Origin of the sequence: Frigoribacterium sp. CFBP9029 (assembly GCF_034045305.1) — a bacterium.
In the GTDB taxonomy this organism is placed as follows: Bacteria; Actinomycetota; Actinomycetes; order Actinomycetales; family Microbacteriaceae; genus Frigoribacterium.
The window spans coordinates 438,370-493,859 of sequence record NZ_JAXCWB010000001.1 but is presented as its reverse complement, the minus strand read 5'-3'; the positions used below and the strand labels follow the sequence as shown (position 1 = coordinate 493,859).

Annotated in this window: 54 protein-coding genes and 1 tRNA gene (2 of these 55 only partly in view); 39 read left to right on the top strand and 16 right to left on the bottom strand. The window is 71.7% G+C overall.

Annotated elements, in window-relative coordinates:
* On the top strand, positions 1-1,107 hold the 3' portion of the coding sequence (locus SOM11_RS02320; protein WP_320477075.1) for a bifunctional 2-methylcitrate synthase/citrate synthase. 75 nt of this gene lie to the left of the window's left edge; 1,107 of the gene's 1,182 nt are visible here — the last part of the coding sequence; the start codon falls outside the window, past its left edge; the stop codon is at positions 1,105-1,107.
* A gap of 35 nt (positions 1,108-1,142) precedes the next feature.
* Positions 1,143-3,176, top strand: coding sequence for a thioredoxin domain-containing protein (locus SOM11_RS02315; RefSeq protein WP_320477074.1), 2,034 nt, complete (start codon positions 1,143-1,145; stop codon positions 3,174-3,176).
* Between the two features lie 122 nt (positions 3,177-3,298).
* On the opposite strand, the gene SOM11_RS02310 is transcribed toward SOM11_RS02315, so the two are convergent.
* The 5 genes from SOM11_RS02310 to SOM11_RS02290 all read right to left on the bottom strand — a co-directional run bounded on the left by SOM11_RS02310 (position 3,299) and on the right by SOM11_RS02290 (position 8,385).
* Complete coding sequence (locus SOM11_RS02310) at positions 3,299-3,676, bottom strand: hypothetical protein (protein ID WP_320477073.1); 378 nt, start codon at positions 3,674-3,676, stop codon at positions 3,299-3,301.
* A 74-nt stretch (positions 3,677-3,750) separates the two neighbouring features.
* Positions 3,751-4,623, bottom strand: coding sequence for a sulfurtransferase (locus SOM11_RS02305; protein WP_320477072.1), 873 nt, complete (start codon positions 4,621-4,623; stop codon positions 3,751-3,753).
* Between the two features lie 82 nt (positions 4,624-4,705).
* The gene (locus tag SOM11_RS02300; protein ID WP_192059506.1) at positions 4,706-5,287 is read right to left on the bottom strand and encodes a CoA-binding protein; all 582 of its coding nucleotides are present in this window, start codon (positions 5,285-5,287) and stop codon (positions 4,706-4,708) included.
* A 6-nt stretch (positions 5,288-5,293) separates the two neighbouring features.
* On the bottom strand, positions 5,294-6,586 hold the full coding sequence (locus SOM11_RS02295) for an O-acetylhomoserine aminocarboxypropyltransferase/cysteine synthase family protein (RefSeq protein WP_192059509.1): 1,293 nt from the start codon (positions 6,584-6,586) through the stop codon (positions 5,294-5,296).
* A 95-nt stretch (positions 6,587-6,681) separates the two neighbouring features.
* Positions 6,682-8,385 (bottom strand): dolichyl-phosphate-mannose--protein mannosyltransferase, encoded by a 1,704-nt coding sequence (locus SOM11_RS02290; RefSeq protein WP_320477071.1) that lies wholly within the window; start codon positions 8,383-8,385, stop codon positions 6,682-6,684.
* A 46-nt stretch (positions 8,386-8,431) separates the two neighbouring features.
* Between SOM11_RS02290 and rsmI the strand changes: the two genes are divergently transcribed.
* The 7 genes from rsmI to SOM11_RS02255 all read left to right on the top strand — a co-directional run bounded on the left by rsmI (position 8,432) and on the right by SOM11_RS02255 (position 15,474).
* A complete protein-coding gene (rsmI, locus tag SOM11_RS02285; protein WP_192059513.1) occupies positions 8,432-9,292 on the top strand; it encodes a 16S rRNA (cytidine(1402)-2'-O)-methyltransferase in 861 nt (286 codons plus the stop codon).
* 88 nt (positions 9,293-9,380) lie between these two features.
* A complete protein-coding gene (locus SOM11_RS02280; protein WP_320477070.1) occupies positions 9,381-10,367 on the top strand; it encodes an NADP-dependent oxidoreductase in 987 nt (328 codons plus the stop codon).
* Between the two features lie 97 nt (positions 10,368-10,464).
* Positions 10,465-12,033: a methionine--tRNA ligase gene (gene metG / locus SOM11_RS02275; protein ID WP_320477069.1), complete on the top strand. Its 1,569-nt coding sequence runs from the start codon at positions 10,465-10,467 to the stop codon at positions 12,031-12,033.
* A 38-nt stretch (positions 12,034-12,071) separates the two neighbouring features.
* On the top strand, positions 12,072-12,995 hold the full coding sequence (locus SOM11_RS02270) for a TatD family hydrolase (RefSeq protein ID WP_320477103.1): 924 nt from the start codon (positions 12,072-12,074) through the stop codon (positions 12,993-12,995).
* Positions 12,995-13,870, top strand: coding sequence for a 16S rRNA (adenine(1518)-N(6)/adenine(1519)-N(6))-dimethyltransferase RsmA (gene rsmA, locus SOM11_RS02265; protein WP_320477068.1), 876 nt, complete (start codon positions 12,995-12,997; stop codon positions 13,868-13,870). The genes SOM11_RS02270 and rsmA overlap by 1 nt, the downstream gene beginning before the upstream one ends.
* Before the next feature lie 4 nt (positions 13,871-13,874).
* The gene (locus SOM11_RS02260; RefSeq protein WP_320477067.1) at positions 13,875-14,522 is read left to right on the top strand and encodes a hypothetical protein; all 648 of its coding nucleotides are present in this window, start codon (positions 13,875-13,877) and stop codon (positions 14,520-14,522) included.
* A 13-nt stretch (positions 14,523-14,535) separates the two neighbouring features.
* Positions 14,536-15,474 carry a 4-(cytidine 5'-diphospho)-2-C-methyl-D-erythritol kinase gene (locus SOM11_RS02255; protein WP_192059526.1) on the top strand — a complete coding sequence of 313 codons (939 nt, stop codon included), beginning with the start codon at positions 14,536-14,538 and terminating at the stop codon, positions 15,472-15,474.
* Positions 15,475-15,534: 60 nt separating this feature from the next.
* On the opposite strand, the gene SOM11_RS02250 is transcribed toward SOM11_RS02255, so the two are convergent.
* Positions 15,535-17,211: a hypothetical protein gene (locus SOM11_RS02250; RefSeq protein ID WP_320477066.1), complete on the bottom strand. Its 1,677-nt coding sequence runs from the start codon at positions 17,209-17,211 to the stop codon at positions 15,535-15,537.
* On the opposite strand from SOM11_RS02250, the gene SOM11_RS02245 reads away from it, so the two are divergent.
* Positions 17,210-18,484, top strand: a complete 1,275-nt coding sequence (locus SOM11_RS02245; protein WP_320477065.1) for a ThiF family adenylyltransferase — start codon at positions 17,210-17,212, stop codon at positions 18,482-18,484. The two genes, SOM11_RS02250 and SOM11_RS02245, sit on opposite strands and share 2 nt — an antisense overlap.
* A 45-nt stretch (positions 18,485-18,529) precedes the next feature.
* On the opposite strand, the gene SOM11_RS02240 is transcribed toward SOM11_RS02245, so the two are convergent.
* The 3 genes from SOM11_RS02240 to SOM11_RS02230 are packed head-to-tail and all read right to left on the bottom strand — an operon-like array spanning position 18,530 to position 21,453.
* The gene (locus tag SOM11_RS02240) at positions 18,530-18,901 is read right to left on the bottom strand and encodes a MoaD/ThiS family protein (protein ID WP_320477064.1); all 372 of its coding nucleotides are present in this window, start codon (positions 18,899-18,901) and stop codon (positions 18,530-18,532) included.
* Position 18,902: 1 nt separating this feature from the next.
* Positions 18,903-19,997 carry a GTP 3',8-cyclase MoaA gene (gene moaA, locus SOM11_RS02235; protein WP_192059532.1) on the bottom strand — a complete coding sequence of 365 codons (1,095 nt, stop codon included), beginning with the start codon at positions 19,995-19,997 and terminating at the stop codon, positions 18,903-18,905.
* Positions 19,951-21,453 (bottom strand): glycosyltransferase 87 family protein, encoded by a 1,503-nt coding sequence (locus SOM11_RS02230; protein ID WP_320477063.1) that lies wholly within the window; start codon positions 21,451-21,453, stop codon positions 19,951-19,953. Before SOM11_RS02230 ends, moaA begins: the two co-directional genes overlap by 47 nt.
* Before the next feature lie 66 nt (positions 21,454-21,519).
* Here SOM11_RS02230 and SOM11_RS02225 point away from each other — a divergent pair, with 66 nt between their 5' ends.
* Both SOM11_RS02225 and SOM11_RS02220 read left to right on the top strand, forming a co-directional pair.
* Entirely contained in the window at positions 21,520-22,851 is a 1,332-nt protein-coding gene (locus SOM11_RS02225) for a molybdopterin-dependent oxidoreductase (protein ID WP_320477062.1), read from the top strand.
* A complete protein-coding gene (locus tag SOM11_RS02220; RefSeq protein WP_320477061.1) occupies positions 22,851-23,357 on the top strand; it encodes a hypothetical protein in 507 nt (168 codons plus the stop codon). The genes SOM11_RS02225 and SOM11_RS02220 overlap by 1 nt, the downstream gene beginning before the upstream one ends.
* Here the strand turns inward: SOM11_RS02220 and SOM11_RS02215 are convergent.
* From SOM11_RS02215 to SOM11_RS02205, 3 genes are read right to left on the bottom strand one after another with little or no spacing between them, the layout of a single operon-like run.
* The gene (locus SOM11_RS02215; RefSeq protein ID WP_320477060.1) at positions 23,303-24,025 is read right to left on the bottom strand and encodes a class I SAM-dependent methyltransferase; all 723 of its coding nucleotides are present in this window, start codon (positions 24,023-24,025) and stop codon (positions 23,303-23,305) included. The two genes, SOM11_RS02220 and SOM11_RS02215, sit on opposite strands and share 55 nt — an antisense overlap.
* Positions 24,022-24,753 carry a TIGR04282 family arsenosugar biosynthesis glycosyltransferase gene (locus tag SOM11_RS02210; protein WP_320477059.1) on the bottom strand — a complete coding sequence of 244 codons (732 nt, stop codon included), beginning with the start codon at positions 24,751-24,753 and terminating at the stop codon, positions 24,022-24,024. The genes SOM11_RS02215 and SOM11_RS02210 overlap by 4 nt, the downstream gene beginning before the upstream one ends.
* Entirely contained in the window at positions 24,750-25,433 is a 684-nt protein-coding gene (locus SOM11_RS02205) for a glycosyltransferase family 2 protein (RefSeq protein WP_192059542.1), read from the bottom strand. Before SOM11_RS02205 ends, SOM11_RS02210 begins: the two co-directional genes overlap by 4 nt.
* Positions 25,434-25,542: 109 nt before the next feature.
* Between SOM11_RS02205 and SOM11_RS02200 the strand changes: the two genes are divergently transcribed.
* Positions 25,543-25,899, top strand: coding sequence for a FitA-like ribbon-helix-helix domain-containing protein (locus SOM11_RS02200; protein WP_320477058.1), 357 nt, complete (start codon positions 25,543-25,545; stop codon positions 25,897-25,899).
* On the top strand, positions 25,896-26,315 hold the full coding sequence (locus SOM11_RS02195; protein WP_320477057.1) for a type II toxin-antitoxin system VapC family toxin: 420 nt from the start codon (positions 25,896-25,898) through the stop codon (positions 26,313-26,315). Before SOM11_RS02200 ends, SOM11_RS02195 begins: the two co-directional genes overlap by 4 nt.
* Before the next feature lie 82 nt (positions 26,316-26,397).
* Here the strand turns inward: SOM11_RS02195 and SOM11_RS02190 are convergent, their stop codons facing one another.
* Complete coding sequence (locus tag SOM11_RS02190; protein ID WP_320477056.1) at positions 26,398-27,498, bottom strand: NAD-dependent epimerase/dehydratase family protein; 1,101 nt, start codon at positions 27,496-27,498, stop codon at positions 26,398-26,400.
* Positions 27,495-28,376: an MTAP family purine nucleoside phosphorylase gene (locus tag SOM11_RS02185; protein WP_243214403.1), complete on the bottom strand. Its 882-nt coding sequence runs from the start codon at positions 28,374-28,376 to the stop codon at positions 27,495-27,497. Before SOM11_RS02185 ends, SOM11_RS02190 begins: the two co-directional genes overlap by 4 nt.
* Positions 28,377-28,413: 37 nt before the next feature.
* Between SOM11_RS02185 and glp the strand changes: the two genes are divergently transcribed.
* Genes glp through SOM11_RS02160 form a run of 5 tightly spaced genes read left to right on the top strand, consistent with a single transcriptional unit; the run spans position 28,414 to position 32,981 of the window.
* Entirely contained in the window at positions 28,414-29,664 is a 1,251-nt protein-coding gene (glp, locus tag SOM11_RS02180) for a gephyrin-like molybdotransferase Glp (protein ID WP_320477055.1), read from the top strand.
* Entirely contained in the window at positions 29,657-30,157 is a 501-nt protein-coding gene (gene moaC / locus SOM11_RS02175) for a cyclic pyranopterin monophosphate synthase MoaC (protein WP_320477054.1), read from the top strand. Before glp ends, moaC begins: the two co-directional genes overlap by 8 nt.
* The gene (locus tag SOM11_RS02170; RefSeq protein WP_320477053.1) at positions 30,154-30,642 is read left to right on the top strand and encodes a molybdenum cofactor synthesis domain-containing protein; all 489 of its coding nucleotides are present in this window, start codon (positions 30,154-30,156) and stop codon (positions 30,640-30,642) included. Before moaC ends, SOM11_RS02170 begins: the two co-directional genes overlap by 4 nt.
* Entirely contained in the window at positions 30,635-31,111 is a 477-nt protein-coding gene (locus tag SOM11_RS02165) for a molybdenum cofactor biosynthesis protein MoaE (RefSeq protein WP_320477052.1), read from the top strand. The genes SOM11_RS02170 and SOM11_RS02165 overlap by 8 nt, the downstream gene beginning before the upstream one ends.
* Positions 31,112-31,166: 55 nt before the next feature.
* Positions 31,167-32,981 (top strand): ABC-F family ATP-binding cassette domain-containing protein, encoded by a 1,815-nt coding sequence (locus tag SOM11_RS02160; protein ID WP_192059561.1) that lies wholly within the window; start codon positions 31,167-31,169, stop codon positions 32,979-32,981.
* Between the two features lie 117 nt (positions 32,982-33,098).
* On the opposite strand, the gene SOM11_RS02155 is transcribed toward SOM11_RS02160, so the two are convergent.
* Positions 33,099-33,593, bottom strand: a complete 495-nt coding sequence (locus SOM11_RS02155) for a MarR family transcriptional regulator (RefSeq protein WP_320477051.1) — start codon at positions 33,591-33,593, stop codon at positions 33,099-33,101.
* 65 nt (positions 33,594-33,658) lie between these two features.
* On the opposite strand from SOM11_RS02155, the gene SOM11_RS02150 reads away from it, so the two are divergent.
* The 9 genes from SOM11_RS02150 to SOM11_RS02110 all read left to right on the top strand — a co-directional run bounded on the left by SOM11_RS02150 (position 33,659) and on the right by SOM11_RS02110 (position 41,123).
* Positions 33,659-33,733 (top strand) — tRNA-Gln (locus tag SOM11_RS02150).
* A gap of 72 nt (positions 33,734-33,805) precedes the next feature.
* Positions 33,806-35,716: an alpha/beta hydrolase gene (locus tag SOM11_RS02145; RefSeq protein WP_320477050.1), complete on the top strand. Its 1,911-nt coding sequence runs from the start codon at positions 33,806-33,808 to the stop codon at positions 35,714-35,716.
* Positions 35,717-35,898: 182 nt separating this feature from the next.
* On the top strand, positions 35,899-36,297 hold the full coding sequence (locus SOM11_RS02140; RefSeq protein WP_192059567.1) for a hypothetical protein: 399 nt from the start codon (positions 35,899-35,901) through the stop codon (positions 36,295-36,297).
* A gap of 32 nt (positions 36,298-36,329) precedes the next feature.
* Entirely contained in the window at positions 36,330-36,848 is a 519-nt protein-coding gene (locus tag SOM11_RS02135; protein WP_320477049.1) for a hypothetical protein, read from the top strand.
* A gap of 37 nt (positions 36,849-36,885) precedes the next feature.
* The gene (locus SOM11_RS02130; protein ID WP_320477048.1) at positions 36,886-37,374 is read left to right on the top strand and encodes a hypothetical protein; all 489 of its coding nucleotides are present in this window, start codon (positions 36,886-36,888) and stop codon (positions 37,372-37,374) included.
* A 94-nt stretch (positions 37,375-37,468) separates the two neighbouring features.
* Positions 37,469-37,957, top strand: coding sequence for a DUF4126 family protein (locus SOM11_RS02125; RefSeq protein WP_192059572.1), 489 nt, complete (start codon positions 37,469-37,471; stop codon positions 37,955-37,957).
* 118 nt (positions 37,958-38,075) lie between these two features.
* A complete protein-coding gene (gene glmU / locus SOM11_RS02120; RefSeq protein WP_192059575.1) occupies positions 38,076-39,509 on the top strand; it encodes a bifunctional UDP-N-acetylglucosamine diphosphorylase/glucosamine-1-phosphate N-acetyltransferase GlmU in 1,434 nt (477 codons plus the stop codon).
* Positions 39,510-39,551: 42 nt separating this feature from the next.
* The gene (locus SOM11_RS02115; RefSeq protein WP_192059577.1) at positions 39,552-40,529 is read left to right on the top strand and encodes a ribose-phosphate diphosphokinase; all 978 of its coding nucleotides are present in this window, start codon (positions 39,552-39,554) and stop codon (positions 40,527-40,529) included.
* Between the two features lie 105 nt (positions 40,530-40,634).
* A complete protein-coding gene (locus tag SOM11_RS02110; protein ID WP_320477047.1) occupies positions 40,635-41,123 on the top strand; it encodes an SRPBCC family protein in 489 nt (162 codons plus the stop codon).
* 457 nt (positions 41,124-41,580) lie between these two features.
* Here the strand turns inward: SOM11_RS02110 and gndA are convergent, their stop codons facing one another.
* Complete coding sequence (gene gndA / locus SOM11_RS02105; protein WP_414655439.1) at positions 41,581-42,984, bottom strand: NADP-dependent phosphogluconate dehydrogenase; 1,404 nt, start codon at positions 42,982-42,984, stop codon at positions 41,581-41,583.
* 460 nt (positions 42,985-43,444) lie between these two features.
* On the opposite strand from gndA, the gene SOM11_RS02100 reads away from it, so the two are divergent.
* The 11 genes from SOM11_RS02100 to SOM11_RS02050 form a co-directional block, all read left to right on the top strand.
* Complete coding sequence (locus SOM11_RS02100; RefSeq protein WP_192059581.1) at positions 43,445-44,080, top strand: 50S ribosomal protein L25/general stress protein Ctc; 636 nt, start codon at positions 43,445-43,447, stop codon at positions 44,078-44,080.
* Between the two features lie 45 nt (positions 44,081-44,125).
* The gene (pth, locus tag SOM11_RS02095; RefSeq protein ID WP_243213874.1) at positions 44,126-44,716 is read left to right on the top strand and encodes an aminoacyl-tRNA hydrolase; all 591 of its coding nucleotides are present in this window, start codon (positions 44,126-44,128) and stop codon (positions 44,714-44,716) included.
* 43 nt (positions 44,717-44,759) lie between these two features.
* Positions 44,760-48,374 (top strand): transcription-repair coupling factor, encoded by a 3,615-nt coding sequence (gene mfd / locus SOM11_RS02090; RefSeq protein WP_320477045.1) that lies wholly within the window; start codon positions 44,760-44,762, stop codon positions 48,372-48,374.
* A gap of 31 nt (positions 48,375-48,405) precedes the next feature.
* Positions 48,406-49,170, top strand: a complete 765-nt coding sequence (locus SOM11_RS02085) for a MazG nucleotide pyrophosphohydrolase domain-containing protein (protein WP_320477044.1) — start codon at positions 48,406-48,408, stop codon at positions 49,168-49,170.
* Between the two features lie 336 nt (positions 49,171-49,506).
* Positions 49,507-50,097: a TetR family transcriptional regulator gene (locus tag SOM11_RS02080; protein ID WP_192059589.1), complete on the top strand. Its 591-nt coding sequence runs from the start codon at positions 49,507-49,509 to the stop codon at positions 50,095-50,097.
* A gap of 243 nt (positions 50,098-50,340) precedes the next feature.
* Positions 50,341-51,585, top strand: a complete 1,245-nt coding sequence (gene hisS / locus SOM11_RS02075; protein ID WP_192059591.1) for a histidine--tRNA ligase — start codon at positions 50,341-50,343, stop codon at positions 51,583-51,585.
* Positions 51,586-51,673: 88 nt separating this feature from the next.
* On the top strand, positions 51,674-52,954 hold the full coding sequence (gene eno, locus SOM11_RS02070) for a phosphopyruvate hydratase (RefSeq protein WP_320477043.1): 1,281 nt from the start codon (positions 51,674-51,676) through the stop codon (positions 52,952-52,954).
* Positions 52,955-53,047: 93 nt separating this feature from the next.
* Positions 53,048-53,587, top strand: coding sequence for an FtsB family cell division protein (locus SOM11_RS02065; protein ID WP_192059595.1), 540 nt, complete (start codon positions 53,048-53,050; stop codon positions 53,585-53,587).
* A complete protein-coding gene (locus SOM11_RS02060; protein ID WP_320477042.1) occupies positions 53,584-54,135 on the top strand; it encodes a DUF501 domain-containing protein in 552 nt (183 codons plus the stop codon). Before SOM11_RS02065 ends, SOM11_RS02060 begins: the two co-directional genes overlap by 4 nt.
* Positions 54,136-54,138: 3 nt before the next feature.
* Positions 54,139-55,401, top strand: a complete 1,263-nt coding sequence (locus SOM11_RS02055) for a S8 family serine peptidase (RefSeq protein WP_414655436.1) — start codon at positions 54,139-54,141, stop codon at positions 55,399-55,401.
* A gap of 40 nt (positions 55,402-55,441) precedes the next feature.
* Positions 55,442-55,490: the beginning of an NAD(P)/FAD-dependent oxidoreductase gene (locus SOM11_RS02050; RefSeq protein ID WP_243213869.1), read on the top strand. Its footprint extends 1,424 nt past the window's final position; the window shows 49 of its 1,473 coding nt (coding positions 1-49); the start codon lies at positions 55,442-55,444; its stop codon lies off the right edge, out of view.

Sequence of the window (55,490 nt, the reverse complement as noted above, 5' to 3'; positions counted from 1 at the left end):
GCGGTCTCGAAGGTCGACGCGGCGAGCAACTCGCTGCTCTACCGGGGGTACCCCGTGCAGCAGCTCGCCGCCGAGCGCGACATCGAGGACGTCGCCTACCTGCTGCTGCACGGCGAACTGCCGACCGCCGCCGAACGGGCCGCCTTCGACGCCGAGCTGCGGGCCGCCCGCCCGCTGGCACCGGGCCTCCTGCACGTGATCGATCTCATCCCGACGTCGGCGCACCCGATGGACGTCGTGCGGACCGCCGTCAGCGCCATCGGCGCGGCCCAGCCCGAGTCGAGCACCGCGCCGGGCGAGTACGACGCCGCCGCGACGCGACGACTCGCCACCCGCCTGTTCGCCGTGCTGCCCGCCGTCATCGCCTACGACCAGCGCCGACGCCACGATCTGCCCCCGATCGCCCCGCGCGACGACCTCGGCTACAGCGCCGACTTCCTCCACCAGGTGTTCGGACGCGAGGCCGACCCGCTCGACGTCGACGCCTTCGACACGTCGATGGTGCTCTACGCCGAGCACTCGTTCAACGCCTCGACGTTCACGGCGCGGGTGATCGCCTCGACGCTCTCCGATCTGCACTCGTCGGTGGTCGGCGCCATCGGCGCCCTGAAGGGGCCGCTGCACGGCGGCGCGAACGAGGCGGCCCTCGAGCTGCTGGCCCGGGTGACCGACGACGGGGGCGCCGCGGGCGCGGGCGCCTGGCTCGACGGGGCGTTCGCCCGGCACGAGAAGATCATGGGCTTCGGTCACCGGGTGTACAAGAACGGCGACAGCCGGGTGCCGACCATGGAGGTGGCGCTGGCCGGCCTCGTCGACCGGGCCCGCGCCTCCGGAGACGACCGCGTCGGCGATCTCGCCGCGACCTACGAGGCGCTCGCCGCCGGAGTGCTCGAACGGAAGGACCTGAAGCCGAACGTCGACTACCCGTCGGGGCTGGCCTATCACCTGATGGGCTTCGACACGTCGGTGTTCACGCCGCTGTTCGTCGCCGCACGGGTGCTCGGCTGGAGCGCCCACGTGATCGAGCAGCGCGAGGCGAACTCGCTGATCAGGCCGCTGAGCCACTACGACGGGGTCGAGCTGCGCGACGTGCCGCCCCGCGGCTGAACCACGGGACGTCGCCGCCGCCTACCGTGGGCGGCATGACCAACCGCCTCGCCGACGCCGTCAGCCCGTACCTCCGCTCGCACGCCGAGAACCCCGTCGACTGGCGTCCGTGGGGGCCCGAGGCCTTCGCCGAGGCCGCCCGTCGCGACGTGCCCGTGCTCGTCTCGATCGGCTACTCGACCTGCCACTGGTGCCATGTGATGGCGCGCGAGAGCTTCTCCGACCCCGTGCTGGCCGCGGCGCTGAACGATCGGTTCGTCGCGGTCAAGGTCGATCGCGAAGAGCACCCCGACGTCGACTCGAGCTACCTCGCCGCCGCGTCGGCCTTCACGCCGAGTCTCGGCTGGCCGCTCACCGCCTTCGCGACCCCCGAGGGGCGCGTCTTCTACGCGGGCACGTACTACCCGCCGACCCCGGTCGGCGAGCATCCGGCGTTCGGCCAGGTGCTCGACGCGGTCACCGAGGCGTGGCGCGAGCGGCGCGACGAGGTGGAGGCGACCGGCCGGGCGGTCCAGGAGGCGCTGGTCGGCCGAGCCGCGCCTCCTGCGGTCGTCGACGGGGTCGTCTCGCCGACCGCGGGGCCGGCGTCGATCGCACTCCCCACGACGGAGGCCCTGCGGTCGGCGGCCGGTCGGCTCGTCCCGTTCGAGGACACCGAGCACGGCGGGCTGGGCGGGGCGCCGAAATTCCCCACCGCGCCGCTGCAACTCGCGCTGCTGACGCTCGGGGCCGGGGGAGACCCGGCGGCCGCGGGGCTCGCGTCGCGCACGCTGCGGGCCATGGCGGCGTCGCCCCTCCGCGACGCCGTCGAGGGCGGGTTCTTCCGGTACTCGACGCGACACGACTGGGCCGACCCGCACTACGAGCGGATGCTCTACGACAACGCGCTGCTGCTGACGGCGTACTCGCGGGCGGCGGTGCTCGAGGGCGGCGCCGGGTCGCGCGAGGCGGGTGCTGCCGGTGCCGCGGCGGGCATCGGTTCGCGCGAGGCGGCCGAGGGCGTCGCGACGTTCCTGCTCGAATGGCTGCGCACCGCGCGCGGCGGCTTCGGGTCGGCGCAGGACAGCGAGAGCACGATCGACGGCCGCCGCGTCGAGGGCGGCTACTACCTGCTCGACGCGGCCGGGCGGGCCCGGCACGAGGCGCCGCCCGTCGACGACAAGGTCCTCACCGGCTGGAACGGCCTCGCCGTCGCCGCACTGGCTGAGGCGGGGTGGCGACTCGACCACCCCGAGTGGATCGCCGCCGCACGCGGAGCGGCCGACCTGCTGCTCGCCGAGCACGTCACGGCGGAGGGGCGACTGCTGCGCGCCTCCACGTCGTCCGGGGTGTCGAGCGCGTCGGCCGCCCTCGAGGACTACGGGATGCTCGCCGAGGGTCTGCTGCAGCTCGCCCTCGCGACCGGGGAGCCGCGCTACGCCGTCGAGGCGCGACGGCTCGTCGACCTGTGCCTCGACGCGGAGCGGGACGGCGGAGGAGGCGCGGGTGCGGCGGGTGCCGATCGTCCGGTGTTCGCGGCTCCCGGCGGGGGCGACCCCGTGCTGCAGGCGCAGGGGACGGCGCTCGTGACCGACCCGTCGGAGGGCGCGTACCCCTCGGGTGTCGCGTCGCTCGCGACGGCGGCGTCGACCCTGCATCGCCTCACCGGGGAGGCGCGCTACCGGACCGCCGCGGAGCTCGCGCTGGCCCCCGCCGCCGCCGCTGCCGTCGACTCGCCGTCGGCGTACGGCACGACGTTCGGCCTGCTGGCCGACCTCGCCGCGGGGGCGACGCAGGTCGTGGTCGTGGTGCCCGACGCGGCTGCCGATACGGGTGCCGGCACGGAGGTACGCGCACTCGCGGCGCGGGTCAGGAGCGAGGTCGCACCCGGGCTCGTGGTGGCCGTCGTCGACGACTCCTCGGCGCGGGCCTTCGCCGAGGCCGGGTTCGAGCTCTTCGCCGGGCGCCGCTCGACATCCGGGCCCACGTCCGAGACGTCGCTCGCGACGGCCTACGTCTGCCGTGACTTCGTCTGCCGACTGCCCGTGACCGACGTCGCATCGCTCGACCGCGAACTCGCACAGGCCTGACAGAACGCGACATGCCCGGGACCCGTCGTGTTCGGCGGTGTCTCGGGCACGTCGCGATCAGGGGCCGTGCCGGTGCGGCCGCGGCTGCTGTTGCCGCTGCGGCTGTCGCTGAGGAGGGTTCCCTACGGGCGCGGTCTCGGCGGGCCGGGCTTGGGGTGACCGGGGATCGAGTCGCCCGAGAGATTCAGATCGGCCGGGTCGACCTCGATGTCGCCGACGTCGTCCGGTCCGCCCTCGCCGGGGAGGCTCTTGATGGCGTCGAGGTCGGTGTCGTCGTCGACGGCGGGGGAGTCGGCCGTGGCCGACCGCTGCATCTCGGCCGTCGTCTTCTCGCTGCGCGGGAAGTCCGCCGTCGGGTCGTCGCTGTCCGTCGTGCCGTCGGCGGCCGGCGACGTGCTGCCGGTCGAGTCGCTGCTCGAGTCGCCGGCCTGCGTGTCGCTGGGCTGGTCGGCGCCGGGCTGGGCGCCGTTGGGCTGGGTGTCGTGCTCGTCATCGTGCATGCGCGGCACCGTACGCCGTGGAGGTGCGCGCGACATGTGCGCCCGATCGGTCGAGCACCGGGGCGCGGGCCGCGTCAGGCGGCGAGCGACTCGAGCGGGGTGTCGGCGTCGGCCGACCACTCGTTCAGCGAACCGTCGTACAGGGCGACGTTGCGCTCGCCGATCAGCGTCAGAGCGAAGGCGTCGGCGCTCGCGTCGATGCCGGCCCCGCAGTAGACGACGACACGGTCGGCGCTCGCCACCGGGGCGAACACGGATTCGATGACGCGCTCGGGGCGGAACTGGCGGTCGGCGTCGACGACGCGGTCGACCGGCACGGAGACGCTCGTGGGGATGTGCCCGAGTCTCGGGCGCCGCCCCTCGACACCGGCGAACTCGGCCGTCGGTGACGCGCAGACGAGCGCCGCCTTCTCGTCGCCGGCCACCACGCGCTCGACGAACGCCTTGTCGACCCAGAGATCGGGTCGCTCGCTCGCCTCGAACAGCGCGGGCTCGGGCTCGACGTGCCCGCGCTCGACGGGCCGCCGCTCGTCGCGCCAGACGGAGGCGCCGCCGTCGAGCACCGCCACGTCGTCGTACCCGTACGCCCGGAAGAGCCACCAGAGACGGCAGGCCCACTCGCTGTGCGCGTCGTCGTAGACGACCACGGTCGTCTCGTTCGAGATGCCGAGAGCCCCGGCGGCGTCTTCGAAGCGCGACCGGCCGGGGCGGGTGAACGGCAGATGCGCGTCGGCGTCGCTGAAGTCGCGGATGAGGTCGGCGAACACGGCACCGGGCACGTGCTCGGCCCGGTGACCCTCGCGACCCGTGATGTAGCGGCCCGTCGGGGTGCCGTCGACACCCGCCACGGGCCGGACGGTGGTGTCGACCACGACCATGTCGTCGGCGCCCAGGTGGTCGGCGAGCCACTGGGTCGAGACGAGAGGGGAGGTCAGCACGGGAGGCATGGCCCCCACGGTAGCCACCACGACCGACATCCGGCAGGAGGCGGGCAACACGGCGTCACGCGCCGCCCGCCCGCCGTGTGCGTCAGCGGCCGGTCTTCTTGGCCGAGATCACGCCGGTGTCGAAGCCCATGAGGTTGAGCCCGCCGTGGAACCGTGCGTGCTCGACCTTGATGCAGCGGTCCATGACGACGGTCAGCCCCTGCTCTTCGGCGTACCGCGCGGCCTCCTCGTTGTAGATGCCGAGCTGCACCCAGATCGTCTTCGCACCGCTCGCGAGCACGTCGTCGACGACCGAGGGGATGTCGCTCGCCTTGCGGAACACGTCGACGATGTCGGGCACCTCGGGCAGCGACGCGAGGTCGGGGTAGGCCTTCTGCCCGAGGATCGTGTCGGCGTTCGGGTTGACGAAGTACACCCGCAGGTCGCTCGACTGCTGCAGGTAGGTGCCGACGAAGTAGCTCGAGCGCGCGGGGTTCGGCGACGCCCCGACGATGGCGACGCTCGACGCCCCGCGGAGGATCGCCTGACGCTCACGCGCCCCCGGCCCGACCCAGGTCCGCTGCGACTTCAGGAGCTTCGCGAGAGGCGACGACGCCGGCAGCTCGCAGGTCAGACCGTTGGTCAGCTGCGTGGTGACGGTCTCGGCGGTGGGTGCTGAGGTCATGGCGGGTCACTCGCCCTTCGTCGCGGCGCTGAGCGCCTGGTCGAGGTCGTGGACGATGTCGTCCGGGTCTTCGATGCCGACGCTGATGCGCACCGACCCCGGCAGCACCCCCGCGTCGACGAGCTGCTGTTCGCTCAGCTGGGCGTGCGTGGTCGAGCCCGGGTGGATCACCAGGGTCTTCGCGTCGCCGATGTTGGCGAGGTGGCTGGCCAGCTCGACCGACTCGATGAAGGTCCGCCCGGCGGCGCGCCCGCCCTTGAGCTCGAAGGTGAACACCGAGCCGGGCCCCTCCGGCAGGTACTTCGCCGCCCGGTCGTGGTGCGGGTGATCGGGCAGACCGGCCCAGCGCACCCGCTCGATGCGCGGGTCGGCGTCGAGCCACTCGGCGACGTGACGGGCGTTCTCGACGTGGGCGCGCATCCGGAACGGCAGGGTCTCGACGCCCTGGGCGAGCAGCCAGGCCGAGTGCGGTGCGAGGGCGGGGCCGATGTCGCGCAGCTGCTCGGCACGCAGCCGGGTCAGGAACGCGTACTCGCCGAAGTTGCCCGACCAGTTCAGCCCGCCGTAGCTCGGCACGGGCTGGTCGAACAACGGGAACCGCTCGGTGTCCCACGCGAAGCGCCCCGACTCGACGACGACGCCGCCGAGCGTGGTGCCGTGCCCGCCGAGGAACTTCGTCGCCGAGTGGATGACGACGTCGGCGCCCCACTCGATGGGGCGGTTGAGGTACGGGGTCGAGATGGTCGAGTCGACGATCAGCGGCACGCCGGCCGCGTGCGCGACCTCGGCGAGACCCTCGAGGTCGGCGATCTCGCCCGACGGGTTCGCGACCGTCTCGACGAACACGAGCTTCGTCTCGGGGCGGATCGCGGCGGCGTAGTCGGCCGGGTCGCTCGACTGGACGAACGTCGTCTCGACGCCGAACCGGCGGAGGGTCACATCGAGCTGGGTGATCGAGCCCCCGTAGAGGTTCGCGCTCGCGACGATGTGGTCGCCGGCCCCGGCGAGCGAGGCGAAGGTGATGAACTGCGCGCTGAGTCCGCTCGACGTCGCGACGGCGCCCAGGCCGCCCTCGAGGCTGGCGATGCGCTCTTCGAACGAGGCCGTGGTCGGGTTCGCGAGACGGCTGTAGATGTTGCCGTACTTCTGCAGGGCGAACCGCGCCGCGGCGTCCTCCGTGTCGTCGAACACGAACGCGCTCGACTGGTAGATGGGGAGGGCCCGCGAGCCCGTCACCGCATCGGGGATGTTGCCCGCGTGGATCGCCCGCGTGCGGAAGCCGTACTCACGATCTGCCATGCGCCAACGCTAGCCGCTGGTCGTCACGGGGCGACCGGGGAGGTAACAGAACTACACATGCCGACCCGCGCCTCCTGAACCGAGGAGGCGCGGTGTCACTTCCAGCTGGGGATCCAGTAGTGGATGCGGATGAACTCCCAGTCGGCCAGCTGCGCCGTCCACAGCGGGTAGAAGAAGACGGTCGCGGCCACGGCGGCCACGAGCACGATGGCCGTCACGGCGATGCCGCTGCGCCGGCGGTCGATGTGATCGGTGCGCCGCCCGAGGATGATGCCGAGCACGGCGGCGAGCCCGAGCACGAGGTAGGGCTCGAACGCGATCGTGTAGAACTGGAAGACCGTGCGGTCGGAGAAGGCCAGCCAGGGCAGGTAGCCGGCCGCCACGCCGACGAGGATCGCCCCGTAGCGCCACTCGCGATGGCGGACGACCCGGTAGACCAGGTAGAGACAGGCCGCCACGGCCGCGTACCAGATGACCGGGTTCGCCACCGAGGTGATCGCCTCGCCGCAGCGCGCGACCTCGCAGCCGCCCTGACCCTGGTCGAACCCCTGGTAGTACATGCTCGTCGGCCGCAGCATCAGCAGCCAGGTGAACGGGTTCGCCTGGTACGAGTGCGGGGTGGCGAGCCCGACGTTGAAGGCGTAGACGCCGGCCTCGTAGTGCCAGAAGTTCTGCACCACGTCGGGGACCCACGCGAGCGCGCCCGTCCAGCGCTGCCCGCCCTCCTCGACCCAGCTGCGGTAGTAGCCGCCGCCGGTGACGAACCAGCCCGTCCAGGTGGCGACGTACGCGACGAGGGCGATCGGCACCGTGAGGAGGAAGCTCACGGGGGCCTGCTTCCACAGGGTGCCCGTCAGCCAGAACTCGACCCCCGCACGTCGGCGGGCCAGCACGTCGACGACCACGGTGTAGACGGCGAAGACGGCCAGGAAGTACAGGCCGTTCCACTTGACCCCGGTCGCGAGACCGCAGAACAGCCCGGCGGCCAGCAGCCACGGACGCGACCAGATCGCCGGGCCCCAGGCGAGATCGCGACCGGCGCCGCGCCTCCTCGTCACCCAGTCGTCGAGTCGGTGCGACGTCCACCGCCGGTCGAGCAGCACCGCTCCGAACGCCAGCAGGCCGAAGAACATCACGAAGTTGTCGAGCAGCGACACCCGCGACATGACGATCGCATGCCCGTCGATGGCGAGCAGGAACCCGGCGAGGGTGCCGACCAGGGTCGAGCGCAGCAGGAGCGAGCCGATCACGGCGACGAGCGCGACGGCGAGGATCCCGACGACGGCCGTGCTGAGCCGCCAGCCCGCCGGGTCGTCCGGGCCGAGCGCCGCCATGCCCAGGCTGATCAGCCATTTGCCGAGCGGCGGATGCGCCACGAACGACGGGTCGGTCGTGAAGCCGTCGGCGCCGCCCGCGGCGAACGTCGCGTCGTAGTCGGCGGGCCAGGCGGCCTCGTAGCCGAGGTTGTGCAGCGTCCACGCGTCTTTGACGTAGTAGGTCTCGTCGAAGACCAGCGAGCCGGGCCGGCCGAGGTGCCAGAGCCGCAGCACCGCCGCGAGCAGGGTGACGGCGATCGGGCCGCCCCACGCCCAGGCCCGACGACGCGCGGGGGTCGAGAGCAGGCGACCCCACCAGGCGTCGAGACGGGTCATCGCGGGCGGGCCCTGGTGCGTCGACGAGGCGGCGTGAGCGGGCGTGAGGGAGTCGACCCGCGCCTCCTCGGCGTCCCGACCGTTGACCCGTGCGTCGACCCGCGCCTCGACGAGCGCGTCGGAGGCGCGCTCGGGCGGGGTCGTCATCGGGCCATCGTAATGAGCGACGGGGCTCCCGGGGGACAATGGTCGGGTGATCGTGCTCGCCGCCACCCCCATCGGAAACCTCGGCGACGCCTCGCGACGCCTCATCGAGACGCTGTCGAACGCCGAGGTGGTCGCTGCAGAGGACACCCGCACGGCGATCCACCTGATGCGCGCCCTCGGCGTCGAGAACCGCCCGCGGCTGATCGCCCTGCACGAGCACAACGAACGCGAGAAGGCGGGCGAGGTCGTCGAGCTCGCCCGCACCGCCGACGTCGTCGTGCTGACCGACGCCGGCATGCCCGCGATCAGCGACCCCGGGTTCCCCCTCGTCGAGGCCGCTGCCGCCGCGGGCGTCACCGTCACGGCGATCCCCGGCCCGTCGGCCGTGCTCACCGCGCTCGCCGTCTCGGGCCTGCCCACCGACCGGTTCAGCTTCGAGGGGTTCCTGCCCCGCAAGCAGGGCGACCGCCTGCGGGTGCTCGGAGCGCTCGCCGACGAGCGCCGCACGATGGTCTTCTTCGAATCGCCCCACCGTCTCACCGACTCGCTCGCCGATCTCGCCACCGCGATGGGCGCCGACCGTCGCGCCGTGGTCTGCCGCGAGCTGACGAAGATGCACGAGGAGGTGCGGCGCGGCACCGCCGCCGAACTCGCCTCCTGGGCCGCGGAGGGTGTGCGCGGCGAGATCTGCATCGTCGTCGAGGGGGCGCCCGAGCGCGTCGTGGACCTCGCGGCCGGGCTGGCGCAGGTGCAGGCGCTCGTCGCCGACGGCGTCCGCCTGAAAGAGGCCACCACCGACGTCGCGGCGGCCACGGGTCTCTCTCGCCGCGACCTGTACCAGGCCGCGCTCGCCGCCCGCCCGCCGCGCCCCGCGCCCGGTGCCGCCCCCGGGCCCGATCGCCCGTAGGCGGCCCGACCCCTTTCACGCGCGGGGGTGCAAGCTCGAAGCACGGCGCGTCTGCACGGGGCGTGCGCGGCAGAGCGAGGAGTACGGCATGAAGGCGGTCCGGTTCGAGAACTACGGCGACATCGACGAGCTGAGGGTCGTCGAGATCGCGAAGCCGCAGGCCGGCCCCGGGCAGGTCGTCGTCGCCGTGAAGGCCGCCGGGCTGAACCCCGGTGAGGCGGCGATCCGGGCGGGTCTGCTGCACGACGTGTTCCCGGCGGCGTTCCCGTCGGGGCAGGGGACCGACTTCGCCGGCATCGTCGACGAGGTCGGCGAGGGTGTCCACGAGTGGTCGCCGGGCGACGAGGTCGCCGGCTGGGCGACCAGGTCGTCGCACGCCGAGTTCGTCGTCGTGCCGAGCGATCAGCTGGTGCGGAAGCCGGACGGCATCGGGTGGGAGACGGCCGGCAGCATCAGCGTCACGGGCCCCACGGCGTTCGCCGCGCTGCGAGCCGTGCAGGCCACAGAGGGCGACACGATCGCCGTCTCGGCAGCAGCCGGCGGCGTCGGCGTGCTCGTCTCGCAGCTGGCCGTGCTCGGCGGTCTCACCGTGATCGGCACCGCGAGCGAGCAGAACCACGACTTCCTCCGCAGTCTCGGCGTCATCCCCGTCGAGTACGGCGAGGGCGTCGTCGAGCGGATCCGCGCGGCCGCGCCGGACGGCGTCGACGCGTTCATCGACTGCTACGGGCACGGGAACGTCGAGTACGCGCTCGAGCTCGGGGTCGCGCCCCAGCGGATCGACACGATCGCCGACTTCGACGCGGTCGAGCGGCACGGGGTGAAGGCCGAGGGCAGTGCCCAGGCCACGACGCAGGCGGTGCTGACCGAGCTGCTGGGGCTGATCTCCGAGGCGAAGATCACGGTGCCCATCGACGGCGTCTTCCCGATCGACGAGGTGAGGAGCGCCTATCGCGACCTGGAGGACGGCCACGCCCGGGGCAAGTACGTGCTCGGCATGGACGTCGTCGAGTACCCGGGCGAGCGCGAGGGCGAGCGGGCCGGGACGGACGAGGGGTCCGACCAGGCGACCTGATCGATCGGGCGACCCGCGCCTCCTCGGCTTCGACGACCGGAGCCGAGGAGGCGCGGGTCGCGTCGCGCCGTCGGTGCCCGCACCTAAGATGGTCCCCATGCCCGCCGGCGACTCCTTCTTCATCGCAACGCCCATCTTCTACGTCAACGACGTGCCGCACATCGGTCACGCGTACACCGAGGTCGCAGCCGACGTGCTCGCCCGGTGGCACCGGCAGCGGGGTGACGACGCCTGGCTGCTGACGGGCACGGACGAGCACGGCCAGAAGATCCTCCGCACGGCCACCAGCAACGGCGTGACCCCGCAGGAGTGGGCCGACAAGCTCGTCACCGAATCCTGGAAGCCCCTCCTCCAGACCGTCGACATCCGCAACGACGACTTCATCCGCACCACCGACGCGCGGCACGAGAAGGGCGTCCAGACCTTCCTGCAGAAGCTCTACGACGACGGCTTCATCTACCAGGGCGAGTTCGAGGGCTTCTACTGCGTCGGCTGCGAAGAGTACAAGCAGCCCGGCGACCTCGTCGACGGCACCGGTCCGTTCGAGGGTCAGCAGGTCTGCGCGATCCACTCGAAGCCGGTCGAGCTGCTCCAAGAGAGCAACTACTTCTTCCGCATGAGCGACTTCGAGCAGCGTCTGCTCGACCTCTACGAGCAGCAGCCCGACTTCGTGCAGCCCGACACGGTCCGCAACGAGATCGTGCAGTTCGTCAAGCAGGGTCTCCGCGACCTCTCGATCTCGCGGCAGAGCTTCGACTGGGGCGTCAAGGTCCCGTGGGACGAGAAGCACGTCGTCTACGTCTGGTTCGACGCGCTGCTCAACTACATCACCGCGATCGGCTACGGCGTCGACGACGACGAGTTCGATCGCCGCTGGCCGGCCGTCCAGCTGGTCGGCAAGGACATCGCGCGGTTCCACGCCGTCATCTGGCCCGCCATGCTCATGGCGGCAGGTCTGCCCGTGCCGAAGAACGTCTTCGGTCACGGCTGGCTGCTGGTCGGCGGCGAGAAGATGTCGAAGTCGAAGCTGACGGGCATCGCCCCGCAGCAGATCACGGACGTCTTCGGCTCCGACGCGTTCCGCTACTACTTCATGCGCGCCATCACCTTCGGGCAAGACGGCAACTTCAGCTGGGAGGACATCTCGGCCCGGTACCAGGCCGAGCTGGCGAACGGCTTCGGCAACCTCGCGTCTCGCGTCGTGGCCATGATCACGCGTTACTTCGACGGCACGGTCCCGCTCGCGGGCGAGCCGACCGAAGCCGACCTGGTCGTCCGCGAGACCGAGGTCCGCGTGACGGCCGCCGCCGACGCGGCGATCGACCGATTCGCGATCAACGAGGCCCTCTCGTCCATCTGGGAGCTCGTCGACACCCTCAACGGCTACATCACCGAGCAGGAGCCCTGGGCGCTGGCCAAAGACGAGACGAAGCGCGAGCGGCTCGCGACGGTGCTGGCCACCTCGCTGCGCGGTCTCGGCACCCTCACCGTGCTGCTGTCGTCGTTCATCCCCACCGCCACGACCACGCTGTGGCAGAGCATCGGCCAGGGCGAGCTGACCAGTCAGCCCGTCGACCGCGCACCCGAGTGGTCGAGCGCACCCGAGGTGCAGCCGCTCGCCGCCGGGCTGTTCCCGCGCATCGAGCAGCCGGAGCCCGCGAAGTGAGCGGCCAGGGCGCCGACCCCGCGGGCGAGGCGACGCCGATGCACGTCCGGCACCGCGCCTCCACCGAGTCCGGCGGCAAGAAGCGCGACCTCAGCTACCCGGCGCCTCCCAATCCACTCGTCGTGCCGGTGTACGACAACCACACGCATCTCGAGATCGCCGACGGCCAGGGCGAGCCCGGGGCCGGCGGCGGCCCCCTCGACTACCGGGAGCACCTCGACCGTGCGTCGGCGGTCGGCATCCGCGGTGTCGTGCAGGTCGGCACCGACGTCGAGACCTCACGATGGTCGGCCGAGATCGCGGCCCGCGAACCGCGCGTGCTCGCCGCGGTCGCCCTGCATCCGAACGAGGCCCCGCGCCTCGCCGCCGAGGGTGGCCTCGACGAGGCGCTGACCGTCATCGACGAGCTCGCCGCACGACCCCGGGTCCGTGCCATCGGCGAGACCGGGCTCGACTTCTTCCGCACCGGGCCCGAGGGTCGGGCCGCCCAGCTCGACTCGTTCCGGGCGCACATCGAGATCGCCAAGCGTCACGGTCTCGCCCTGCAGATCCACGACCGCGACGCGCACGACGACGTCGTCGACCTGCTGCTCGAGGTGGGCGCCCCCGAGCGCACGGTCTTCCACTGCTTCAGCGGCGGAACCGAGCTCGCGAGCATCCTCACCGAGAACGGCTGGTACGCGTCGTTCTCCGGCACGGTGACCTTCTCGAACGCGCAGCCGCTCCGCGACGCGCTCGTCCAGCTGCCGCGGCACCTGCTGCTGGTCGAGACCGACGCCCCCTACCTCACCCCGGTGCCCTACCGGGGTCGACCGAACGCGCCGTACCTGGTGCCGTTCACCCTCCGCTCGATGGCCGAGACCATCGGCACCGACGTGTCGATGCTCGCCGCACAGATCTCGTCGAACACCGAGCTGGTCTACGGCACCTGGGACAGCGAACCGATCACGGTCGACGCCTGATGGCACGGGCGACCCTCCTGGGCCCTGCCGAGATCCGCGATCTCGCCGAGATGCTCGGCATCCAGCCGACCAAGAAGCTCGGTCAGAACTTCGTCCACGACGCCAACACCGTCCGGCGCATCGTCACCGCGTCGGGCGTCTCGGCCGGCACGTCGGTCGTCGAGATCGGCCCCGGTCTCGGCTCGCTCACCCTCGGTCTGCTCGAGGCGGGCAGCTCGGTCGTCGCGGTCGAGATCGACAAGCGTCTCGCCGCCCAGCTGCCGCAGACCGTCGGCATGCTGCAACCGGCGGCCGACCTCACCGTCATCGTCGACGACGCCATGCGCGTCACGACCCTGCCGGTCGCACCGACCCACCTCGTCGCGAACCTGCCCTACAACATCAGCGTGCCGGTGCTGCTGCACTTCCTCGAGCACTTCGACAGCCTGCAGCACGGTCTCGTCATGGTGCAGTCCGAGGTCGGTCTGCGCCTGGCCGCCGAGCCCGGCTCGAAGATCTACGGCTCGCCGAGCATCAAGGCCGCCTGGTACGGCGAGTTCCGAGCGGCGGGGCAGGTGAGCCGGCAGGTGTTCTGGCCCGTGCCCAACGTCGACAGCATCCTGGTCGCGTTCGACCGGCGCGCCCCCCGTGGCTCCGAGACCGAGCGCCTCGCGGTGTTCGCGCTCGTCGACGCGGCCTTCCAGCAGCGCCGCAAGATGATGCGGCAGTCGCTGTCGTCCCTCTACGGGTCGTCCGCCGCGGCGACCGAGACCCTCGAGCGGGCCGGCATCGCGCCGACCATCCGCGGCGAGCAGCTCACCGTCGACGACTTCCTGGCCATCGCCCGGGCGAGCGACGTCGAGCTGCTGGCCACGTCGCGGGTCGCCGCCGACTGATCCCATGACGCGTCGCACCGACCCGCCGGCACGACCCGGGCGGTCGGCGCCGTCGGGGCGGTCCGCACGACCAGGGCGACCGGCGCGATCCGGCCGACCCGCGCCTCCTGCAGGGGCCGACCGGTCCGCCGAGATCAGCGACGCGCGACTCGGGTCGGGCACCGGGCGCAGTGCGGCCGACTGGTTCGCCCTGCTCGACCGGGCCGATGCGGCGCGACTGTCGCACGAGCGCATCGCGCGCCTCCTGATCGACGACCACGAGGTCGCGCCCTGGTGGGCGCAGGTGATCACGGTCCGCTACGAGCAGGGGCGCGGGCTGCCGTCGCCCGGGCTGCAGCCCGACGGCTCGTACGCGGTCGCGATCGGGCGGAGCCTCCACGGCGAGCCCCTCGAGCTGCTCGAGCTGCTGGTCGATCGGCTCGCCGGCTACGTCGAGGGCGTGCAGGCGACGGTCGTGCGCTCCGCGACCCGGCCGAGCGCCGAGTGGACGCTGTCGAACGGCGACGTGCTCACCGTGGCGGTGTCGCCGTCGACCGGCGGCAAGTGCTCGGTGGCCGTCACGCAGGCCCGTCTACGGCTGCCCGAACGCGTGCAGCCCGTCCGCGAGGGTCTGGCCCGGGCGCTCGGCGTCATGGTCGATCGCCAGAACTGACTAGGTTGGTGTCATGACGACCGAGGCCGCTCCGACCGTGGTCCACACGCGGGCCCCCGGCAAGATCAACGTGTTCCTCGCCGTCGGCGATCTGCAAGACGACGGGTACCACGAACTCGCCACCGCCTACCAGGCCGTGTCGCTCTACGAAGACGTCCGGGCGCGTCGCGCCGACACCTTCTCGGTGACCGTCACGGGCGGCCCCGCGGTCGACGTGACGGGGGTGCCGACCGACGGCAGCAACCTCGCGATCCGCGCCGCGCGCCTCCTCGCCGCCACCACCGGCTACCGCGGCGGCGTCGATCTGCGCATCGACAAGAACGTCCCGGTCGCCGGTGGCATGGGCGGCGGGTCGGCCGACGCGGCCGCGACGCTCCTCGCCTGCGACACGCTCTGGGGCACCGGCGTCGGCCGAGACGACCTGCTGCACCTCGCGGCCGAGCTCGGCGCCGACGTGCCCTTCGCCTTCGCCGGCGGCACGGCCATCGGCACCGGTCGCGGTGACGAGCTCAGCCCGGCCCTGGCCAAGGGCACCTTCCAGTGGGTGCTCGCCCTCGCCGACTTCGGGCTCTCGACGCCGACGGTCTACCGCGAGCTCGACGAGCACCGCAAGCGGCACTCGGGCGACATCTCGCCCGTCCGCCGCCCGGTCGTCGACGCCGGGGTGCTGCAGGCGCTCCGGGCGGGCGACGCCGGCATGCTCGCCGAGTCGATGCACAACGATCTGCAGGCACCGGCCCTGCACCTCGAGCCCGGTCTGGCCGAGGTGCTCGAGCTCGGCGAGGGCAACGGGGCGCTGGCGGGTCTCGTGTCGGGCTCGGGCCCGACCGTGGCGTTCCTCGCCCCCGACCTCGACGGCGCCCTCGAACTGCAGCTCGCCCTCACCTCGGCGCGACTGTCGGTCGTCCGCGCGACGGGGCCGGTGCACGGCGCCCGGGTGGTCTCCGACTAGACGGCGCCGGCGACGACGCCCGCGTCAGGCCCTGTCGCCCGCCCGGCGCCGACGCCCGCGTCAGCGCTCGTACCGCAGCACGTTCGTGCGGGTCAGGTTCCACTCCTCGTCGAGTCGGAACCCCTTCGACGCCAGCTGCTCGGTGACGCGGGGCCGCCAGTCCTGGCGGTCGCTCGTGATCAGCCAGACGACGTCGAGGTCGTCGGTGCGGTCCAGCACGTCGCCGAGGGGGTGCTGGACCTCCCACAGGCCGTCGGTCTCGGCGCCCGGCGTCTCGAGGGTGAAGTCGGACATGCCGGCGAATGCGTCGGGGTAGGTGTCCTGGATGATGCGCGACGTCGCCTTCGGATGGCGTCGCACGGGCCCGAAGACGAGCCCCTCCTCGGTGCCGGCCGGCTCGTCGGCTCGCTCTCTCGCGACGAGGGCGGCGACCTGGTTCCAGGCCGAGCGGTCCTTCGCCTCGGGCTGTCGCTGCTCGACGTAGGTGGGCGCCGTCAAGCCGACGGCGACCAGCAGCACGAGGGCGATCACGCGCCTCCAGGGGATCGCGGCGACCGCGACGGCCATCGTCATCGCGATGGCGGGCGTGCCGAACGTCAGGTACCGGGGCGAGTAGAGGGGGCTGCCGACGAGCGAGACGACGACCAGACCGGCCGTCGGCACGATCATCCAGGGCAGCACGACCTCCGCGAACCCGCGGGCGGCGGGCACCAGCCGCAGCGACAGCACGACGATGCTCGCGCCCGCGCAGAGCAGACCGAAGATCGCGAAGCTCTCGTTCTGGTAGAACCACTGCGTCACGAGCACCGATCGGAGCGTGCCGAACGTGGGCCGCTCGATCCAGCTGATCTGGTCGTTCTGCGACGCGATGAACCAGGCCAGCGGCAGACTGGCGAGCCCCGCGACGGCCGCGCCGACGAACCAGCCGAGCAGGGCCCGACGCGACGAGCGCACGGTCGGTCGCGCGCCTCCTGCGGGGTCGTGCACGACGGCGACGGCCCCGGTGCGGGCCCACTCGTCGACCCTGTCCCGCCGGAGGCGCTGGTCGTGCCGGTCGCGGAGCACCCGCACCAGCATGGTCACCGCGTGCCCGACCACGAGCAGCGCCAGGTACAGGAAGAACGCGGCCGAGACGACGGCGAGGGCGGCGTAGGCCACCCACCAGCCGACGACGGAGCGGTGCGTGCGGGCTGCTCCCGACTCGGCGGTGCGGCGGGCCGCCACGACGAGCACGAGGGTCAGCGCGACCGCGAGCATCGCCGACAGGGCGTACGAGCGGCCCTCGCCGCCCATCCAGGTGACTCGGGGCAGCAGGCAGAACAGCAGGCCGGCGACGATCGAGGTGCGCCGGTCGACGAGGATGCGCGTGAGGGCCACGGTGAGCCCCGCGGCGACGCCCGTCACGATCGCGCTCGGCACCCGCAGCGCGACGGGGGAGTACGGGAACACGTCGAACCAGAGATGCATGGCGGCGTAGTAGGCGGCGTGCACCAGGTCGACCGTCTGGATCATCGCCCAGAGCTGACTCCACGTGCGGGTCGCCGAGACGACCGTCGCGGCCTCGTCGTACCAGACCGACGGCACCCAGAGGAACGCCCCCGAGACGATCGCGCCGAGCAGCCCGATCAGCACCGCGTCGGTGTGGCGGCGGTGGAGGAGGCCCCGAGGGGCGGCCGGCCGCGCCGAGGTTACAGTGGACGACGCGTGGTCCGCACGTCGTGTCTGGAGGTCTGCCATGTCGTCTCTGCCCCCTCTCGTCTCGGTGCCCGGTTCGTCGACCGGAGCGGCTGCGTCCGATTCGCTCGAGGTGTCGGACCGCTACTCGCGGAGCGTCCGACTGCCGGGGTTCGGCCTCGATGCGCAGAGCCGACTGCTGGCAGCGCGGGTGCTCGTGGTGGGAGCCGGGGGACTCGGCGCACCGGTCATCGAGTATCTCGCAGCCTCCGGTGTCGGAACGCTGGGAATCGTCGACGACGACGTCGTCGACCTGTCGAACCTACAACGTCAGGTGCTGTTCCGCCCCGACCAGGTGGGGGTGCCGAAGGCCCGTGCGGCGGCCGAGTGGGTGCGCGCGTCAGCCCCCGACGTGCGCGTCGTCGTGCACCCCGTGCGCCTCGGCGCCGACAACGCCGCGCTGCTCGACGACTACGACCTCGTCGTCGACGGCAGCGACTCGTTCGACACCTGCTACGTCGTCGCCGACGAGGCCGCCGCGCGCGGGCTGCCCGTGGTGTGGGGCAGCGTCAACCGGTTCGACGGGCAGCTCAGCGTCTTCTGGGACGATGCGCCCGATGGCCGCGCGGTCGACTACCGCGACCTGCATCCGGCACCTCCCGCCGCCGGCTGGGACGAGTCGTGCGCCGACGTCGGGGTCCTCGGCCCGCTCTGCGGCACCGTCGGCACGGCCATGGCCACCGAGGCGGTCAAGCTGCTCACGGGCGTGGGCGAGCCCCTGCTCGGGCGCGTGGTGACCATCGACGCGCTCGACGCGACCTGGCGCGAGAGCAGGCTGGCACGGGCGCCGCATCGGGCCGAGGCGCGGGCCACGGCGAACGGGCTGCGCCGCGCCTCCTCGGCCCCCGCGTCCGTTCCCGACTCCGCTTCGGAGGCGAGCACCGCTCCCGACTCCGCCGCTGTCGCCGTCGGCAACTCAGGCGCAGAGGCCGCTGAGCGGAGACCCGCCCGCTCAGAGGTCGCTGCGCCTGAGTTGTCGACGATGCTGCAGGCGAGGGAGGCGGGCGGCGCCGACTTCACGCTGCTCGACGTGCGCGAGGTCGACGAGCACGCCTTCGCCCACATCGACGGCGACGTGCAGGCCCCCGGGTACGGCACGCGCACCCGTCAGCGACCCGAGCTGGACCCCTCGGTGCCGGTGGTCGTCTACTGCGCGCGCGGCCCCCGGGCACGCTCCGCCGCCGAGCTGCTCGCGCGCGACGGGTTCGACGTCACCGTGCTGCACGGCGGCATGCTGGGTTGGCAGCTGGCGCAGCAGGGCGCCGCCGCCGGCTGAGACGGCGGGGTCGAGAGGCGCAGAGCCGCGCCGACCCGAGGGGCGTCAGCCTCCGGCGAAGGGCGGCATGACGTCGATCACGGCACCGTCGAGGACGAGCTGCTCGCGGTCGCGCGTGGTGATCCCGTCGACCAGGAACGAGCAGCGCAGCATGACATCGCGGAAGTCCGCCGCCGACATCCCCTCGACGGGGCGCACCTCCGTCAGCAGTCGACCGATGGTGGGGCGTTCGCCGGTCGGCACCGCGATGCGCTGCTCGTCACGCCCGACGGCGGCGCGCGCCGCAGCGAAGAACCGCAGCGTCGCGGTCGTCGGCTCGGCAGCCCGATCCGCGGCACCCGAGACGCCAGCCGGCCCCGACGCGACAGCCGGCCCTGACGAACCCGCGCGTCCCGTGTCGTCGGTCAGTGTCGTCATGTCAGCCTCCGATGGCGCTCATGGTGCGGGCGGGTTGCACGAAGTCGGGGTCGTCGATGCCGTGACCCTTGGGCTTGGCCCACATCGCGGCCCGCCAGGCGTCGGCCAGGTCGTCGTCCGAGCCGCCGGCGCGCAGCAGATCGCGCAGTCCGGTCTCGCCCTCGCTGAACAGGCAGCTGCGGATCCCGCCCTCGGCCGTCATGCGGGTGCGGCGGCAGTCGGCGCAGAACGGCTCGCTGACCGAGGCGATGATGCCCACCCGGCCGTGCAGTCCGGCGTCGGCGTCGCGCCCGACCGCGTCGAACAGCTCGGCCGGGGCGCCGTCGCGCTCGACGTCGGCGGGGCGCAGGTCGAACCGGGTCGCGAGGAGCGAGTGGATGTCGCGCGAGGTCACGAAGGAGGCGCGGTCCCAGCTGCGGTCGGCGTCAAGGGGCATCTGCTCGATGAAGCGCAGCTCGTGGCCGCCGCGCAGAGACCAGGCGAGCAGCTCGGGCGCCTCGTGGTCGTTGACCCCGGGCAGCAGCACGGCGTTGATCTTGACGGGGGTCAGCCCGGCCGCGGCCGCGGCGTCGACACCGGCCAGCACCTTGTCGAGGAACGGCCTGCGCGAGACCTTCATGAACGTCTCGGCGTGCAGCGAGTCGAGCGAGACGTTGACGCGGTCGAGGCCGGCGTCGGCGAGGGCCTGCGCGCGGTGGGCGAGACCGATGGCGTTGGTGGTCAGCGACACCTCGGGTCGGGGTTCGAGGGCGGCCACGCGACGCACGATGTCGATCAGGTCGGCGCGCAGCAGCGGCTCGCCGCCGGTGAACCGCACCTGGCGGATCCCGAGGAGGCGCACCCCGATGTCGACCAGCCGCACGATCTCGTCGGCATCGAGCGCCTGTTCGCGGGGCAGGTTCGGCAGGCCGTCGGCGGGCATGCAGTACGTGCACCGCAGATTGCACTTGTCGGTCAGCGAGACGCGGAGGTCGGTGGCGCTGCGTCCGAACCGGTCGAGCAGCCAGGGCGCCGTCTCGGCGGACGGCCGGGGCACCGGGGGGAGGGTGTCACGAGCCCGACCGGGCATCGTGGGCAGTCCGAGTGAGACGGTCATCTGTCGAGGTTAAGCCCCGTCGCCGGGATCCGCGCCCAGGGAGCAGCCTCCGCACCCGACGGGCGTCGTCCGCGAGACCGTCCAGCAGCCGATCGGCGAACCCCGGTCGTGCGCGCCAGAGCGACACGAGCAGGATGACCAGCACCGCCGTGGCGAGCGACGACCGCTGCAGCGCCAGCCCCGGTTCGAACTGCCGCACGAGCAGCGCCACGGGGATCGCCAGCCACTCCCACCGGCCGGTCATGGCCACGAACGGCACGAGCAGCAGGGCGTACCAGGGGTACCGCGGGCTGACGGCGACGAGGGTGACCCCGATCATGACGAGCTGCCCGAGCCAGGGGTCGTCGGGGTCGGTCTTGAGCCAGACGAGCAGACCGGTGACGCCGACGACGAGCGCGACGACCGGTGTGGCCCAGGCGTCGGGCACCCAGGCGGACACGAGGGCGAACCGGCTGCCGTCCTCGTAGCCCTCCTCCGTGAGGTAGCCGGGCAGATAGCCGAGAACGGCCAGGCCGGTCGACACGACGTAGGGCACGTAGAGCACCGCGAAGGTGAGGACGGCGCCCACGATCACCTTGTGCGGCTGGCGGCGGAGCAGCGCCGGCGCCGCGATCACGGGGATGAGCTTGGTGGCGATGGCCGCCCCGAGGGCGATCCCGCCCCGCCATCGACGCCGCGTCGAGACGAGCAGCGACGCGGCGAGCACGAGCACCCCGCCGAGCAGATCGACGTGCGAGTTCGTGACCCCCTCGCTGTACACGAGCGGACACCAGCCCCAGAGGGCGGCCCACCGGGGGTCGAGCCCACGGCGACGGAGCGCCACGAGCAGGGCTGCGGTGGTGGCCAGCACCATGACCAGGCCGAGCATCTGCAGCGGCGCGAACTCGGCGTCGGGCCCCACGACCGCCCGCACGGCCCAGAAGTACAGCTCGGCGGTGGGCGGGTAGATCGTGGGCACGTCGGGTCGGTTGATGGCCGTGCAGACGACGTCGCCCGTCTCCGTGTCGTAGCCGCGGTGGATCTGCCGGGTCTCCTGTCCGCAGCGGAGCCCGATCGTGCCGTCGTCGCGGGTGAACTCGGCGGCGGGCGGGAAGATCCACTCGGGGCGGAGGTCGCGCAGCTCGCCGGCCTCGGGCGTGTACTCGTACGGCGACACCCCGTCCGCCTGCACGATGCCGTCCCAGGCGTAGCGCGCGGGGTCGGTGCTCGTGTTGGGCGGGCTCAGCAGCGACGCGCCGCCGACGACCGCCGCGCCGATCAGCACGAGCGCGGTGACGGCCCGCGCGGGCACGCGACGCAGCAGCACGAGGGCGACGGCGAAGAGCAGCCAGCAGATCGTCGTCCAGTAGACGAAGTCGTCTCGCGTCTCCTTCGCGACGAATCCGAGGGTCAGCAGCCCCCAACCCACGGCGACGGCCAAACCGCCGACGGCCACCGCCGCGAATAGAGTACGCACGAGACCCAGTCTGTCGGACGCCCGCCCGGGTGTCCGATGTGTCGGGCCAGACCCCGAGGCGCACCCATGAGAAGTCTTCTCTTCACCCTCCGCCTCGCGGCGACGTCGCCGACGCGGAACGCCCGGACGGCGACGGTGCTCGGGCGACTGCTCGGCATCGCCTTCCTGGTCTGCCTGCTGACCGGTCTCTACAGCCACTTCCTGCAGGATCCCGCCGAGTGGATGCGCTTCCCGACCCGCCCGGTCTGGCTCTACCAGGTCAGCCAGGGCGTGCACATCACTGCGGGCATCGCCTGCATCCCGCTGCTGCTCGGCAAGCTGCACGCGGTCTTCCCCCAGCTGTTCCAGTACCCGCCGGTGCGGCACCCGGTGCAGGTGCTCGAGCGCGCCTCCATCGCCCTGTTCATCGCGACGTCGGTGCTGCAGCTCGTCACCGGTCTGCTGAACACGTTCCAGTACTACCCGTGGCCGTTCCCGTTCAGGCAGGTGCACTTCGCGCTGTCGTTCATGATCATCGGGTCGCTGGCGATCCACATCGCGGTCAAGCTGCCGCTCATCACGCGCTACTGGCGGGCCCGCGACAGCTACGACGCCGACGGCGCCTTCGTCGAGCCCGCCGGCTCCCTCGACCCGGCTCGGGCCGAGTTCACGGCGACGCGCGAGCTGACGCGACGGCGAGAGGCCGAGGAGGCGCGGGTCGCCTCGTCGACCGGCACCGCGCCTCCTCGGCCCCGCGGGCTCGTCGGTCGGATCGTGCACTGGATCGACACCGCGCACGAGGGCGACCGCGATCCGCACCGCGCGCGGGTGTCGCGACGCGGCTTCTTCGGCGCCGTCGGCGTCGCGACGGGCGGAGCGGTGGTGCTCACCGCCGGTCAGTCGTTCACCGCCTTCGAGCCCTTCAACGCGTTCGCCCCCCGGCAGCGCGGCATCGGCCCGAACGACCTGCCGATCAACCGGACGGCCGCGGCGGCGCGGGTGCTCGAGAGCGCGATGGCGCCCGACTGGGCCCTGACGGTCTCGAACGGCGACCGGTCGCGCTCGTTCAGCGCCGACGACCTGACGGCCATGACGCAGGACGAGGGCGACCTGCCCATCTCGTGCGTCGAGGGCTGGAGTCAGACCGGCCGGTGGCGCGGGGTCCGCCTCGTCGACCTCATGGCGACGGTGGATGCGCCCGCCGACCGGCGTCTCCGCTTCACGAGTCTCGAAGAGCGCGGCGGCTACCGCGTGATGCTGATGGGCTCCGAGTACGCCACCGACCCCGCGACGCTGATCGCGCTCGAGCTCAACGGCGAGCGGCTGAGCATCGACCACGGGTACCCCGCCCGGGTGATCGCCCCCGGCAGACCGGGTGTGCTGCAGACCAAATGGCTGACCACGATCGAGGTGCTGTGATGACCACCGTGAAGACCACCAGGACGGGCCGGGCCGCCCCCATCGCGGGCCGCGGCGTCCGCGTCACCAGGGGCGTGCTGATCGTCGTCGGGATCGCCCTGATCGGACTCGGCGGCTACGTGCTGACCGAGACCGTCAGCCCGACGCGCTACTCGGGGCTGCTGGTCTGGCTGATCGGCTCGGTGATCGTGCACGACGCGATCATCGCGCCCGTCGTCGTCGCCGTCGGTCTCGCCGTGCGGCGGACGGGTCGCCGCGTGCCGGCCGCGGTGATCGCCCTGGTGCAGAGCGCCGTCGTGGTCGGAGTCGTCCTGTCGATGATCGTCGTCCCCGAGATCGTCGCGAAGGCGAAGGGGCCGAAGAACGACACCGTGCTGCCGTTCGACTACGCCTCGCGTCTGGGTGCGATGTGGGTCGTGATCGCGGTCGTGACGGCCCTCGCCGTGGCGATCTACCTGGTGCGGACCAGGCGGCAGAAGGTCCGCGAGTCGACCGACCAGGTCTGAGCGACCTCGAGGCCGGCGCGGCGGGCGTGACCGGGCAGGGCCGCCCGACCCACCTCGGCCCAGGGGAACGTCGCACTCGTGAGACCGCGGTCGTCGACGACGTGGGCGTCGTAGAACTCGTCGGCGGAGTCGTCGTGCGCCGTCTCGACCACGACCGATCCGTTCGAGGCGATGACCTCCGAGCAGCGGGTCAGGAGGGCCGTCGGGTCGCCGCCGATGCCGATGTTGCCGTCGAGCAGCAGAGCGACGTGCCAGCCGCCCTCGCCGTCGAGCGGGTCGAAGACGGAGCCGGCCGCGACGGGCAGCCCGGCGTCGACGGCCATGGCGACGGCCGTCTCGGACACGTCGATGCCGAGGGCCTCGATGCCGAGGCCGACGGCCGCGCGGACCATGCGGGCCGGCCCGCAGCCGATGTCGAGCACCGAGCGCGCACCGGCGAGCGTCGAGAGATCGGCGGCGTCGGCGGCGGAGCTCCAGCGGGCGACGTCGAACGGTCCGTCGACGTCGTCGGCGCCCGTCGACGGGGCGGGTGAACCGGGTGCGACGGGCGCGTCGGCCCGGACGAGCTGCAGGCGCCCCTCGCGGCGCAGAGCGCGGGCGTAGGGCTCGGCCCCGCCCGAGCCGAAGGTCGCGACGGGGTGGGTGTTCGTGTCTGCGGTGAGTGTCACGAGAGGGGCTCCTCGGGAGTCGAGCGGGCCGGCGACGGGGTCTGAGCAGCGGCGGTGGATGAGGGGGAGGTCGAAGCCGAGGAGGCGCGGGTCGGGCCCGTCGGGGCACCACCCGGGTCGGCGAGACGGAGGGCCGCGGCGAAGCGGCTGCGCGGCGCGGTGGCGGCGACGAGGCGGGCGTCGTCGATCGTGTCGACGTCGACGAGCTCGGGGAGGGTCCGTACGCGCAGCCCCGCCTCGGCGAGTCGCCGCAGCTGGTGGGCGCCGGTGTCGTCGCGCGACATCGGGACGCCGCGCAGCAGGTCGCCGGTGGGTCGGGCGAGACCGAGGGCCCAGAAGCCGCCGTCGTTGGCCGGGCCGAACCAGGCGTCGACGTCGTCCGTCCAGTCGGCGAAGACGGGGGTCAGCGTCTCGACGGTCACCTGCGGCGTGTCCATGCCGATCAGCACGGTCGGGCCGTCGACCTCGTCGAAGAGGGCTCCGAGCCGTGCGTCGAGGTCGCCACCGATCTGAGGGATCACATCGAACTGTTCGGAGCCGGGCGGTGTTCGGTTGCCGTCGAAGAGCAGCACCCGTCGGGTGGCGGGCAGTGCCGAGGCGACGGCGAGGGTGTCCTGGATGGCGGCCGCGGCGACGTCGGCGGCCTGCTCGAGGCTCAGGGGCGGGTGGAGGCGCGTCTTGACGCGACCGGGGATCGTCTCCTTGGCGATCACGACGATGGTAATCATCGACCCGCCTCCCGCAGCAGTCGGGACATGTCTCTGACGGCGACGCTCGTGCCCCTGATGGTGCCCGTCACCTTGCTCCGCCCGACGCGGGGCGAGTAGGGGGTGTCCTGTTCGCGGATCCGCCAGCCGGACTCGGAGGCGCGGAGCACCATCTCGAGCGGGTAGCCGCTCCGTCGGTCCTTCAGGTCGAGGGCGAGGAGCTCGTCGCGTCGGGCGACCCGCATGGGGCCGAGGTCGTGCAGGGCGACGCCGCTGGCACGCCGCATCAGCCGCGCCAGGGCGAGATTGGCGATGCGGGCGTGCACCGGCCACGCCCCGCGGGTGGTCGGCCGTCGCCGACCGAGCACGAGGTCGGCGTCGCCCGACATCACCGGTTCGGCGAGCGCGACGAGGTCGGCGGGGTCCATCGAGGCGTCGGCGTCGCAGAAGGCGACGTAGGGGGCGGTGGCCGCGACGAGACCGGCGTGGGCGGCGCTGCCGAAGCCGCGCCGCGCCTCCTGCACGACCGTGGCCCCGTGCTCCGCGGCGACGCGCGCCGACCCGTCGGTGGAGCCGTTGTCGACGACGATCGCGTGCCAGCGGTCGGGGATGCGCCCCAGGACCCAGGGCAGCGCGCCCTCCTCGTCGAGACAGGGCAGCACGACGTCGACCAGCGGGACGTCGACGGGTGAGGTGCTCATCATCCCGACTGTACGGCTGACATGCCATGAAGGTGATGAGAGGGCCGCATCCTGTACATCGGCCGATCCGCTGTCATTCTGCTAGCATCCCCGCCAGGAGGTGATCACCATGTCGACGGTGACTGTTCGCGGGCTCGATCCCGATGTGGTCTCGGGGCTCAAGGCGCTGAGCGCGAGACACGGGCGGTCGATGGAGGCCGAGGTGCGCTGGGTGCTGGGGCGGTACGTCGCCGACGCCGAGTTCCCGACGGCCGAGGTCGTGCTCGAGTTCGACGGCACCCCTGGCGCCCCTGGCACTCCCGGGGCTCCCGGCGCTCCCGGCGCTCCCGGCGTTGCGGAGAACTGGGTCGTCGCTCTCCGCCGCCGGCTCGCTGAGAACGATGCGCTCCTCGACGACGACTTCATCGAGATCCTCGAACGCAACCGTCGTGAGCAGATTCCAGCGAAGATCGTCGACTTCGAGTGATCGTCGTCGACACCCACGTCGTCTCCGAGCTCTCACGAGTCCGACCGGCTCCCGAAGTCCTGTCCTGGTACGCCGAGCAGCGAGCAGGCGACCTCTTCCTGAGCGTGGTCTCCGCAGCCGAGATGCTCGCCGGTGTCCTCTGCATGACGCCTGGCGCTCGGCGTGATGTCGTCGAGAGAGGGGTCGTCGATGCTCTCGAGACGCAGTTCGCGGGTCGCGTCCTCGCCTTCGGCGCAGCGACCGCCCTCGAATACGCGGGGGTCGTGCGTCTCCGGACGCGTCTCGGTCGCCCGGTCGCGACGGCGGACGCCATGATCGCGGCGACGGCGCTCGCGACCGGTGCGAGCCTCGCGACCCGCAACGTCCGCGACTTCGAGGGGGTCGGGCTCGAGGTCATCGACCCCTGGTCGGCGTGATGCAGGGGCGAGCAGGTCGAGGCGACCGAGCGCGGGGGCGGGCCGTCGCCGACGACCCGACCCGCGCCTCCTGCCCTCCGGTCTAGTTCGTGACCGCGGCGCGCAGGGGTGCGGTGGCGAACTCCCGCATGCCCTCGTCGAAGCTGACGGCGGGCTCCCAGCGCAGTTCGTCGCGCAGCCGGGCCGACGACGCCGTCACGTGCCGCACGTCGCCGGCGCGGTACTCGCCGGTGACGACGGGCTCGGGCCCGCCGGCCTCGCGGGCGAGTGCCGAGGCCATCTCGCCGATGGTGTGCACGACGCCGCTGCCGACGTTGAACGCCCTGAACGTCTCGGGCTCCTGCTCGGCCGTCCAGTCGAGCGCCGCGAGGTTGGCCGACGCGATGTCGCGGACGTGCACGAAGTCGCGGCGCTGGGCGCCGTCCTCGAACACGCGGGGGGCCTCGCCGCGCTGCAGCGCCGAGCGGAACAGCGACGCGACACCGGCATAAGGGGTGTTCTGCGGCATCCCCGGCCCGTAGACGTTGTGGTAGCGCAGGGCCGCCGCGCGGCCCCCGGTGCTCCGCGCCCACGAGGTCGCCAGGTGCTCCTGCGTCAGCTTCGTGATGGCGTAGACGTTGCGCGGGTCGAGCGGGGCGTCCTCCGCGATGAGCTGCGGCTCGAGCAGGTCGCCGGCCTCGTCGCGCGGGTCGAAGACGCCGGCGTCGAGGTCGGCGATGCGACGAGGCGCCGGGCGCTCGGTGGCGCCGGCCGAGGTGCGGTAGCTGCCCTCGCCGTAGACGACCATCGACGAGGCGACGACGAGTCGGTCGATCCCCGCACGATCGAGGGCGGCCAGGACGACGGCGGTGCCGAGCTCGTTCGACGAGACGTAGTCGGGGGCGTCCTGGAAGTCGACGCCGAGCCCGACCTTGGCCGCCTGGTGGCAGACCGCGTCGACGCCCTCGAGCGCCCGGTCGACCACGTCGGCGTCGCGCACGTCGCCGAGCACGAACTCGACCCGCGGGTCGAACTCGGGCTCGCCGCCGTGCACGTCCGAGCGCAGCGAGTCAAGCACGCGCACCGTCCAGCCGCGATCGAGGGCCTGGGCGACGACGGCCGAGCCGATGAACCCGGCGCCGCCCGTCACGAGCAGCCGCCCGAGGGGGCCCGGGTCGGTCGAGGCGCCGCGAGCGTCGGTCACAGCGCGGCCCGGCGCGACTGCACGGGGCGGGCGAGCACGGCGGCGACCGCCTCGGCGGGAATCAGCTCGCGCGGCTCGTAGTCGCTCGGCAGCCCGGCGACGATCGACTCGATGGCGGCGACGATGCGCGGCTGGGCGGCGGCGAGGCGCTCCATGACGAGCTGGTGGCTGACGGCGTCGTCGTCGTCACCCTCCTCCGGCGAGATGCCGGCGTCGCTGTCGGTGACGAACGAGATGTTGACGGCGCCCATGCCGAGCTCGAGGGTCAACGGCACCTCGGGGTACATCGTCATGTTGATCGTGTGCGCGCCGGCGGCTCGGAACCAGAGCGACTCGGCCCGGGTCGAGAACCGCGGGCCCTGGATGACGACGCAGGTGCCCGTCGCGGCGAACGGCTCGCCCTGCTGCTCGAGCGCCGACACGGCGGCCGCCCGCAGCACCGGGTCGAACGGGTCGGCGGCCATCAGGTGCTGCACCGAGCCCTCGACGTCGTAGAACGTGTCGGGGCGGCCCCAGGTGCGGTCGATGAACTGGTCGGTCACGACCATCGTGCCCGGCGGGTACTCCGGGCTGACCCCGCCGACGGCCGACGACGACACGACGGCCTTGGCGCCCAGCGACGCGAGCGCCCAGACGTTCGCCCGGAAGTCGATGCGGTGCGGCGGCACGGAGTGCCCCTTGCCGTGACGGGTCAGGAACGCGACGCGCTTGCCGCCGAGCTCGCCGATCGAGACCTCGCTCGAGGTCGGGCCGTACGGCGTCGCGACGACATGGCTGGTCGCCGTGCCCGGCGCGAAGAGCGAGTAGAGGCCGGAGCCGCCGATGACGGCGACGTCGACGCGGGGCAGGGACGAGGAGGCGGGGGTGGTGTCGGTCACCCCCGCTACGCTACTGGCGACAGCCGAGAGGATCCGCGTGCGCACGATCGAACAGCACCAGAACGACGTGGCCGAGTTGGTCGAGGCCGCCCTGGCGGCACGGCCGCACGAGGGTCTGCGGGTCGATCCGGCGCTCGTCGCGGCCCAGCCCGACCGGTACCGGAGGCGCGAGGTCGCCGTCGACGTCGTCGCACCGATCGACCTGCCTCCGTTCGCCAACTCCCAGATGGACGGCTTCGCCGTCTCGTCACCCGATCTGACCGACGACCGGGCGACGTCGCTCGTCGTCGTCGACCGCATCCCCGCGGGTCGCGTCGGTCCGGCGCTCCGACCCGGCACGGCGGCGCCGATCATGACCGGTGCGGCGGTGCCCGACGGCGCCGACGCGGTGGTGCCCGTCGAGCAGGTCGATCCACCGCTGTTCCCCGCCGAGGGCGCCGACAGCCGCGTCTCGATCACGGGGCCCGTCGCCTCCGGCACGTTCGTCCGCGACGCGGGCTCCGACGTGCGGGCCGGCAGCGTGCTGCTCGGCGCCGGCACGATCCTCACCCCGGCCCGCTGGGGGGTACTGGCCGCGGCGGGCGTGCGCGAGGTCGTCGTCCGACGCCGCCCGCGCCTCCTGCTGGTCTCGACCGGCGAAGAGCTCGCGGCACCCGGCGCCGATCTCGGCCCCGGTGCGATCCACGACGCGAACGGCACGGCGCTCGCCGCGGCCCTGGCCGAGATCGGCGTCGACGTCGTCACCGAGCGCGTGACCGACGACGCGGCCACCCTGCTGGCGGTCGTCGCCCGGCACGGCGCCGACGTCGATCTCGTGCTCACGACCGGCGGCGTCAGCGCCGGTGCCTACGAGGTGGTGCGCGACGCCTTCGAGGCCTCGGGCGTCGTCTTCGGCTCCGTGGCCATGCAGCCCGGCGGCCCGCAGGGTCACGGCACGCTCACCGTCGGCCACCGGGCCCTGCCGATCGTCTGCTTCCCGGGCAACCCGGTCAGCGCCCTCGTCTCGTTCGAGGTGTTCCTCCGCCCTCTGCTGCAGACCGCGACCGGTGTCGGGAGGCCGCGTGCGCAGCGGGCCGCGCCCATGGCCGAGTCCGCCGACTCTCCCGTCGGCAAGCACCAGCTCCGCCGCGGCCGCCTCGACGTCGACGGTCGCGTGGCCCTCGTCGGCGGCCCCGGCTCGCACCTCCTGTCGAACCACGCGGCGGCCACCGTGCTGGTGCACGTGCCCGTCGGCGTCGACCGGGTCGAGGAGGGCGACGAGGTCGTAGTGTGGGCGCTCGATGACTGATCGCGAACCGCCCGCCGGCACCGCGCCTCCCGGGCTCACCCACGTCCGTGACGACGGGACGGCGCACATGGTCGATGTCACCGACAAGAGCGAGACGACCCGCGTGGCGACCGCCCAGGCGCGGCTGACCACCCGCGGCGACGTCGTCGCCCGCCTCGTCGAGGGCACCCTGCCGAAGGGCGAGGCGCTCGGCACGGCCCGCATCGCCGGCATCATGGCGGCCAAGCAGACCTCGTCTCTCATCCCGCTCTGCCACCCGCTGCCCATCGGGTCGGTGACCGTCGACTTCGAACCCGGCGACACCGACGTCGTGGTGCTCGCACGGGTCAAGACCCACGGCAAGACGGGTGTCGAGATGGAGGCGCTGACCGCCGCCTCCATCGCCGCCCTGACCCTCTACGACATGATCAAGGCCGTCGACCCGCTCGCCGAGATCCACGACGTCAAGGTGCTGGCGAAGCAGGGCGGCAAATCGGGGGACTGGGCGCGATGACCACCCTCCCCGTCCGCCGGGCCGTCGTCATCGTCGCCTCGACCCGTGCCGCGGCGGGACGGGCCGACGACCTCACCGGGCCCGTCATCCGAGAGTGGTTCGAGGCGCGTCGCTACGACGTGCCCGCCCCGGTCGTCGTCGCCGACGGCGAGGCCGTGGGTCGCGCGCTCGCCGAGGCGCTCGCGACCTCGCCCGACGTGATCGTCACGACCGGCGGCACCGGCGTCTCGCCGACCGACGCCACCCCCGAGCAGACCCGGCCGCTGCTCGACAGAGAGCTGCCGGGCGTCGCCGACGAGCTGCGTCGTCGCGGCGTCGCGGCGACCCCCACCGCCGTGCTCTCGCGGGGCGTCGCGGGTGTCGCCGGTCGCACCTTCGTCGTCAACCTGCCGGGGTCGCGCGGGGGAGTCCGCGACGGGCTCGAGATGCTCGGCGACATCGTCGACCACGTGGTCGACCAGCTGGATGGAGGGTCGCATGACTGACGCCGCGGCGGCCGACGCCGCCGGCCCCGCCCCCGTATCGGCCGACGATCGCGTGCTGCTCGCCCGCGTCGTCGACGAGGCCCTCTCGGTCGCCGACTGCTGCGCGCTCGTGGCGAGCCGCGCCTCCGGGGCCGTCGTGACCTTCGAGGGCGTCGTCCGCGATCACGACGACGGGCGCGGGGTGACCGCGCTGCACTACGAGGCGCATCCGAACGCGACCGAGGTGATCCGCGAGGTCGCCCTCTCGATCGCGACCGCGCACCCCGAGGTGCGGGTGGCCGTCGAGCACCGCTACGGCGACCTCTCGATCGGCGACGTGGCGCTGGCCTGCGCGGTCTCGTCGGCCCATCGAGCCGAGGCGTTCGCAGCCTGCGCGGCCCTCGTCGACGAGGTCAAGGCGCGCACCCCGATCTGGAAGCGGCAGGAGTTCGCCGACGGCTCCGACGAGTGGACCGCGTCGCTCGGCTGACCGTCGCCCGCCCGTGCCCGTCGGAGCGTCCGGCTGGGCCGACTACGCTTCTCGGGTGGCACATCTACTCGGCGCAGAAAACCTCCGTCTCGAATTCCCGACCAAGGTCGTCCTCGACGGGGTGACCCTCGGCATCGACGAGGGCTCCCGCATCGGCGTCGTCGGCCGCAACGGCGACGGCAAGTCGACCCTCATGTCGGTGCTGGCCGGTCGGCTGCAGCCCGACGACGGTCGCGTGACGACGCGTCGCGGTCTCACCATCGGCATGCTCGACCAGCGCGACGTGCTGCCCACGGGCGCCACGGTCGGAAGTCTCATCGTGGGCGACCGCGACGAGCACGAATGGGCCGGCGACGCGCGCATCCGCGACGTCATCTCGGGTCTCGCCACCGACATCCCGTGGGAGGCCGCGGTCGAAGACCTCTCCGGTGGTCAGCGCCGCCGCGTGGCCCTGGCGACCCTGCTGGTCGGCGACTGGGACGTCCTCTTCCTCGACGAGCCCACCAACCACCTCGACGTCGAGGGCGTCGCCTGGCTGGCGCAGCACCTCAAGCGCCGCTGGTCGGCCAACTCGGGCGCGCTCGTCGTCGTGACCCACGACCGGTGGTTCCTCGACGAGGTCTCGACCGACACCTGGGAGGTGCACGACGGCATCGTCGAGCCCTTCGAGGGCGGCTACGCGGCCTACGTGCTGCAGCGAGTCGAGCGCGACCGCATGGCCTCGGCGTCCGAGTCGAAGCGCCAGAACCTGATGCGCAAAGAGCTCGCCTGGCTGCGCCGCGGCGCCCCGGCCCGGTCGACCAAGCCCAAGTTCCGCATCGACGCCGCCAACGAGCTGATCGCCGACGAGCCGCCCGTGCGCGACGCCGTGCAGCTGTCGCAGATGGCGACCGCGCGGCTCGGCAAAGACGTCGTCGACCTCGTCGAGGTCGGCGTCTCGTTCGGCGACAAGCGGGTGCTGCAGGGCGTCGAGTGGCGCATCGCCCCCGGCGAGCGCACCGGCGTGCTCGGGGTCAACGGCGCCGGCAAGTCGACGCTGCTCAAGGTCGTCACCGGCGTCATCGCCCCCACCGAGGGTCGGGTCAAGCAGGGCAAGACCGTCAAGTTCGCGATCCTCGACCAGCAGCTCGCCGATCTGCACGAGGTCGCCCACGAGCGCGTGAACGACGTCATCGGCCGGCAGCGCACCTCGTACGTCACCGCCGGCAAGGAGATGACGCCGGGTCAGCTGCTCGAGCGCCTCGGCTTCACGAGCGCTCAGCTGCAGACCCCGATCAAAGACCTGTCGGGCGGTCAGAAGCGCCGCCTGCAGTTCCTGCTCATCCTGCTGAACGAGCCGAACGTGCTCATCCTCGACGAGCCCACAAACGACCTCGACACCGACATGCTCGCCGCGATGGAGGACCTCCTCGACGGCTGGCCGGGCACCCTGCTGGTCGTATCGCACGACCGGTACCTGCTCGAGCGGGTCACCGATCAGCAGTACGCGGTGCTCGACGGGCGCTTCCGGCACCTGCCGGGCGGCGTCGACCAGTACCTGCAGCTGCGCAAGCAGGCGACGGACAGCCAAGGAGGCGCGACCGACCGACCGACGGCCGTCCAGGGGGCCTCGGCATCCGTCGCAGCCTCCGCCGCCGCCTCGGGTCTCTCGGGCGCCGAGAAGCGCAACGCCGAGAAGGAGCTCGGGTCGATCGACCGCAAGATGGCGAAGGCCGCGACCGAGCGCGAGTCGCTGCTCGCGCAGTTCTCGACGTTCGACCAGTCCGACTTCGACGGCCTGGCGGCGCTGCAGGCCAAGCTCACGGCGCTCGACCACAAGACGGCCGAGCTCGAGGTGCGCTGGCTCGAGCTGAGCGAGCTGCTGGCCTGAGGGGCTGGCCCTCGGGCCCGGGCCTGGGGCCTGGCCCTCGGGAAGCCCGGTCGATGAGTCATGACACGCCGCGCCTCCTCGGCTCCTGACGGCGTGTCATGACCCCTCGACGGGCGGCTACCCGCCCAGGGTCAGACTGAGGGTGCGCAGCAGGTCGGTGAGGCGGCTGCGGTCGTCGGCGTCGAGGTCGCTCAGCAGGGCGTCCTCCTCGGCGAGGAGGCGTTCGATCGCGGCGTCGACCGCCCTGCGGCCGGCGGTGGTCATCGTGACGAGGATGCCGCGGCCGTCGTTCGGGTCCGTGCGGCGTTCGACGAGACCGCGGTCGACCAGCCGGTGGATGCGGTTCGTCATCGCACCGCTCGAGACGAGCGTCTGCTGGAGGAGGGTCTTCGGGCTCAGCTGGTACGGGGCCCCGGCGCGGCGGAGGGCCGAGAGCACGTCGAACTCCCACGACTCGAGGTCGCTGGCCTGGAAGGCCTCGCGGCGGGCGCGGTCGAGGTGCTTCGAGAGGCGGGCGACGCGCGAGAGCACGTGGAGCGGCGCGAAGTCGAGGTCGGGTCGCTCGTGGCGCCACGCCTCGACGATCCGGTCGACCTCGTCATGCTCGGGCATCCGACCATTATGTCGACCGGTGCCGTGCGCGCCGTCTGGCAGAATGAGCGGGCGCATGAGCGCGGTCCGCCATGGTGTAACGGCAGCACGACAGCCTTTGGAGCTGTTAGGTCCAGGTTCGAATCCTGGTGGCGGAGCCAGGGGTGTTTCCGCGAACCAAGACTGACTAGTCTCTTTCCGTGCGCAGTCGCGCGCTCATCGGGGGGGATGACATGACGACCATCGAATTCGACGCCGATGCGGCTGAGCGCTTGGCGAAGGCCGCCGACGGAGCAGCCGACACGCTGCGGGGGCAGGCAGGCTCTCGACGTACGGCTGCGGACGAGGCCGCCGAAGACTTCACGGGCGCGTACGCGGCACGATTCACCGAGTCGGCGATCGCCGAGGCGGCGGACCGGCCCAAGGCGGCGACGGCGCTCGAAGATCTCGCATCGCAGGTCCGCGCCGTGGCGGAGCAGGCGGCCGCAGAGAAGAAGCGACTGGCCGATCTCGACGCGTGGCAGCAGCGGGAGGACACCCGGATCGCCGAGGCCAAGGCCGCCGCCGAGTCCGACGAGCTGGTCGTGCCCTGGCTGCTGACGCCGGGGTCCGGAGCCCCGGCGTTGTTCGATCCGAAACCGTCCGAGGTGGCCATCAAGCCCGTGCCGATCGAGGCGACCTTCTCGGCGCAGGGGCGTCCGCGCACCGGTCTCGGGACGGGCGACGGTCGCAGCTCGGCCGATCCTTCGGCCCTCCACGGCTTCGCCACGACGACCCGCGGCCTCGACACCGCCGCGTCCGACTCGGTCACGGGTGTCGAGAACGCCTGGGTGGCCTTCGTCAGCGCCTGCGCCTGGGCCGAGACCGGAACGGTCACCGTCTTCGACGGGATCCGCCGACTGCTCGAAGAGAACGCGGCCGATGCCGCCTGGCTCGACAGCATCGCCGACGCGTTCGAGCGGGCCGGCGGAACGGGCGAGCTCTCGGACGCGACGCTCGACCTCGCGGTGGCGGACGCCGTGCCGGCACCGTTCACCAAGCTGTTCGACGACTCGCTGACGCCGTCCGAGGTCGCGGAGCTCTGGGCCACGATGGGTTACACGGCCGCCGACCGGCGCGAGCTGGCGGCACTCCCGACCTCGGCCCTCAGCGAGCTCGGCAACCTCGAGGGCATCCCCTACTGGGTGAGGAGCACCGCCAACGTCGCGGTCCTCGACCAGCGCATCGCCGAGGCGAACGACTTCTTCGACAACATGGGTCTGCCCGCCTACCAGAACGCCCCCGACCGAGCCCAGAACGCCCGCAACATCATCGCCCTCGAGAACATCAAGGCGTCTCTGGTGCAGGGTGAGGAGCTCGGGGCACGGACCCTCATCTCGCTCACCTCCGACGAGCCTCCTCTAGCCGCCGTCGCCATCGGAGATCTCGACACCGCCACGAACGTCACGTGGGCGGTTCCCGGCATGGGGTCGAGCACTCGAAAGATGACCGACTGGACCGATGCCTCACAGAGCGTCTACGACGAGCAGGGCCGCGTCCACGGCGACGAGGACCGCGCCGTGATCGCCTGGATGGGCTACGACTCTCCTCCGCAGCCCGGTGTGTTCGACTGGGACATCGGCGTCCTCGGCACTGATGCGGCCCGAGACGGGGGCGACAGGCTGGCCGCGTCCATCGAGGGCATGGACGCGGCTCGAGGGGACGACGGACCGAACACGAACGTGCTGGCGCACTCGTACGGCACGACGACCGCCGCCTTCGCGCTGACGAAGCAGGGCGTCGAAGTCGACACCTTCACCACGATCGCCTCGGCGGGACTGCCCGATGCCGTCGACACCGCCGAGAAGATCAACGCCGGCGAGGTCTTCGCCGGCCAGGCGGAGAACGCCACACCCTTCATCGGCGGTGCCGGCGACCAGTGGGCGCAGTTCGGTCGTGACCACAGCTACGATCACCACCAGGATCCGACGGACGCGGACTTCGGTGCGACGACGTTCAGCGCCGACGGTTCGGGCCCTCTCGTCGCCGTCGACAATCACGCTGTCCACACGGACGGCGACACGGGTTATCTCGACAAGGGGACAGAATCCCTCCGAAACGTGGCCTACGCCACCACGGGTCAAGGCGACAGGGTCACCGGGTGACCCGCGCTCGCGAACCGAGAACCGTGACGTCGGCCCAGACGCCGACGGCCACCGAGAAGAGAGGGCACCGCGTCATGCCGGACCCCGCACGAAGAAGCCGTCGGGCCTTGGGCTCGTCGATCGTCCTCACGACGATGCTCCTGGTCTCAGGATGCGCAGCCGCAGATACAGGAGGAACGATCATGGATACGGACCAGGCGAAGGAGGCGGTGGTCACCGTCGTCGACGACACGACCGTGGCGATCGGGGGCGAGTGGGAGGTCTACAGCGGCCCCGCCGTGCGGGCGTGCACGCAGGAGTCCGGGGGAGACGGCGCCGCGTACTCGTACATCACGACGCAGGCCGCCGCTCCGGGTGATCCGACCGCGCACATCGACGCCGTCGAGAAGCTCTGGAACGACCAGGGCATCACGACCGAGCGCTATCAGAGCGGCGGCGACGATCCCATCCTCGGTATCCGGGGTTCCGGCGGTCCGACGACGTCCATCGACTTCCTCGCCGACGAGCGCGGCTACAGCGTCGACGCCCTGTCCCCCTGCGCAGACGGCGACCCGGTCGAGCTCAAGGAGCAGGGCGAGTAGCCGCGCGCACCGGGTCCATCCGAGACGAGATCATGCACCAGCGTCATCCGAGTCGACGACACCCGTGGTCGTCGATCCCTGCAGCCCTGATCATGACGGCGACGCTCTCGCTCGCCGGCTGCAGCGCTGACGAAGGGAGGAACATGGTGCCGCAGGACGTGGACGACGCAAGGGGAGCGGTCGTCGCGTTCGTCGACGAGTCGAGTTCGGCGCTCGGCGGCGAGTGGCGTGTCTCGAGCGGCCCCGCCGTCGAGAGCTGCGACCGGGACGGCGGCGGCGCGGGCGCGGCGTACGGGTACCTGGTCGCCATCGACCAGCCCGGCGGCGACCCCGAGCAGGACATCTCCTCCCTCGAGAGGCTGTGGACCGAGAGAGGTCTGACGACGGAGCGGTATCAGAGCGGGGGATCGGACCCCGTCCCGGGCATCCGCGGCTCAGGTGGGTCGGTCGCGACCGTCGACTTCCTGGCCGATCCGCGGCGGTACAGCATCGACAGCCTCTCGAGCTGCGTCGATGGGGACGCCGACGAGATGCAGCGCGACGGTGAATGAGCTGCTCGGCCGTCGACGACGTGTCCAGCCTCGGCTGATGCGTGTCCGTCCCGCCGGCACCGCGACCACGGTCATCCTGATCGGGGCTGGTGTTCTGACCGGTTGCTCCGCCCCTGGTGAGGCGACGTTCGCGACAGGCGATGCGAAGCGCGCCGTCGTCACCGTCGTCGACGACACCACCGCGGCGATCGGCGGCGAGTGGGACATCTACAGCGGCCCCGCCGTCGAGGGCTGCACGATATCTGACGGTCGCGACGGCGCCGCATACTCGTACATCACGACGCTCCGGCCCGGCGGTTCGGATCCCGAGGCCGATGTGGTCGCCGTGGAGCGCCTCTGGAGAGATCGGGGCCTGACGACGGAGCGCTACGAGAGCGGTGGGAGCGACCCCATCCTCGGGGTACGCGGTGTCGGGTCTGCAGCCGACTCGCTCGACTTCCTCGCCGACGTCCGCATGTACAGCCTCAGCGGGTTGTCGGCCTGCGCCGAGGGCGACGCCGTGCAGATGCAGAACGACGGCGAGTAGCCGCGCGCACCGGGCACCGACGGTCTCCCGTCGATAGCCTGCGATCTCACCCGCCGGTCGTGCCGGCACCGCCCCCGACGACGAGGACCCCGCGATGTCGACCACCAGCACCCTCCCGCCCCTCGCCCGTGCCGCCCTGCTCGGCCTCCTCAGCGGCTCCCGTTCGGCGACCCCGCTCGCCGTGCTCGCCCTGAACCAGGGAGCCGAGGAGGCACGGGGCGCCTGGCAGAGCTGGCGCCTGTTCCGATCGTGGCCGGGTCGCGCGGCGCTCATCGCGGCGGGCGCCGGCGAGCTGGTCGGCGACAAGCTCCCCGCCACACCGAGCCGCGTCGCGCCGGGGCCGCTCTTCGGGCGGGCCGTCGCCGGGGCGGTGGTCGGACTCGCCGTCGCCGATCCCGATCACGGCGGGCCTCGCCTCGCGGGCGCGGTCGTCGGCGCCGTCGGGGCGCTCGCAGGGAGCTGGCTGTTCTACCTCGCCCGCAAGAGCGTCGTCGATCGGACGGGACTGCCCGACCTGGTCGTCGCGCTCGCCGAAGACGCCGTGACGGTCTCCAGCGCCTTCTCCGTGGTGCGCTCCCGCTGAGTCCTCCCCAGGGCCGATCATCCGCTTCGCCGCACCGATCCCGCCTGCCCTTTCGCGCCTCCTCGGTCACCCGTGGGAGGATCGCCGCAGATCACGCACCACCTCACCAAGGAGCACCATGTCTGAACGCAGTCTCGCCGTCGTCGTCCTCGCAGCAGGGCAGGGCACGCGCATGAAGTCGTCGACGCCCAAGGTGCTCCACCGCCTGGCGGGCATGCCGCTCATCCAGCACGTGCTCGAGTCGGCCGGCGCGTTGAACCCCGAGCACCTCGTCGCGGTCGTGCGGCACGAGCGCGACGTCGTCGTCGCGAGCGTGCTCGACACCTCGCCCGCGGCCCTCATCGTCGATCAAGACGACGTCCCCGGCACCGGGCGGGCGGTCGAGCAGGCAGTCGAGGCCCTGCCGGCCGAGTTCGACGGCGACGTCGTGGTGGTCAGCGCCGATGTGCCGTTCCTCGACCACGCGACCCTCGAGGCGCTGCTCGACCAGCACCGCGAGGCGTCCGCGTCGGCGACGCTGCTGTCGGCCGTGCTGCCCGACGCCACGGGCTACGGGCGCGTCGTCCGCCGCGCCTCCGGCGACGTCGACCGCATCGTCGAGCACAAAGACGCCACGGCCGACGAGCGGGACGTGCGCGAGATCAACTCGGGCACCTATGTCTTCACCGTCTCGGCGCTGCGCACCCACCTGCCCCGCATCGGATCGGCGAACGCCCAGAACGAGAAGTACGTGACCGACATGGTCGGTCTGCTGACGGCCGCCGGCGAGATCGTCGCCGCTCGCGCAGTCGACGAGACCTGGCGTCTCGAGGGCATCAACGACCGCGTGCAGCTCGCCGCGGCGGCCCGTCGCCTGAACGACCGCATCGTCGAGCACTGGCAGCGTGAAGGCGTCTCGATCGTCGACCCGCAGACCACCTGGATCGACCGCGACGTCTCGCTGAGCCCCGACGTCGAGCTGCTGCCCGGCACCCAGCTGCGTGGCGCGACGTACATCGCGGCCGGCGCCGTCGTGGGCCCCGACACCACGCTCGTCGACACCGAGGTGGGCGAGGGTGCGATCGTGAAGCGCACCGACGCGACCCTCGCCGTGATCGGCGCCCGCGCCTCCGTCGGTCCGTTCGCGTATCTGCGACCTGGCAGCGTGCTCGGAGCCGGCGGCAAGATCGGCACCTTCGTCGAGACCAAGAACGTCGAGATCGGCGAGGGCTCGAAGGTGCCGCACCTCAGCTACATCGGCGATACCGAGGTCGGCCGCGACTCGAACATCGGGGCCGGCACGATCACGGCCAACTACGACGGCGTGAACAAGCACCGCACCCAGGTGGGGTCCCATGTGCGGACCGGGTCGCACAACGTGTTCGTCGCCCCCGTTAGGATTGGCGACGGAGCGTACTCAGGTGCGGGAACGGTCGTCCGCAAAGACGTACCGGCAGGTGCCCTGGCGCTGAGCATCGCTCCACAGCGCAATGCGAGCGGATGGGTCGAGGCGAACCGCCCCGGCTCGGCGGCTGCCGAGGCCGCCGCTCGCGCCGAACGAACGACCGACTGAACCCCGGTCGGGTTGGCCCCTCGGGGCCGGAGAGCGAGTGACGTGTCCGGAATCAAGATCACCGGCGAGAATCGACTCGTTCTGATCTCGGGGCGTGCGCACCCCGCACTCGCCGATCAGATCGCGTCCGAGCTGGGCTCCGAGTTGATCCCGACCGACGCCCGCACCTTCGCCAACGGCGAGCTGTACGCGCGGTTCGACGAGAGCGTTCGCGGCTCCGACGCGTTCGTGATCCAGTCGCACTCGGCGCCGATCAACGAGTGGCTGATGGAACAGCTGATCATGGTCGACGCCCTCAAGCGGGCCTCGGCGAAGCGCATCACCGTGGTGGCGCCGTTCTACCCGTACGCGCGCCAAGACAAGAAGGGCCGCGGGCGCGAGCCGATCTCGGCCCGCCTCGTCGCCGACCTCTTCAAGGCCGCCGGTGCGCACCGCATCATGAGCGTCGACCTGCACGCCCCGCAGATCCAGGGCTTCTTCGACGGCCCCGTCGACCACCTCTTCGCCATGCCGGTGCTGCTCGAGCACTTCCGCGCCAAGCTCGACAACACGACGCTGACCGTCGTCTCGCCCGACATGGGTCGCGTGCGCGTCGCCGACATCTGGAGCGAGAAGCTCGACGCCCCGCTGGCCATCATCCACAAGCGCCGCGACCCGCTCGTGCCGAACCAGGTCACCGTGCACGAGATCGTCGGCGAGGTGGCCGGCCGCGTCTGCCTGCTCGTCGACGACCTGATCGACACGGGCCGCACGATCGTGAAGGCCGCCGAGGCTCTCAAGGCCGCTGGTGCCATCGGCGTCGTCGTCGCCGCGACGCACGCCGTGTTCAGCGACCCGGCACCCGAGATCCTCAACAGCGAGTTCATCGACTCCGTCGTCGTCACCGACACCCTGCCGCTCACCGAGCACCAGAAGTTCGACAAGCTCGAGATCCTCCCGATCGCGCCCTTGATCGCCCGGGCGATCCACGAGGTCTTCGACAACGGCTCCGTGACGAGCATGTTCGACGGCGCGGCTTAGGCTCCGACCGTCCGCCTGAGGGGGCGCCCGACCACCGGATCCGGTGGAGGGCGCCCTCTTCTGCGTACCCTCCGAGTCGGCGACGCATCGTGACAGGATGTGGCCATGCCTGTCGTCGAATCCCGTGTGGTCGTCCCGGTGAGCCCCGAGGTCGCCTTCGCGGTGTCGCAGACGCAGGGTGAGGCACGGAAGCGCTGGGATCCGTTCATCCGCCACCAGCACCTCCTCGGCGGCGCGACCGGGCCCGCCAAGGGCGTGCGCACGCTCACGGTGCAGCGGTTCGGGTTCCGGATGGAGAGCGAGTACGTCTCGTACGCGCCGCCCACCAACGTCGGGATGAAGATGACGAAGGGCTCGTGGTTCTTCGAGCGCATGGGCGGCGGGTGGCGGTTCAGCCCGGTCGAGAGCGACCCCGGCAGCACGCTCGCGGTCTGGCGCTACAACTTCACCTGCCGGCCGAAGTGGCTCGCGCCGCTGGCCGAGCGCGTCGGCGCCGTCATCCTGCAGCGGGACATCGATCGACGCATCGAGGGGTTCGCCCGCGGCTGCGCAGACCCGCTGGTCCTCGCAGCAGCCGTCCCCGCACGCCCCTGACCTGCGGTCGCGCCTGCTCCCTCCTCCATGCCGGCTCGCGTCGGCAACTCAGGCGCAGCGCGGTGTCTCCGTGCAGAACGCCCAGAGCAGCCCCGCTGCGCCTGAGTTGCCGACCGGTGCGCGGCAGAGAATCCTGGTGGCTGCCCGCGTGCGTCAGAACCGGCTTCCACTGATCGCCCGGCCCGCTCTCGCGTCGGCAACTCAGGCGCAGCGCGGTGTCTCCGTGCAGAACGCCCAGAGCAGCCCCGCTGCGCCTGAGTTGCCGACGGGCCGGCGGCCCCGCCGACGCACAGACCCGGCGGAGGTTGAGCCGGCCCCCGCTACTGGATCCGTCCGCCCCAGCGACGCGAACGGGCGTGTCCGTCCGACCGGCCCGCCGAAGCAGTCCGGTCGCGACGAACACGCCCGTCAGGCCCGATCCCCGAGCACCCGGATCACGCCATGATCACCGGAGAGGTCAGTGGGTCGACGGCTCCGTCTCGATCTCCGACCGGTCGCCCGACCACAGCGTGTGGAACACGCCCTCCTCGTCGACCCGCTTGTAGGTGTGGGCGCCGAAGAAGTCGCGCTGCCCCTGGATGAGCGACGCCGGCAGTCGGGTGGACGCGAGCGAGTCGTAGTACGACAGCGCCGAGGCGAACCCGGGCACGGGGATGCCCGAGAGGGCGGCCTTCGCGACGATGCGGCGCCAGGCGTCCTCCCCGTCGCGGACGGCGGCGGCGAAGTAGTCGTCCTCGAGGAGGGTCGCGATGGTGGCGTCCTTCTCGTAGGCGTCGACGATGCGGTTCAGGAACTGCGCGCGGATGATGCAGCCGCCGCGCCAGATCTTGGCGATGGCGCCCTTGTCGATGTCCCAGCCGTATTCGAGGGCGCCGGCGATGATGGCGTCGAACCCCTGGGCGTAGGCCACGATCTTCGACGCGTAGAGCGCCTTCTGCACGTCGTCCTCGAAGCCGTCGCCGGCTTCCTGCACCTCGGGCCGGCCCTGCAGGGTCGCCTGCACGGCGGCGCGCTGGTCGGGCTTCGACGACACGGCGCGCGCGAAGACGGCTTCGGCGATGCCGCCGACGGGCACGCCGAGTCCGACGCTGTTCTGCACAGTCCAGACGCCGGTGCCCTTCGACCCGGCGGCGTCGACGATCTGGTCGACGAGCGGCCCGCCCGTCTTGGCGTCGACCTGGCGCAGCACCTCGGCGGTGATCTCGATCAGGTACGACTCGAGCTCCCCCTTGTTCCACTCGTCGAAGACGGCGGCGATGGCGGCGGGCTCGTGTCCGCCCACGCGGCGCAGCAGGTCGTACGACTCGGCGATGAGCTGCATGTCGGCGTACTCGATGCCGTTGTGGATCATCTTGACGAAGTGTCCGGCGCCGTCCGACCCGACGTGCGTGACGCACGGCTCGCCCTCGGCGACGGCGGCGATCGACGAGAGGATCGGGCCGAGGGTCGCGTACGCCTCCTTCGATCCGCCGGGCATGATCGACGGCCCCTTGAGCGCGCCTTCCTCGCCGCCCGAGATCCCGGCGCCGACGAAGTTCAGGCCGCGGTCGCGCAGTGCGGACTCCCGGCGGCGGGTGTCGAGGAAGTTCGCGTTCCCGCCGTCGACGATGATGTCGCCCTCCTCGAACAGGTCGGCGAGCTGGTCGATGACGGCGTCGGTGCCGCGTCCGGCCTGGACCATGATGATCGCGGTGCGCGGCTTCTGCAGCGAGGCGGCGAACTCCTCGATGGTCTTCGACGCGATGAACCCGGCGTCGCCGTGCTCGCTCATCAGCGTGTCGGTGCGTTCGGGGGAGCGGTTGTACACGGCGACGGTGTTGCCCTCGCGGCTCGCGAGGTTGCGGGCGAGGTTCGAGCCCATCACGGCGAGCCCGACGACTCCGATGTTCGCCTGCGGGGTGGTCGACGTTTCTGTTCCCTGTTCGGTCACGGTGACTTCCTCTCGATGGGGTGGGTAGCCGCAGACTATGCCCCCGTCCCGAGCGTGTGACGGGTACTGTCCGTACCCTTCCCGGCAGTCGCGTCCCGGCCCTCCGACAGGTTCCCGAGCGTCGCCGCGGCACAGCCCGGGGGCCACGAGCCGAGGAGGCGCGGGTTGGCGACACGCCCGGGCCCCGTGTAACCTCGGAAGCTGAACTTCGGCGAGGGATGCGCATGCATCCGTTATCGACGCGGTAGGCAGGCGCTCAGTCTCGGACGAGCGGGTCCTTCGGGGCCCGTCACCTCACGGCTGCGGGGTCTTTCCTCACGCGATACGCGTTCGAGTTGAAACCGACCACACATCCGGTCCGCCCCCGCGGCGGCCTCAGAAGGAGACACACATGGCTGACGCCAACAACCTGTCCGCTCTCGTCCGCACCAGCTTCGGCAAGGGCGCGGCTCGCAAGATCCGTGCGAACGACCAGATCCCCGCGGTCATCTACGGTCACGGCACCGACCCCCAGCACGTCACCCTCCCCGGTCACGAGACCATGCTGATCACGCGTCGTGCGAACGCCGTCATCACGCTCGACATCGAGGGCACCGAGCAGCTCGCCCTCGTCAAGGACATCCAGCGCGACCCGGTCAAGCAGACCATCGAGCACATCGACCTCATCGTCGTGCGTCGCGGCGAGAAGGTCACCGTCGAGGTGCCCGTGCACGTCGAGGGCGAGTCGTACCCCGGCACCATCCACGTGCTCGAGCTCAACGCCGTCGAGCTCGAGGTCGAGGCCACGCACATCCCGCAGAACGTCGTCGTGTCGATCGAGGGCCTCGAAGAGGGTGCGCAGATCACCGCGGCCGACCTGAAGCTGCCCTCGGGCGCGAACCTGGTCAGCGAGCCCGAGACCCTCGTGCTCGCCATCTCGGTGCCCCAGCTCGACCTCACGACCGACGCGGTCTCCGACGAGGACGGTGAGGCCGCCCCCGCCGAGGGCGACGTCGACTCGATCGAAGACGAAGAGCGCTCCGAGTAACACCCCCTGCCGGCGCAGAACCACTGAAGAGACGATCGACGGACGATGGCATCAGACGATCAGTGGCTCGTGGTCGGGCTCGGGAACCCCGGGCCCGGCTACGCCGGCAACAGGCACAACGTCGGGCAGATGGTGCTGGCCGAGCTGGCCCACCGTCTGTCCGTCGGCTTCAAGCGCCACCGCACCAATGCGACCGTCGCCGAGGGTCGTCTCGTGCCGGGCGGGCCGCGCTTCGTGCTGGCCAAGCCCGACACGTTCATGAACGTCTCGGGCGGCCCCGTGCAGGCGCTGCTCCGGTTCTACGACCTCGACGTGTCGCGGTTGATCGTCGTTCACGACGAGCTCGACATCGACTTCGACACCCTCAAGCTGAAGCACGGCGGTGGTCACGGCGGGCACAACGGTCTGCGCGACATCATCGCGGCGACCGGCTCGAACGAGTTCACCCGGGTGCGGGTCGGCATCGGCCGCCCGCCCGGGCGGCAACCCGCCGCCGACTTCGTCCTGAAAGACTTCGCGGCCTCCGAGCGTCAGAACCTCCCGATCCTCCTCGCCGACGCCGCCGACGCGGTCGAGATGATCGCGGCCGACGGGCTCATCGCGGCGCAGCTCAAGTTCCATACCGCGAGAGACTGACGCTCGCGTCCCGCTCCAGGTCGGCACGGGTACCATCTATCGCGTGATACTCGCGGGCTTGATTCCGGCGCTTTCGCGCGCCTCCACCTTTTCGGCTGCCCTCGACCGGCACGGCAAGAGCACGGACTTCTCCGTCGTCGACGGGTTGCGCGTCCCTCTGCTGGCGGGTCTGCTCTCGCGGCGCGAGGGCCCTCAGGCTCTGCTCGTCGTCACGGCGACGGGGCGTGAATCCGAGGCCGTCCGGGGGTCGCTGACGAGCTTCCTGCCCGAGGCCGAGATCATCGAGTTCCCCGCGTGGGAGACCCTTCCGCATGAGCGGCTCAGCCCGAGCGCCGAGACGGTCGGGAAGCGCATCCACGCTCTGCGGCGACTCGCCGCGTGGTCCGAGCAGGCGGCTTCCCAGCCTGAGGCGACGAAGCCGATCGTCGTCGTGGCCGGTGTGCGGGCGGCCCTGCAGCCCCTGGCCGACAATCTCGCGTCGATCGAGCCGGTGGTGCTCACCGTCGGCGATCGCGGGCACGACCTGTCGGCCATCGCCCTGCGACTCGTCGACCTCGCCTACGCGCGGGTCGACATGGTCACCCGGCGGGGCGAGTTCGCGGTGCGCGGCGGCATCCTCGACGTGTTCCCGCCGACGGCCGAGCACCCCGTCCGTGTCGACTTCTTCGGCGACGAGGTCGACCAGGTGCGGCGCTTCTCCGTCGCCGACCAGCGGAGCCTCGACGGCGAGGTCACGACGGTCGACCTCCCGCCGAGCCGCGAGATGCTCCTCACCGAGCAGGTGCGTCAGCGTGCCCGCGAGATGCAGCACGAGTTCCCGAGTCTCGCGCAGATGCTGGCGAAGATCGGCGAGGGCATCCCCGTCGAGGGCATGGAGTCCCTCGCTCCGGCCCTCGTGCACGGTCTCGTGCCGCTGACCCACTACCTCCCGGAGGGGGCCGCCATCGCCGTGCTGTCTCCCGAGCGCGTCGTGTCGAGGGCCCGCAGCCTGGCCGAGACGAACCGCGAGTTCCTCTCGGCAGCATGGAGCGCCGCGACCGCCGGCGCCGAGGCACCGATCGACCTCGACGCGGGCGACTTCATCTCCCTGCGCGATCTCCGCGACTCCGCGGGCGACCGCACATGGTTCTCCCTGAGCACCTTCGACAGCGGCGAGGTCCTCACCGACGAGGAGGCGATCGCGTCGGCGGGCGACTACGTCCGTCTGGCGGCAGACGCCGTGCCGAGCTTCAGCGGTCATGCCGAGGGCGCCCTCGACCATGTCGTGTCGCGCCTCAAAGACGGCTGGAGCATCGTCGTGACCTCGCGCGGCGTGGGCCTCGTCGAGCGGGCGCGCGACGTGCTCGCCGAGCGCGGGGTCGCCGCGCGGCTGCACGAGTCGCTGCCCGAGTCGCTCGAGGCGGGGGTCGCGCACCTCGTCGCCGGCGGCGTCGAGGCCGGTTTCGAGATCCCCGACGCGAAGCTCGCCGTGCTGGGCGAGAGCGACTTCTACGGTCGATCGGCGAACTACGACTCGCGACAGGTGACGAAGCTCGCCAGTCGACGCAAGAACGTGGTCGATCCGCTGCAGCTCAAGCCCGGCGACGTCGTCGTGCACCAGACGCACGGCATCGGCAAGTTCATCGAGCTCACCAGCCGTGTCGTCAGCACCGGCGGCAAGAACGCCGTCAAGAACAGCCGCGAGTACCTCGTGCTCGAGTACGCGCCTTCGAAGCGCGGGTACCCCGGCGACAAGCTCTACGTGCCCACCGACCAGCTCGATCTGCTCAGCCGCTACGTCGGCGGCGAGGCGCCGTCGCTCAGCAAGATGGGCGGCAGCGACTGGGCCTCGGCCAAGAGCAAGGCGCGTCGCGCCGTCCGTGACATCGCCGTCGAGCTGGTCAAGCTGTACTCGGCGCGGATGGCCAGCAAGGGCCACTCGTTCCCGCCCGACACCCCGTGGCAGCGCGAGCTCGAAGAGGCCTTCCCGTTCGCGGAGACCGCCGACCAGCTGACGACCATCGACGAGATCAAGGCCGACATGGAGCGCCCGATCCCGATGGACCGCCTCCTCTCGGGCGACGTCGGCTACGGCAAGACCGAGGTCGCCGTGCGCGCCGCGTTCAAGGCGATCCAGGACGGCAAGCAGGTCGTCATGCTCGTGCCGACCACTCTGCTCGTCAAGCAGCACTTCGACACGTTCTCCGACCGCTTCGCCGGGTTCCCCGTGCACCTCCGCAGTCTCTCCAGGTTCCAGACCGCGAAGGAGTCCCGCGAGACGATCAAGGGCCTCGGCGACGGCACGGTCGACATGGTGATCGGCACGCATCGCCTCCTGAGCGAGGGCATCGCGTACAAAGACGTGGGTCTCGTGATCATCGACGAAGAGCAGCGTTTCGGCGTCGAGCACAAAGACGCCTTGAAGAAGCTCAAGACCAACGTCGACATCCTGGCGATGTCGGCCACGCCCATCCCGCGCTCGCTCGAGATGGCGGTCACGGGCATCCGCGAGATGTCCACCCTGACGACGCCTCCCGAAGACCGCCACCCCATCCTGACCTTCGTCGGTCCCGAGAGCGATCGGCAGAAGGCGGCGGCCATCCGGCGCGAGCTGCTGCGCGAGGGGCAGGTGTTCTTCGTGCACAACCGGGTGTCGAGCATCAACCGCGTCGCGGCGCAGATCGCCGAGCTGGTTCCGGAGGCGCGGGTGGCGGTCGCGCACGGACAGATGGCCGAGTCGTCGCTCGAGCAGGTCATGGTCGACTTCTGGGAGCGCAAGTTCGACGTGCTCGTCTCGACCACCATCATCGAGACCGGTCTCGACATCGCGAACGCGAACACGCTGATCATCGATCGCGCGGACAAGTACGGGCTCAGTCAGCTGCATCAGCTGCGCGGGCGCGTCGGCCGGGGCCGTGAGCGCGGGTACGCGTACTTCCTGTACGACGCCGAGCGACCGCTCAGCGAGACCGCTCAAGACCGCCTCGAGACGATCGCGGCGAACAACGAGCTGGGCGCGGGCATGCAGGTCGCGTTGAAAGACCTCGAGATCCGCGGCGCGGGCAACCTCCTCGGCGGTGAGCAGTCGGGGCACATCGCCGGGGTCGGCTTCGACCTGTACCTCCGCATGATCGGCGAGGCCGTGGGGGCGTTCCGCGGCGACGTGGCCGAGGGGCAGACCGAGCTGCGACTCGAGCTCCCCGTCGACGCGCACATCCCCGACGAGTACGTCGAGAGCGAGCGACTCCGTCTCGAGGCCTACCAGAAGCTGTCGACGGCCAGCTCGCCGACCTCGACCGACGATCAGATCGACTCGGTCCTCGACGAGCTCACCGACCGGTACGGCACGCCGCCGGCGTCGGTCCTCGCACTCATCGAGGTGTCGAGGCTGCGCCGTGCCGCGCAGAAGATCGGTCTCAGCGAGGTCGTCGTCATGGGCGCCAACCTCCGTGTCGCCGGTCTCGATCTGCCCGACAGCATGCAGGTGCGGTTGCAGCGCATGTACCCGGGCTCGCGCTGGTTCGGTCAGACGAAGTCGGTCAGCGTGCCGCTGCCCCGTCCTCACGGCGAGGCCCTGCCCGACGGCGAGCTGATCACCTGGGTCGAGCAGCTGATGACGGCGATCTTCGGTGCGGAGACGCCGCGTCCCGCCACGGACACCGCGGCGGCCGCCGGCTGACGACGCGACGGAGCAGGCCGAGGAGGCGCGGGTGACCCACGACGACACCACCGGGACCGAGATCGCCGAGCTGGTCCGCGTGGTCGCCGCCCTGCTGTCCGACGACGGCGGCTGCGACTGGAACCGCGGGCAGACGCACGGGAGTCTCGTGACCTACCTGGTCGAGGAGACCGCCGAGCTCGTCGAGGCGATCGAGGAGGGGACGACGGCTGATCGCCGGGAGGAGCTCGGCGACGTGCTGTACCAGGTCGTCCTGCACTCCGCTCTGGCTGAGCGTCAGGGGGCGTTCGACCTGGCCGACGTCGTGCGCGACGTCACGGCGAAGACCGTGCGTCGTCATCCGCACGTCTTCGGAGACGACGAGGCCCGCGACGTCGACGACATCGTCCGGCTCTGGTCCGCCGCGAAGGCGCGCGAGAAGTCCGAGCGGACGAGTGCCTTCGACGGCGTGCCCGGCGGTCTGCCGGCCTTGGCCCGGGCTCAGAAGATCGACGGCCGACGTCGGGCTGCGGGTCTGCCCGCCGACGAGCCGCCGAGGGCGTGCGAACCGGGGGAGGAGGCCGCCGGGTCCAGGTCGGACGGAGACTCGACCGGCAGGCCCCCGGTCGACGACCCGACCGAGGGCGTTGCGGTGGACGACGAGCTCCTGCTCGGTCGTGAACTGGCGCGGATGGTCGACGTCGCGACGAGTCGGGGCATCGACGCAGAACGCGCACTCCGACGTGCCGTACGAGAGCGTGAGGCACGGCTGCGAGCGGTCGAGACCGAGGGTAGGGCGCCCCACCAACCCGAATAGGCGGGGCGCCCTCACGTGAACCCCCCACGAGCGACCCCGATCGCGAAGAAGGAAGTCGTCTGGCTGGTGTGTCACGTCGTCGCTGCCGGCACGCCAGAGAGGGATCAGACTCCATGGGCCTTGCAGCGATAGAGATAATGTAGAGCATCGTGCAGTAAAATGTCAAGGGTCATCCGACGAAACACACGAACGCAGACCAGGCTGTCCGCTCGATGTCCTGCCATCGACCGACCGGTTGGTTCCTGTGCGGCGTCGGCACACGTCTGTTATGGTCGCCAGACGACGGTCGGGGCCGCGCAGGGCGTCCCGACCCGTCCGCACGAAGGAGTGGCATTCATGCCTCGCAAGCCCGATCCGACACGCAAGCCCGAGCTGCTCGGCCAGATCATCGACCACCTCCGGTCGCGGAGCATCGCGACCGTCTCGTTCCGCACCCTCGCCGAGGCTCTCGGTGTCAGCACCTACGTCTTCGTCTATCACTTCGGCAACCGTGCCGAGCTGATCGCCGAGATCGTCCGAGCGGTCGTCGGCCGCCACGATCACCTCCTCCCCGCCGACGCCGCGTCGCTCGACGCGGCCGCGTTCCGCGGGCACCTCGTCTCGTACTGGGACGAGGCGTCGAGCGAACGGGGTCTCGACCTCCAGCGTCTCGAGATGGAGTCGGCGCTGCTCGAGGTCGTCGCCGGCGACGAGCCGGGTGTCGCTCGGCAGGCGGGCGCCCGTTGGCGCGAGGCCGTGTCGACGTGGCTCGTCGCCCAGGGCACCTCGTCGGAAGACGCCACCGTGCAGGCGCGGGCCTTCGTCGCCGAGGTCGAGGGGCTGCTCTACGACGCCGTCGTCGCCGGTGGCGCCGACGAGCCCGGTGCGGTGTTCGTGCACCGGGTCGACGCGCTCGTCGAGAGTGCCGGGGCGGCGTCCCGCGGCTGACCCGCCGCTCGGCGGGTCGTCTCCGAGCAGGTGTCGCGACGCCGTCAGACGAAGAACGGGCCAGGTGCTCAGCACCTGGCCCGTTCGGGCGCCCTCACCGCAGGGAAGGTAGGGCGCCGTGACCCGGCGGCATGCAACCCGATTCACGCCGCTTGGTGCTCATACTGTACGTGGAATCTCACATGGAGCGCAAGTCGGGTCGGGGCGGGCTCGTCGCGCCCTCGGCTCTGAGAAGATGTCCCCATGCCGTCACACGTGAGCCCGCCCCGCGGGATGAGAGACTTCCTCCCCGCCGAGAAGCGTCGCCGGGAGCGCGTGCTCAGCACCATCCGCGACGTATACCGCTCGTACGGCTTCGACGAGATCGAGACGCCCGTGGTCGAGTCGACCGACTTCCTCTACTCGGGTCTCGGCGGCGACAACGAGAAGCAGGTCTTCGCCGTGCTGAAGCGCGGTCTCGACGTCGACGACCTCAAGTCGGCCGACTCCGCGCTGGCGCTCGCCGACCTGGGGCTCCGATTCGACCTCACCGTGCCGCTGGCCCGGTTCTACGCTTCGCACCGCGCCGAGCTGCCGGCGGTCTTCCGATCCGTGCAGGTGGCGCCCGTCTGGCGGGCCGAACGTCCGCAGAAGGGTCGCTACCGGCAGTTCGTCCAGTGCGACATCGACATCCTCGGCGAGGCCGGCCCGCTCGCCGAGATCGAGCTCATCTCGGCGACCACGGCCGTCCTCTCGGCGCTCGGCCTCGAGGGCACGTCGATCCGCATCAACGACCGCCGGGTGCTGCTCGGGGTCCTCTCGCACTGGGGTGCGCCCGCCCACCTCACGGAGCAGGCGCTGATCGAGCTCGACAAGCTCGACAAGATCGGCGTCGAGGGCGTCGTCGCGCGTCTCCACGAGATCGGGGTCGAGCACGGCGGGCTGGAGGATGCGCTGCGCGAGCTCTCGACGGCCGACTGGTCGACGATCACCGGCACCGAGCCTCCTGCCTGGCTCGACGTCGCCGCCGCCGCCGATCTGGTGGCGCTCCGCGAGGCCCTCCCCGGCGCGCGTCTCGTCTTCGACCCGACGCTCGTGCGCGGCATGGGCTATTACACGGGCACCATCTTCGAGGTCGCGCACCCCGAGTTCGGCTACTCGCTCGGTGGCGGCGGCCGCTACGACGGCATGATCGGGCGGTTCCTCGGCGCGGACGTCCCCGCCGCCGGCTTCTCGTTGGGGTTCGAGCGCATCGTCGACCTCGTCGACCAGGGCGACCCCGATCACGACGGTCTCGCCCTCGTGCACGACGCGGGCGTGCCCGCGGCCGAGCTCACGGCCCTGCGGGCGGCGCTGCTCGAACGGGGGGAGGCGCGGGTCCGCCTCGATCGGCGCGTCAAGAACCTCACGCGCCAGCTCGACACCCTCGCCGAGTCCGGCTACACGCGCTTCGCCGTCGTGCGGGGCGGAGAAGGCGTCGACGACCTGCAGATCAAGACGCTCGGCTGACAGCGGGCCGTCCGCTGCGGCGCGGTGCCTCGCTAGGATTGGCGCGGACCTCGGTCCTGCGAACACAACGACTACTAAGGAGTTCTCCGTGGCAGCAATCGACGCCGTAGGCGCCCGCGAAATCCTCGACTCGCGGGGCAACCCGACCGTCGAGGTCGAGGTCCTGCTCGACGATGGGACGGTCTCTCGGGCCGCCGTCCCCTCGGGCGCATCGACCGGGGCCTTCGAGGCCTACGAACTGCGCGACGGTGACGCGAGCCGTTACCTCGGCAAGGGCGTGCTCAAGGCCGTCTCGGCGGTCATCGACGAGATCGGCCCGGCCGTCGAGGGCTTCGACGCCACCGACCAGCGCCTGATCGACGCGGCGATGATCGAGCTCGACGGCACCGACAACAAGAAGCGCCTCGGCGCGAACGCCATCCTCGGCGTCTCGCTGGCAGTGGCCCGTGCGGCCGCCGACTCGGCCGATCTGCCGCTCTTCCGCTACCTCGGCGGGCCGAACGCGCACACGCTCCCCGTGCCGATGCTCAACGTCATCAACGGCGGTTCGCACGCCGACAGCAACGTCGACATCCAGGAGTTCATGATCCTGCCGATAGGCGCTTCGACCTTCGCCGAGGCGCTCCGATGGGGCGCCGAGACGTACCACGCCCTCAAGAGCGAGCTCAAGGCCAAGGGCCTCTCGACCGGTCTCGGCGACGAGGGCGGCTTCGCGCCGAACCTCGACAGCAACCGGGCCGCGCTCGACCTGCTCGTCGACGCGATCACCAAGGCCGGCTTCACGCCCGGTGAGGACATCGCGCTCGGTCTCGACGTCGCCTCGAGCGAGTTCTACGCCGACGGCTCGTACACCTTCGAGGGCGAGAAACGCGACTCCGCGTTCCTCTCCGGCTACTACGCCGACCTGGTCGCCTCGTACCCGCTCGTCACCATCGAGGACCCCCTCGACGAAGACGACTGGGAGGGCTGGGCGCACCTCACGAGCGAGATCGGCTCGAAGACGCAGATCGTCGGCGACGACCTGTTCGTCACGAACCCCGAGCGCCTCGCGAAGGGCATCGAGGCCGGCGCTGGCAACTCGATCCTCGTCAAGGTCAACCAGATCGGCACGCTGACGGAGTCCCTCGACGCCGTCGCGCTCGCACAGCGCAGCGGCTACACGACCGTGCTGTCGCACCGCTCGGGTGAGACCGAAGACACCACGATCGCCGACCTCGCGGTCGCCACCGACGCCGGTCAGATCAAGACGGGGGCCCCGGCCCGCTCCGAGCGCGTCGCGAAGTACAACCAGCTGCTCCGCATCGAAGAGGAGCTCGGCGACGCGGCGGTCTACGCCGGTCGCTCGGCCTTCCCCCGCTTCCGCGGCTAGGCACGGCTCCGAGAGGCCCGTCCCGCTTCGGCGGGGCGGGCCTCTCGGCGTTCCGTGACCGACTCGACAGGGCGGTCGTCTACCCTCGGAGTCATGTCCCGAGAGTCGAAGAGCAGGCGTCTGCCCGTCATCCTGCCCGAGACGGAGTCGGCCACGAGCGGCTGGCTCCGCAACATCCGCTTCTCGGGCTTCAGTCTCCTGATGCTCGTCATCCTGGTCCTGTTCGTCGTGATCCTCGCGCCGTCCCTCCGCACCCTCGTCCAGCAGCAGCAGCAGATCGCGGCCATCCAAGACGAGGTCGAGCGGCAGAAGGCCGACGTGACGGATCTCCAGGGCGATGTCGCGCGGTGGAGCGATCCCGCGTACATCGAGGCTCAGGCGCGCGACCGCCTGCTCTACGTGTACCCGGGCGAGTACAGCTACCTGGTGATGGGCGATGCGACGACCGACGCCGAACGGCCGCAGGCACCCATCAGCGACGAGCTGCAGACCCCCCAGGTCGACTGGATCGCCGCCATGACCTCGTCGGTGATCGACGCCGGTCTCAGCGACGAGCCGGCAACCGAGCTGATCGCCCCCGACATCGACGGCAGCGAGCTCCCCACCTCGACCCCGACAGGCGGCACCCCGTGACCACCCCTCCGTTCGACCCCGTGACCGAACTCGACGTGCGGATCGTCACCGCGCAGCTCGGGCGCCCGGCGCGCGACGTCATCGGCATCGCCGCCCGGTGCGCCTGCGGCAACCCCACCGTCGTCGCGACGAAGCCGCGACTCGGCGACGGCACGCCCTTCCCGACCCTCTACTACCTGTGCCACCCGGGCGCGACGGCGGCCGTCTCGACCCTCGAGGCGAACGGCGTGATGGCAGAGTTCACCGACCTGCTGGCCGCAGACGCCGGTCTCGCCGCACGCTACCGGTCGGCCCACGAGGCCTACCTCGCCGACCGCGAGAGCATCGAGCACGTCGGCGAGATCGCTCACGTCACCGCGGGGGGCATGCCCGAGCGCATCAAGTGCCTGCACGCCGTGGTGGGTCACTCCCTCGCCGCCGGCCCCGGGGTCAACCCGCTCGGCGATCTCGCGCTCGACCGAGCGACGTGGAGCCCCGACGTGTGCCGGTGCCCCGACTACCTGGCCGACGGCGACTCGGCCGAGCGCGCCTCCGGCGGGGATGTCTGACCCGTGCCCGAGCTGACGCTGCGGACGACCTCGGCGACGATCGCGGCGCTGGCCCTGGCGGCCGTCGTCGTGGTCGCCCCGGGGGGCGCGGCGCGAGCCGACGCCATCCGCGACGACCAGTACTGGCTCGCCGATTACGGCATCGAGCAGGCCTGGCAGTCGAGTCGCGGCGCGGGGGTGACCGTAGCCGTGATCGACACCGGCGTCGACTCGTCGGTCGCCGAGCTCGAGGGCGCGGTCGTCGGAGGCACCGACGTCTCGGGTCAGGGCTCGGCGGACGGCCAGACGCCCGTCGGCACGGACGACCCGACGCACGGAACCCTCGTCGGCTCGATCCTCGCGGGTCGGGGGACGGCGTCCGGTGACGGCGTCATCGGCGTCGCTCCCGAGGCCGATCTGCTGTCCGTCTCGGTCGGCTTCGGGTCGGATGCCGTCGACTCCGACACGCAGATCGCCGAGGCCGTCCGATGGGCGGTCGACAACGGGGCCGACGTGATCAACATGTCCCTCACGCGCAACACCCTCGACTGGCCGACGAGCTGGGACGACGCGTTCCTCTACGCGATGCAGCACGACGTCGTCGTCGTGGCCGCGGCGGGCAACAGGGGCAGCGGCACGACCGAGGTCGGGGCGCCGGCCACCATGCCGGGGGTGCTCACCGTCGCCGGCGTCGACCGGTCGGGTCAGGCGAGCTTCGACGCCTCGAGTCAGGGCATCACCATCGGCGTCGCGGCGCCGAGCGAGAAGCTCGTCGGGGTCGGACCGGGCGACGTCCACTACAGCTGGAGCGGCACGAGCGGCGCGACCCCCATCGTCGCGGGCGTCGTCGCGCTCGTGCGGGGTGCGCACCCCGAGCTCGATGCCGACGACGTCATCAACCGGGTGATCTCCACGGCCGACTCGCGCGGCACGACCACCCCCGATCCGCTCTACGGCTACGGACTCGTCGACGCCTCGGCCGCCGTCGGCGATCAGGTGGCCCCGGTCGAGGCGAATCCCATGGGCGATCTCGCCGAGTGGATCCGACTGCACCGGCGGGCCGAGGTCCCCGTCGCCACCCCGTCGTCGACGGCCGAGGCGGCACCGGCTCCCGTCCCCACCCCGAGCGTCGACCGCGACGACCGCCTCCAGGCGCTCATCCCGACGGTCGAGTCGATGCGCTCGACGGGCATCCCGCTGATCGTCTTCGGGCTGTTCGGGGCGGCCCTGCTCGGCGTCGCGCTCGGCGCTCTCCGCCAGTACAGGAGGCGACGCCACCAGGAGTAAGGTCTTTACGGACAACCCCACCTCAAGGAGATCATCCCCCGTGCCCAAAATCCTGATCGTCGGCGGCGGCTACGCCGGTTTCTACACCG

What these genes read in the sequence shown, in the direction of transcription:
- moaC (WP_320477054.1), top strand. Translation starts at nt 29,657, where the DNA reads ATGACTGATCGCGAACCGCCCGCCGGCACCGCGCCTCCCGGGCTCACC.
- SOM11_RS02315 (WP_320477074.1), top strand. Translation starts at nt 1,143, where the DNA reads ATGACCAACCGCCTCGCCGACGCCGTCAGCCCGTACCTCCGCTCGCAC.
- SOM11_RS02260 (WP_320477067.1), top strand. Translation starts at nt 13,875, where the DNA reads ATGACGCGTCGCACCGACCCGCCGGCACGACCCGGGCGGTCGGCGCCG.
- SOM11_RS02200 (WP_320477058.1), top strand. Translation starts at nt 25,543, where the DNA reads ATGTCGACGGTGACTGTTCGCGGGCTCGATCCCGATGTGGTCTCGGGG.
- moaA (WP_192059532.1), bottom strand. Translation starts at nt 19,997, where the DNA reads ATGACCGTCTCACTCGGACTGCCCACGATGCCCGGTCGGGCTCGTGAC.
- SOM11_RS02295 (WP_192059509.1), bottom strand. Translation starts at nt 6,586, where the DNA reads ATGGCAGATCGTGAGTACGGCTTCCGCACGCGGGCGATCCACGCGGGC.
- SOM11_RS02065 (WP_192059595.1), top strand. Translation starts at nt 53,048, where the DNA reads ATGTCCCGAGAGTCGAAGAGCAGGCGTCTGCCCGTCATCCTGCCCGAG.
- SOM11_RS02280 (WP_320477070.1), top strand. Translation starts at nt 9,381, where the DNA reads ATGAAGGCGGTCCGGTTCGAGAACTACGGCGACATCGACGAGCTGAGG.
- SOM11_RS02165 (WP_320477052.1), top strand. Translation starts at nt 30,635, where the DNA reads ATGACTGACGCCGCGGCGGCCGACGCCGCCGGCCCCGCCCCCGTATCG.
- SOM11_RS02270 (WP_320477103.1), top strand. Translation starts at nt 12,072, where the DNA reads ATGCACGTCCGGCACCGCGCCTCCACCGAGTCCGGCGGCAAGAAGCGC.
- SOM11_RS02250 (WP_320477066.1), bottom strand. Translation starts at nt 17,211, where the DNA reads ATGGCAGACCTCCAGACACGACGTGCGGACCACGCGTCGTCCACTGTA.
- metG (WP_320477069.1), top strand. Translation starts at nt 10,465, where the DNA reads ATGCCCGCCGGCGACTCCTTCTTCATCGCAACGCCCATCTTCTACGTC.
- SOM11_RS02130 (WP_320477048.1), top strand. Translation starts at nt 36,886, where the DNA reads ATGCGTGTCCGTCCCGCCGGCACCGCGACCACGGTCATCCTGATCGGG.
- SOM11_RS02140 (WP_192059567.1), top strand. Translation starts at nt 35,899, where the DNA reads ATGGATACGGACCAGGCGAAGGAGGCGGTGGTCACCGTCGTCGACGAC.
- SOM11_RS02305 (WP_320477072.1), bottom strand. Translation starts at nt 4,623, where the DNA reads ATGCCTCCCGTGCTGACCTCCCCTCTCGTCTCGACCCAGTGGCTCGCC.
- SOM11_RS02170 (WP_320477053.1), top strand. Translation starts at nt 30,154, where the DNA reads ATGACCACCCTCCCCGTCCGCCGGGCCGTCGTCATCGTCGCCTCGACC.
- SOM11_RS02110 (WP_320477047.1), top strand. Translation starts at nt 40,635, where the DNA reads ATGCCTGTCGTCGAATCCCGTGTGGTCGTCCCGGTGAGCCCCGAGGTC.
- SOM11_RS02145 (WP_320477050.1), top strand. Translation starts at nt 33,806, where the DNA reads ATGACGACCATCGAATTCGACGCCGATGCGGCTGAGCGCTTGGCGAAG.
- hisS (WP_192059591.1), top strand. Translation starts at nt 50,341, where the DNA reads ATGCCGTCACACGTGAGCCCGCCCCGCGGGATGAGAGACTTCCTCCCC.
- SOM11_RS02210 (WP_320477059.1), bottom strand. Translation starts at nt 24,753, where the DNA reads ATGATTACCATCGTCGTGATCGCCAAGGAGACGATCCCCGGTCGCGTC.
- pth (WP_243213874.1), top strand. Translation starts at nt 44,126, where the DNA reads ATGGCATCAGACGATCAGTGGCTCGTGGTCGGGCTCGGGAACCCCGGG.
- gndA (WP_414655439.1), bottom strand. Translation starts at nt 42,984, where the DNA reads ATGGGCTCGAACCTCGCCCGCAACCTCGCGAGCCGCGAGGGCAACACC.
- SOM11_RS02245 (WP_320477065.1), top strand. Translation starts at nt 17,210, where the DNA reads ATGTCGTCTCTGCCCCCTCTCGTCTCGGTGCCCGGTTCGTCGACCGGA.
- SOM11_RS02125 (WP_192059572.1), top strand. Translation starts at nt 37,469, where the DNA reads ATGTCGACCACCAGCACCCTCCCGCCCCTCGCCCGTGCCGCCCTGCTC.
- SOM11_RS02225 (WP_320477062.1), top strand. Translation starts at nt 21,520, where the DNA reads ATGAGAAGTCTTCTCTTCACCCTCCGCCTCGCGGCGACGTCGCCGACG.
- SOM11_RS02080 (WP_192059589.1), top strand. Translation starts at nt 49,507, where the DNA reads ATGCCTCGCAAGCCCGATCCGACACGCAAGCCCGAGCTGCTCGGCCAG.
- SOM11_RS02310 (WP_320477073.1), bottom strand. Translation starts at nt 3,676, where the DNA reads ATGCACGATGACGAGCACGACACCCAGCCCAACGGCGCCCAGCCCGGC.
- SOM11_RS02300 (WP_192059506.1), bottom strand. Translation starts at nt 5,287, where the DNA reads ATGACCTCAGCACCCACCGCCGAGACCGTCACCACGCAGCTGACCAAC.
- glmU (WP_192059575.1), top strand. Translation starts at nt 38,076, where the DNA reads ATGTCTGAACGCAGTCTCGCCGTCGTCGTCCTCGCAGCAGGGCAGGGC.
- SOM11_RS02205 (WP_192059542.1), bottom strand. Translation starts at nt 25,433, where the DNA reads ATGAGCACCTCACCCGTCGACGTCCCGCTGGTCGACGTCGTGCTGCCC.
- SOM11_RS02135 (WP_320477049.1), top strand. Translation starts at nt 36,330, where the DNA reads ATGCACCAGCGTCATCCGAGTCGACGACACCCGTGGTCGTCGATCCCT.
- SOM11_RS02100 (WP_192059581.1), top strand. Translation starts at nt 43,445, where the DNA reads ATGGCTGACGCCAACAACCTGTCCGCTCTCGTCCGCACCAGCTTCGGC.
- rsmA (WP_320477068.1), top strand. Translation starts at nt 12,995, where the DNA reads ATGGCACGGGCGACCCTCCTGGGCCCTGCCGAGATCCGCGATCTCGCC.
- SOM11_RS02220 (WP_320477061.1), top strand. Translation starts at nt 22,851, where the DNA reads ATGACCACCGTGAAGACCACCAGGACGGGCCGGGCCGCCCCCATCGCG.
- SOM11_RS02290 (WP_320477071.1), bottom strand. Translation starts at nt 8,385, where the DNA reads ATGACGACCCCGCCCGAGCGCGCCTCCGACGCGCTCGTCGAGGCGCGG.
- SOM11_RS02255 (WP_192059526.1), top strand. Translation starts at nt 14,536, where the DNA reads ATGACGACCGAGGCCGCTCCGACCGTGGTCCACACGCGGGCCCCCGGC.
- SOM11_RS02155 (WP_320477051.1), bottom strand. Translation starts at nt 33,593, where the DNA reads ATGCCCGAGCATGACGAGGTCGACCGGATCGTCGAGGCGTGGCGCCAC.
- SOM11_RS02240 (WP_320477064.1), bottom strand. Translation starts at nt 18,901, where the DNA reads ATGACGACACTGACCGACGACACGGGACGCGCGGGTTCGTCAGGGCCG.